We start from the raw sequence: 48,490 nt of genomic DNA, 5'->3' as shown, positions 1-48,490 counted from the left end.
GATGGTTTTCCGGTGGTCATGGCGAAGAGGAAACGCCCGGTCCCATTCCGAACCCGGAAGCTAAGCTCTTCAGCGCCGATGGTACTGCACTCGAAGGGGTGTGGGAGAGTAGGACGCCGCCGGAATTTACTTGTGAGAAAGCCCGCCCGGGTTCGCCCGGGCGGGCTTTCTTGCGTTTCCGGGGCCTTTTCTTCCCGCGTCATTGCTGTCCTCGTTTGACTCAGAGGCGGCCGGCGAGTTTCAGGGCCAGGTACAGGTCGGTCAGCTGGGAGGCGAGGTCGCCGGGCGGGGCGTCGACGACGGTGACGCCGTGGCGGCGGAGCTCGGCCGCGGTGGCCTGGCGTTCGGAGAGTTCGCGGGCGGCCGCTGCGGCGGCGTAGACGGCCTCTGCGGTGCCGCGGCCGTTGGACATGGCTGTCAGGGCCGGGTCGGCGACCGCGGCCACCACGACCTCGTGGCGGCTGGTGAGCTGGGGGAGGACCGGGAGGAGGCCTTCGCGTACGGCTTCGGTGTCCAGGCCGGTGAGCAGGACGACCAGTGACCGGCGCTTCGTGCGGCGGATGATCTCGGCGACCAGGTGCGGTGCGTCGGATTCCACGAGCGCGGGCTCGAGGGGAGCCATCGCCTGGACGAAGGACGGCAGCACGTTGGTGCGCGACGTACCTCGGACATCGGCGCGGACCCGGCGGTCGTGGGCCAGGAGGTCGACGCGGTCGCCGGCCTTGGCCGCGACCGCGGTCAGGAGGAGTGCGGCGTCCATGGCGGCGTCGAGCCTGGGGGCGTTGCCCAGGGCGCCTTCCGCGTCGCCGATGCGGCCGGCGGAGGTGCGGCCGGTGTCGAGGACGACGAGGATGTGCCGGTCTCGTTCCGGGCGCCAGGTGCGGACGACGACGTTCTGGCTGCGTGCGGTGGCCCGCCAGTCGATGGAGCGGACGTCGTCGCCGGGCACGTACTCGCGCAGGGTGTCGAACTCGGTGCCGCGGCCGCGGGTGAGGACGGCCGAGCGGCCGTCGAGCTCACGGAGGCGTTCCAGCTTGCTCGGCAGCAGGCGGCGGCTGGGGAAGGCGGGCAGGACGCGGACCGTCCACGGCACCTCGTGGGAGCCCTGGCGTCCGGCGAGGCCCAGGGGGCCCAGGGAGCGCACGGTGACCCGGTAGGCGCGGCGGTCGCCGCGGCGGGTCGGGACGAGGGCGGTGGTGAGGCGGCGGCGTTCCCCGGCCGGGATCGCCAGCGTGTGGCGTTGTCGGGCTGCTCCGGCACTCGGTGGCCAGGCGTCGCGCAGTAGTCCCGTCACGCGCCGCGTGGACGGGTTGTGCACGGTCAGGGTGACGGAGGCGGGCTCTCCGAGCCGCACCGACGTGTCCCCGCCGCGGCTGAACGTCAGCCCTCGGACCGGGCCGGCCAGCAGCAGGTCGACGACGACACCGAGGGCCACACACGCCTCGACGAGGGCGATGCCCGTCCAGGACGGCATCAGCAGTCCGACGACGAGCGCGCCGAGGGCGGCGAGCAGCGCGGTGCGGCCGGTGAGCGTCATCGCCGTGCGTCCGTCCTCTCGTCGGGCGGGGTGCGGGTGGTGCCGGTCGTGTCGGTGGTGCCGTTCGTACGGGTCGTGCGGTCAGGTCTGTCGTGGGGCTGGGGCGACGTCGTGTGCGCTCAGCGCGGCACCGGTACGGCGGCCAGGACCGCGTCGATGACCGCGTCCGCCGTGACGCCTTCCAGTTCGGCCTCCGGGCGGAGCCGGACGCGGTGCCGCAGCGTCGGTTTGGCGAGTGCCTTCACGTCGTCCGGTGTCGTGTAGTCGCGGCCGGACAGCCAGGCCCAGGCGCGGGCGCTGCCGAGCAGGGCGGTCGCGCCACGCGGGGAGACACCGAGCTGGAGGGACGGCGAGGTACGGGTGGCACGGACCACGTCGACGACGTAGGCCAGGACGTCCGGGTCGACGCGCAGCCCGGCCACCGCCCGGCGTCCGGCGGCGAGCTCGGCGGCTCCGGCGACCGGGCGGATGCCGGCGGCGTCCAGGTCGCGCGGGTCGAAGCCGTGGGCGTGCCGCTGCAGGACGGCGATCTCGTCGTCGCGTCCGGGCAGCGGCACGGTGAGCTTGAGCAGGAAGCGGTCGAGCTGGGCCTCGGGCAGCGGGTAGGTGCCCTCGTACTCGATCGGGTTCTGGGTGGCGGCGACCAGGAACGGGTCGGGCAGCGGCCGCGGGGTGCCGTCGACGGAGACCTGGCGTTCCTCCATCGCCTCAAGCAGCGAGGCCTGGGTCTTGGGCGGCGTGCGGTTGATCTCGTCGGCGAGCATGAGGTTGGTGAAGACCGGCCCGGCGCGGAACGAGAACTCGGCGGTGCGGGCGTCGTAGACCATCGACCCGGTGACGTCGCCGGGCATGAGGTCCGGGGTGAACTGCACGCGCGTGGACGTGAGGTCGAGGGCGCGCGCGAGGGTGCGGACCAGCAGGGTCTTCGCCACGCCGGGGACGCCCTCGAGCAGCACGTGGCCCCGGCACAGCAGCGCGATGACGAGCCCGGACACCACCGCGTCCTGGCCGACGATCACCTTGGCGACCTCGGTGCGCAGCGCCTCCATGGCGTCGCGCGCCTGGTCCGCGCTCACCTCGGCCGTTTCGGGGCCGGGCGCGCCGTTGCGGTCCGTGCCGTTGGCGTCCATGCCGCCGTGCGACGGCTCGGGGGCGTGCGTGTGGACCGGTCCGCTCACCTAGACCTCCGAAGGATGCCCCGGTCTTCAGGCCAGGGAGGAATTTGGTCGCCCGCGTAGCGGGGCAGGGACAGCCGGACCGTCGCAAGGTGGCGCGCTGCCGACCATGTGCCTGGGCGGGAGTGTCGGTGGGCGCGGCTAGGGTCGCGCAGGTGACGATGGCGCGCGAGAACGAGGACGCCGGGCATGCCCGGTACACCTACCGCTTGCGCCTGTCGCGGACCGCGCGGGCGGCACTGCTGGATGAGCGGTCGCGGTGCCGGTGGATCTGGAATGAATGCGTCGCCCGGTCGAAGAAGGCCCACGCGGACGGAGAGAAGGTGGGCCCGGCCGCGCTCGACCGAATGCTGACCGACGCGCGGCGGGTGACGCCGTGGCTGCGTGAGGGCGGTTCGGTCCCGCAGCAGCAGACCGTCAGGGACTTCGGCAGGTCCCGCGCCAAGGCGGTCAAGGACATCCGGGACCGGCTGCCGCAGCACCGCCGGGCAGGTATGCCGCGGTGGAAGAAGCGGCGCGGGCCCGCGCCGACCTTGAACTACACCCGGCGCGGTTTCCGCCTCAAGGACGGGCGGCTGTGTCTGGCGGGCGGGATCGTGGTGACCGTGGTCTGGTCTCGGGGTCTGCCGGCCGAGCCGTCGTCCGTCCGGGTCTACCGGGACGGACTCGGTGACTGGTACGCGTCGTTCGTCGTCCCCGCGCAGCTCGAGCCGCTGCCCGCCACGGGCCGGGTGCTCGGGGTCGACTGGGGCGTGCGCGAGACCGCGACCACCACCGACGTCGCCTACGACCTGCCGCACGCCGAGCACGGGCGCAAGGCCGCCGCCGGGCTGGCCCGGTACCAGCGGATGATGGCGCGCCGCAGACCGCCACGGGGCAAGGCGGGTTCGCGGCGCTATCGGCACGCCCGGCGCCAGGCCGCGAAGCTGCACGCCACGGTCGCCCGGCAGCGGCAGGACACCGCCCGCAAGTGGGCCAAGCGCGTCGTGGCCGACCACGACGCGATCGCGGTCGAGGACTTCCGGCCGAAGTTCCTCGCCAGGACCACCATGGCACGCAAGGCCGCCGACGCCGCGATCGGCGCGACCAAGCGGGCCCTGGTCGAGATGGGCCTCAAGCACGCGCGGGACGTCCGTCTCGTGCACCCCGCGCACACCACGATGGACTGCGCGCAGTGCGGAGCGAGAGCCAAGCACGCACTCCCCCTTTCTGAACGAACCTACGTCTGCACCGCGTGCGGAGCCTCGTCCCCCCGGGACAAGAACTCCGCCCGTGTGATGCTGATCCGGGCAGGTCTGAACCCGGCTGGTGTCGAGGGCATAGGACCTGGCTGTCCGCCGGACAGCCAGGCGGCCTGAGCCAGAAATCCCTTCCTCACGAGGGAGGGGAGCAGTCAAGGCTGTCGTACCCCTGTCTTGACGTTTTCTTCCAGCAGGTCGAGCCGGTCGGCCAGGGCGACCAGCGCGGCTTCGTCGTCCGGGTTCGCACCGTACAGCAGCTCGTGGGCCTCGGCGGTGGAGCGGCCGGTGCGTGCCGCGACCGCGTCGGTCAGGACTGCGGGCGGCAGCGTCGCGTCGCCGAGTCCGAGTCGGGCCGCGATACGGCCGCGGGTCGCCGCGCGGAGTTCCTCGGCGGCGCGTCCGACGGTGCCTCCGCGGCGGTAGAGGCGGGCGCGGCCTTCGGCGGTCTCGGTCGCGCGGACGACGACCGGCAGCGGCTCGTTGACGACCGGTCCCAGACGGCGCGCCCGGTACAGCGCGAACAGCACGAGCGCGAAGCCGAGTTGGAGCATCCCGAAGCGCCAGCCGTCGGGCAGCAGCGAGAGCAGGCCCTTGTGCTCGCCGGTGTCGGCGCCTTCCGGCAGGTACCAGAGCAGGTGCGGTTCCGCGCCGAGGAGTTGGAGGGACAGGGACGCGTTCCCGCGGTCGGCGAGCCGGTCGTTGCGCAGTGCCGCGCCGCTGCCGAGCAGGACGACGTCGCCGCCGTCGCGCGGCACGATCACCAGGGACGGGGCGCCGTGCCGGGGGTAACAGCGCACGGTTCCAGAAGTGTTGGCGGCGTAGCCGTGGCCGCCGAGGTCGGCGTCGCCGGCGCGGAGGGCCTCGGGCAGGTCGCAGCGTGGTTGGACGTCCGCGGTGCCGGCGTCGCCGAAGTCGTGGGCGCTGATCTCGAACGTGTCGAGGGCCTCCTGGTCGGCGCCGACGAGGACGACGCGTCCCGGTCGCAAGACGCCCACCGCAACGCGCTGTTCGGCGGTCAGCCGGTTCGGGAACGGCACCAAGAGCGTGGTCGTCTCGGGCGCGCGCTCGATCGCGGGGGTCAGGTCGGCGGTGTCGGTCACCAGGGTGACGTCGACGCCCTGCCCGCGCAGGAGTTCGGCGAGCGCCCGGGAGCCGGCGTGGTCGACGGCCCGCGGATCGAGCTCGCCGTGGTCGCGGCCGCCGGTCAGCAGGACGGTGCCGCTGACGACGAGGAGGATGAGCACGGCCAGCAGCAGCGGGCCGCGGGCGGCCCGCCACAACGCGGCGGCGTCGGGGCTGACCGAGGTCGTGCTCGGGGTCGTGTCCGTCGGGCCGGGCGTGGCCGAACCCTCCTGCGGCGCCTCGGGGTCCGCCGTGCCTGCCGCGCTCACCGGGGGGTCCTGTCCGGGGCCGCGGCGACCGGTTCGGCGGCGGGGCGGGCCGCGGCGCAGCGGGTGTCGAGGTCGCGCAGTGCGGCGTCCATGTCGGCGGTCGCGGGGTGGGCGCCGTAGCGGACGTCGTCGAACATCACGGCGGCGGCTTGCAGCGGGTCGGCGAGCTGCGGGAGGTGGATGCCGGCCTCGGCGGCGGCCTCGTCGGCGGTGCGGCCGGCGCGTTCGTCGAGGATGGCGCGTTCTTCGAGGGCGCGGACGACGGCGCGGAGCCGGTCCTGGACCGCCGCGTCCCAGTCGCCGCGGGCGGCGTGCGCGTCGGCGAGCCTGCGGTATTCGTCGGCGGTGCGCGGGCCTTCGCCGGCGAACAGGCCGCGCCGGGCGGCGGCGCGGCGGGCGACCCGCAGCGGGCCGAGGCGCATGCGTACCGCGATGACGACGGCCAGCAGGACCAGCGCCAGCACGATCAGCCCGAACGGGCCGCCGGGCGCCAGGTTCGAGGCGCGGTCGAGGAGTTCGCTGAAGCGGTCCATCAGCCAGTTCAGGACGCGCTGGATCAGCGACGGGTCGTCCTGGTGGTAGATGGGCTTGGACAGTTCCTCGCGGGCGAGGTCCGCGGCGGGGTCGCGCGGGATGTCCACCGGCCCGGGCGGCGGTGTCGCGGCGCCCGAAAGCGCCGCGAGCACCGGCGCGAAGGCCGCCCCCAGGCCTGCGGTCACGGGGCCGCCGGAGCGTCGTCGTCCGCGACGAGGCCCGCCGCGCGGGCGAGTTCCAGGTCGAGTGCCTCGCGCCGCATGCGCTGGTCGATGTAGAGCAGCACGAGCGCGGCGGCGCCGAACGGGAACGTGAGGCCGTAGGACAGCACCTGGCCGACGCCCATGACGACCATCTCGAGGAACGAGTCCGGCACCGTCTGGGTGAGCGAGAAGCCCGTCGCGAACACGAACGGCATCTGCACGATCCCGCCGATCAGGAAGGTGAGGACCCCGATCAGCAGCGTGATGCCCATGACCCGCCACCAGCTGTTCGTCACGAGCTTGCGCGAACGCCGCAGCGACTTGCCGACGGTGCCCTTCTCCAGGATCAGCGCGGGGCTGGACAGCGACAGGCAGATGTAGGCGTAGATCGCCAGGCCCGCGCCGCCGATGACGCCGAGCGTGATCAGCGCCCCGCCGCCCGCGCCGCCGGCGGCGGCGGCCAGCGCCGCGCCGGGCAGCAGGCAGGCCAGCAGCAGGCCGAGCGGGATCAGGAACGTCATGAGCGAGACACCGAGCAGCCGCCACAGCAGCGGGCGGGTGCCGGCCCACGCCTGCCCAAGCGTCATGTTCTTGCCGATGACGGCGCGGCTGACGACCAGGGTGAGGATGCCGGTGATGAAGAGCTGGCCGAGCGCCACGATGATCAGCATCACCGCCGACGATCCGAGGACCGGCCAGATGACGTCGTTGATCTGCCGGGTCGTGGCGTCGGGGTCGTCGAGGACCGAGGTGTCGACGTTGCGCAGCAGCGCCCACTGCGTCGGCACCACGATCGCCTGCGTGATGAGGGCGACGACCAGCGACAGGCCGATCATCACCTTCCAGTGCGCGCGCATCGCGGCCACCGCGCCGTCGAGCATCTCGCCGACGCCGAGCGGGCGCAGCGGGATGATGCCGGGCTTCGCGGCCGGCAGGTAGGGGCCCTGCCAGCCCTGCGGAGCGCCCCACGCGGGGCCGCCGGGGGCGCCCCAGCCGTGCATCGGGGTCTGTGGGGGCGGCGGGGCTCCCCAACCGGGGGTGCCGCCGGGCGCGCCCCAGCCGGAAGGCGGCGGCGTACCCCACCCGGGTGCCGAGGGCGGCTGCTGCGGGGACCAGCCGGGAGGAGCCTGCTGCTGCCCGCCGGGGGCGCCCCATCCGGGCGCGGCCGGGGGTTGCTGGGGGGACCACCCTGGGGGCGGCGTGGCGCCGTTGTCGCCCGCGTCCGTCCGGTCCGGCTCGGCGGGGGCTGTGCCGTCGTCCTCGCGCCCCGCGGCCGTCGTCCCGGCCCCGTCGTCCTGCCGCGTGCCCGCGGCCTCCTGGGGCCGCTCCTCGCCCGCTCCCGCGCCGGTGCCCGGCGTGCCTGCGTCCACGACCGTCTCCTGCCCGTTGGCGGCCGGCTCACCCTCCGGCGACCGCCCGGACCGCGGCGGGTCGTCGGGCCGCGGTGCGTCCGGTGCGGCCGAGCCCGGAGAGTCCGTCATCGAAGTCGCTCCTCGTTGTTCCTGCCAAGGGATCGGGGGGTGGCGGTCAATCGTGGCACGTTTTCGCCCCCGCACGATGATCGACTCCCGGTCCGGTTGGTGCGCGGCATCGTGCACGGGCCTACCGCGGCGGGGCGGGTGGTTGCGGGGGCGGGCAGACTGGGCGGCATGGACAACGCCTCCCCTGCCGCTGACGAGTGGGTACCGCGTCCGGCGTATTGGATCGACGACGTGCCGACGGCGTACGGACACGGCCCGGCGGTCGTGCTGCTCGACCAGACGCGGCTGCCGGCCGAGGAGGTGCGGCTGGTGTGCAGTGACGTGCCCACGCTGGTCGACGCCGTGCGGCGGCTGGTGGTGCGCGGTGCGCCGGTGCTCGGCATCGTCGGGGCCTATGGCGTCGCGCTGGCCGCGGCGCGTGGTGACGACGTGAAGGCGGCCGCTGAGGACATCGCGCACGCCCGGCCGACGGCGGTGAACCTCGCGTGGGGTGCGCGGCGCGCGCTGGCGGCGTGGCAGGCGTCCGGGGGCGACGCTCTGGCGGCGCTGCGCGAGGCCCGGGTGCTGCACGAGGAGGACGCGGCGGCGAGCGCGGCCATGGCGGCGCACGGGGCGCGGTTCGCCGAGGGGCTGGCGGAAGGGCGGCCGCTGCGGGTGCTGACGCACTGCAACACGGGCGCGCTGGTCTCGGGCGGCGAGGGCACGGCGCTGGCCGTGGTGCGGGCGCTGCATCGCGTGGGGCGGCTCGAAAAGCTGTGGGTGGACGAGACCCGGCCGCTGCTGCAGGGCGCGCGGCTGACGGCGTACGAGGCGGCGCGCACCGGCATGCCGTACGCGGTGCTGCCGGACAGCGCGGCCGGCTCGCTGTTCGCGGCGGGCGAGGTGGACCTGGTCGTGGTGGGCGCGGACCGGATCGCGGCGGACGGCGCGACCGCGAACAAGGTGGGCACGTATCCACTGGCGGTGCTGGCGCGGCACCACGGGGTGCCGTTCGTGGTGGTCGCGCCGTGGAGCACGGTGGACCGGGAGACCCCGGACGGCGCCGCGATCGTGGTGGAGCGGCGTGATGCCGGAGAGGTCACGGAGTTGTCCGGTTTGCCCCTCGCGCCGCTCGGCAGCGAGGCCTACAACCCGGCCTTCGATGTGACGCCTCCCGATCTGATCAGCGCGATTGTCACGGAAACGGGCGTTTTGTCGCCCGTCAGCGCGATCGTGATTGCTCGGATGAGTGCAGGTCACGATCCGGTAATGCGACGATGATGTCTATGAAGGGACGTGTCCTCATCGTCGACGACGACACCGCGCTGTCCGAGATGCTTGGCATCGTGCTGCGTGGCGAAGGCTTCGAGCCGTCGTTCGTAGCGGACGGCGACAAAGCGCTGCAGATGTTCCGGGAGGTGAAACCGGATCTGGTGCTGCTCGACCTGATGCTGCCGGGCCGCGACGGCATCGACGTGTGCCGCCAGATCCGCGCCGAGTCCGGCGTGCCCATCGTCATGCTCACGGCCAAGAGCGACACGGTCGACGTGGTCGTCGGGCTGGAGTCCGGCGCGGACGACTACGTGATCAAGCCGTTCAAGCCCAAGGAGCTCGTGGCCCGGGTCCGCGCGCGGCTGCGCCGCGCGGAGGAGCCGACGCCCGAGCAGCTGGTCATCGGTGACCTGGTCATCGACGTGGCCGGGCACTCGGTCAAGCGGGACGGCCGGAACATCGCGCTGACCCCGCTCGAGTTCGACCTGCTGGTCGCGCTCGCCCGCAAGCCGTGGCAGGTGTTCACCCGCGAGGTCCTCCTCGAGCAGGTCTGGGGCTACCGGCACGCGGCCGACACGCGCCTGGTCAACGTCCACGTCCAGCGCCTGCGCTCGAAGATCGAGCGCGACCCCGAGCGCCCGGAGATCGTGGTGACCGTGCGCGGTGTGGGCTACAAGGCCGGACCCGCCTGACGTGAGACCTGTGTGACGTGAGTACCGACCGTCGTCCCGACACGGGCCCGGGGTCCGCGGGGCGGCACCCGGGCCGGCGCAGCGCGTGGTCGCTGTGGACCCTCGCGCTGCGGCGGGTGCGCGGCGGCGTGCGCCGCGTCGTCGCGGTCTGGCGGCGGTCGATCCAGTTCCGCGTGGTCTCCACGACGCTCGTGCTGTCCGCGACCGTCATGGTGCTGCTCGGCATCGTCGTCGTCGGCCAGGTGCAGGGCGGCCTGCTCGACGCGAAGGTGTCGTCGGCGACCGCGCAGGCACAGGGCGGGTTCCAGGTCGCCCGCACGCAGGCGTCCGCGATCGCCGTGGACGCGGGACGCCAGACCGTGGTCGGGACCGCTCCCGGCGCGGGTCAGGTGGCGGGCGGCACGTTCGACGTGAAGGAGTGGCTGACCAAGCTCGTCGACCAGCTGTCGAGCGGCGGCAAGGGCCAGTACGACGTCGCGGTGCTCAACGCCTGGTCGGACACCAGCAGCGGCGAGACGCGGTGGGGGCCGCGCTCGTCCGGCAACGTGCTGGCGGACCTCAGCGTGCCCGCGGACCTGCGCCACGAGCTCGGCGCCCGCGGCGGCGCGGCCTACCAGTTCACCAAGATCATCCGCGAGACCACCAGGGCGGACGGCCGCACGATCCGCACCAGCACGGCCGGCGTGGTCGTCGGCGAACAGCTGTCCGCGCCCGCCAACGCGGGCCACTACCAGCTGTACTACTTCTTCCCACTCACCCCCGAGGAGAAGACCCTCGGGCTGGTGCGCGGCACGCTCGCGACCGCGGGCGTGTTCCTCGTGCTGCTGCTCGTGGCGATCGCCGCACTGGTCACGCGGCAGGTGGTCACACCGGTGCGGATGGCGGCGCGCATCGCGGAACGCCTGGCCGCCGGGCGGCTCGAGGAACGCATGAGGCCGACCGGCGAGGACGACCTCGCCAGACTGGGCTCGTCGTTCAACAAGATGGCCTCCAACCTGCAGAACAAGATCCGGCAGCTCGAGGACCTGTCGCGCATGCAGCGCCGGTTCGTCTCCGACGTGTCGCACGAGCTGCGCACCCCGCTGACCACCGTGCGGATGGCCGCCGACCTGATCTACGAGGCGCGCGACCGCTTCGACCCGGCGGTCGCCCGCTCGGCCGAGCTGCTGCAGACCCAGCTGGACCGGTTCGAGGCACTGCTGTCCGACCTGCTGGAGATCAGCCGGTTCGACGCGGGCGCGGCCGTGCTGGACGCCGAGTCGTTCGACCTGCGCGTCATCGTCCGGCGCGTGGTGGACGGCGCCGAGCCGATCGCCGAGCGGCGCGGCAGCCGCATCGTCATCAGCGCGCCGGACGGGCCGTGCGTCGCCGAGGTCGACCCCCGGCGCATCGACCGCGTGCTGCGCAACCTGGTCGTCAACGCCGTCGAGCACGGCGAGGGACGCGACGTGGTGGTCACCGTCGGCGCCAACGACGACGCCGTCGCGGTCACCGTGCGCGACTACGGTGTCGGCCTCAAGCCCGGCGAGTCGTCCCTGGTCTTCAACCGCTTCTGGCGCGCCGACCCCGCCCGCGCCCGCACCACCGGCGGCACCGGGCTCGGCCTGTCCATCGCGCTCGAGGACGCCCACCTGCACGGCGGCTGGCTGCAGGCCTGGGGCGAGCCCGGCGGCGGCTCGCAGTTCCGGCTGACCCTGCCGCGCGTCGCGGGCGGCGAGCTGGTCCGCGCCCCGCTGCCGCTGGAACCGCCGGACTCGCGCGCCAACCGCGGACTCCACCTCGCCGGGACGCCGTACCGGCGCACCCCGCGCGCGCCGGAGAACGACTCCGACGCGCCCGGCGGCGGAACCGGCACCGGCAACGGCACGAGCAACGGCACAGGCTCCAACAACGGCACAGGCTCCAACAACGGCACGGGCACCAACCACGGCACCAACCACGGCACCGGCAACGGCACCGGCAACGGCACAGGCACCGGCAACACCGCCAACCCCGCCGCGCCCGGTCCGCAGGGCACCACCTCGTACAAGACGTACAAGAGCAAGGAGGGCGGCGGCAGGTGACCCGAACCCGAAGCGCGGTGGGAACGCGCCGCGTTCTCCGCGCGCTCGCCGTCCTGTGGATCCTGTGCGTGCTCGGCGGCTGCGCCTCGATGCCGAGCCACGGCAAGGTGCAGGACGCCACGCGCGACGACGCCGCCGAGAAGGCCGACGAGCAGCAGGTCCGGGTCTTCGGCGTGCCGCCGCAGCAGGACGAGAAGCCCACCGCGCTGGTGGAGGGCTTCCTGGAGGCGGTCACCAGCGACGAGCCGGACTACGCGACGGCCCGCAAGTACCTCACCCCCGCGACGGCCAACGCCTGGCAGCCGGTCGGCGTCAAGGTCATCGAGTCGTCCCCGCGCGCGAACACCCCGGCGTCCTCGCCGCCCGAGACGAACATGATCTCGGTGGCCGTGAACGGCAAGCTGGTCGCCGAGGTCGCCGGCGACAACACGTACCAGCCGATCAAGTCCGAGGTCCGCGACTACCACTTCGAGCTGCTGCGCGGCGGCGACGGGCAGTGGCGCATCGACAAGCTGCCCAACGTCGTGCTGCTGTCCAAGGCCGACTTCCGGCGCATCTACACCTCGGTGAACCTGTACTGGTTCTCCAAGACGTCGGACCGCCTGGTGCCCGACCCCATCTACCTGCGCAGCCGGGTCTCGCTGATGACCACGCTCGCCAAGCAGCTGCTGGTGGGCCCGACGCAGAACATCGAGCCCGCGGTCGAGACGATGTTCCCTGCGGTCCCGTCCCGCACCGCCATCCTCGACCACACCGTCTCGGTGGACGACGACAACGCGGTGCACATCCAGCTGACCGACGAGCCGCGGGCCGTCGCCATGGCCGAGTGCCCGAAGATGGCGACGCAGATGCTGTACACGCTCCGCCAGGTCGCCAAGGTCGAGTCCGTCGAGCTGACCGACCGGCAGGGCACGCTGTGCGTCCAGTTCCGGACCTCGGCGCAGACGTACGACGCCGCGACGCCCACGGCACCCGTCGACGGCTACTTCATCGGCCAGTCGCACCGCGACGTGTGGCGGCTGCGCATCGACCGGGCGAGTCCCGAGAAGCTCGGCGGCGCGCTCGGCGACGGCTCCCAGATGTTCAGCCAGATCGCCGTCTCCCGCGGCAGCCAGCCGCAGATCGCCGCGGTCGACGGGACCGAGGAGAAGCTGCTCGTCGGGAACGTCGACACCGGCGTGCTGACGACGCTGGCGCAGGCCGCTCCGGGCCATACGTTCCGCAGCCCCAGCTGGGGTGACAAGGGCGTGTGGGTCCTGGAGGAGTCGAAGGACCACGGCACCTCGGACGTGGTGTGGATCGGCGCCACGCCCGACGAGAAGATGAAGGTCCCCATCAACATCGAGGGGCTCGGCAGCAAGGTGACCGACATCCGGGTCTCGCCCGACGGCACCCGGGTCGCGCTCCTGACCACCGGCGGCCAGTTCCTCTACGTCGGCATCGTGACCAGCACCGGCAGCCCGTCGCACGACATCAAGGTGACGATCACCGGGCTCCGGGCGCCCATTCCCGACCTCGCCGACGCCAAGTCCGTGTCGTGGAACGGCACGTCGCGGCTGGTGGTGCTGGGGACGCAGGACCGGGGCTCGATGCAGCCGCAGTACGTCGACGTCGACGGCGGCAACCCGACCGCCGTCGCGGCCATCGCCGGCATGGTCCGGGTGGCCGCGCCGGACGGCGCGGACCAGCCGCTGCTCGCGAACATCGACAACAACAGCGTTTTCCGCCTTGAGCCGGGGAACAACTGGCGGCAGGTCACGCTGGGCTCGTACCCGGCTTATCCGGGCTGATCCGGGCTGATCCGCGCGCCGGGCGGCCCCGGCTCTGCGCCGGGTCCGCCCCGTTCGATGTTCGAACCGAGGCCGCGGCCGTATACCCGATCCGCTGTATTCGGAGTGGCGAATCCCGGAAAACCGGGCACACCCGGCGTCCGTGGCGCACCGTGGACCCATGCGGCACGTCCATCACTCCACCCACGGCTCCGGGCAGCACCCAGAGCGGCGACCGCGGCCGGGTCCGCTGCGCCGACTCGCGTCGGCGTGGGTCGACCTGGTGCTGCCCGGCCGGTGCGCGGGGTGCGGTGTCCGGGGCGCCGTGCTGTGCGCCGGATGCCACGTGCCGCTGCGGCGCGGGCCGCGGCCGGTGCGGCCGGACCCGGCGCCCGCCGGGTTCCCGGGCGCGGTGTTCGCGGCCGCGCCGTACGAGGGCCCGGTGCGGGCGGTCCTGATCGCCCACAAGGAGTACGGCGCCCACGCGGCCGCGCGTCCTCTCGGGATCGCGCTCGCCGGGTGTGTCGCGGCCCTGGGCCCGGGGCCGCGCGCGGTCCTCGTCCCGGTGCCGTCCACCCGCCGCGCGATCCGCGCCCGAGGGTGGGACGCGACCGGTGCGCTGGCCCGGCAGGCGGCCGCGGAGCTGCGCCGGAGGGGTGTCGCCGCACAGGTGGTACCGGCCCTCCGGCATACCCGTCAGGTGGCCGACCAGGCAGGCCTTTCGGCCCGTGAACGGGCGGTGAACGTCACGGGAGCACTGGGTGTTTCCCGCAGGTTGGCACCCCTATTTACGGGCATTAGTGTGGTGATCGTCGACGATCTCGTGACCACCGGAGCGAGTCTCGCGGAGGCGGCCCGTGCGGTCGAGTCCGCGGGAGCGAGGGTGACCGGAGCGGCCGTCGTGGCCGCGACTCCCCGGCACCCCCGGCCGGGCCCGGGCCACCGGGCCATGCGCCGACCGGCCATGGCGCACGAGGCCGGAGACCAGCTCGGCCGGACGGGCGGACCGCCCCACCGGCGTGGCGCGATGGATGGAGTTCTGCGTGGACATTGTCGTCAAGGGCCGCAAGACCGAGGTGCCCGAGCGGTTCCGCAAGCACAGCGTCGAGAAGCTGGAAAAGATCCGGAAGCTCGACGGCAAGGTCATCAGCATCGACCTTGAGGTGTCCAAGGAGCGCAACCCCCGGCTCGCGGACCGATCGGACCGCGTGGAGATCACACTGCGGAGCAAGGGGCCGGTGGTCCGGGCCGAGGCGGCAGCCACGGACCCGTACGCCGCGCTCGACCTCGCGATGTCAAAGCTGGAGGCACAGTTGCGCAAGACTGCTGACCGGCGTCGCGTCCACCGGGGGCACCACGCCCCCATGTCCACGGGTGCGGCCACCGCGGAACTCAACGGGAGCGCCCGATTCGGCGGTGCCCAGGTGGCCACCGTCGAGGAGATCGAAGCGCTGGACGGCGTGGCCGTCAAGCGCATGGAAGGCCCCATTCAGGTGGACGGCGAGGGTCCGCTCGTCGTCCGCGAAAAGGTCCACGCCGCCCCGCCCATGGCGTTGGACCAGGCGCTGTACGAGATGGAACTCGTCGGACACGACTTCTACCTGTTCGTCGACGCCACCTCGATGCTCCCCAGCGTCGTCTACCGGCGTCGTGGCTATGACTACGGCGTCATCCAGCTGCGTCCGGCCGAGGCCGAGACGGAGATGGACGAAGCGTGACCCGTTGAGCGGGTGACGCCGCACGCGGCCCGCCGCCTCGACCGGCCTCGACCGGTTCGAGGCGGCGGGCTGCGTGCGTGTCGATGACATGCGATGCTGGATCGGATACGGAGCGTGCCGATGCACGACCGAGGGATGATCGACACCGGGCCGACCGAGGGGGAAGACACGGTGGGAGGACACCAGGTCCCGGCACCGCGGCCGTATGGCGCGGACGATCCGCAGGACCGGGAGCCGATCAGGGTGCTGGTCGTCGACGACCACGCGCTGTTCCGCCGCGGCCTGGAGATCGTCCTTGCGGCGGAGCCGGACATCGAGGTGGTCGGGGAGGCGGGGGACGGCGCCGAGGCGGTCGAGGCCGCGCAGGACCTGCTGCCGGACATCGTGCTGCTGGACGTGCGGATGCCGCGGCGCGGCGGCATCGAGGCGTGCACCGCCATCAAGGAGGTGGCGCCGAGCGCGCGCATCATCATGCTGACGATGAGCGACGACGAGGCCGACCTCTACGACGCGATCAAGGCCGGCGCGACGGGCTACCTGCTCAAGGAGATATCGACCGACGAGGTGGCCACCGCGATCCGCGCGGTCGCCGACGGCCAGTCGCAGATCAGCCCGTCGATGGCGGCCAAGCTGCTGACCGAGTTCAAGTCGATGATCCAGCGCGACGACGAGCGCCGCCTCGTCCCGGCGCCGCGGCTGACCGACCGCGAGATCGAGGTGCTGCGGCTCGTCGCCACCGGCAAGAACAACCGGGACATCGCGAAGATCCTTTTCATCAGCGAGAACACCGTGAAGAACCACGTGCGCAACATCCTGGAGAAGCTGCAGCTGCACTCCCGGATGGAAGCGGTGGTGTACGCGGTGCGCGAGAAGATCCTCGAGATCCACTGAGCGGCTGAGCGGCTGCGGACCGGCTGACCGGCGCGCCGGCGGACCGCGCCGGGCCGGTCACCCGAGCAGCGCCGCCAGTCGCGGCCGCACCGTTTCGGGTGCGACCTTCTCCAGGCGGACGCTGTCGCAGCCGACCCACGCGGCGGCCTCGCGCAGCGCCGCCGCCATCGCGTCCAGCGCCTTCTCCGAGACGCGCGGCGACTCGAAGGAGAGCTGGCGGGCGACGAGCGTGCGGCCCTCGCGCGCGGGGTCGACCCGGCCGATCAGCCGGCCGCCGGCGAGCAGGGGCATCACGAAGTAGCCGTGCTCGCGCCGGGCCTTCGGCACGTACGCCTCCAGCCGGTGGGTGAACCCGAAGACCCGCGCGGTGCGCGGCCGGTCCCACACGAGCGAGTCGAACGGCGACAGCAGCGTCGTCCGGTGTCGGCCCTTGGGAGGTGTGGCCAGCGCGTCCGGGTGCGCCCAGGCCGGCAGCGGCCCGTCGCCGGCCGGCCCCCAGCCCTCGACGGCGACCGGCACCAGTCCCGCGTCGGGCAGCGCCTCCTCGACCTGGGCGCGGGTGAGCCGGTACTGGTCCACCAGGTCGGCGGTCGTGGCGACGCCCAGCTGCCGGGCGGCGAGCACGACGAGCTCCCGCACACAGGCGTCGTCGCCCGCGTCGGTCTCGAAGTGCTGTGCGGGGATGGCGCGTTCGGGCAGGTCGTAGACGCGCTTCCAGCCGCGGCGGCGCACGCACACCACGTCGCCGAACGCGAGGGCGCGCTCGACGGCGATCTTGGTGTCGCTCCAGTCCCACCACTCGCCCTTGTTCTTGGCCCCGCCCAGTTCCGTCGCGGTCAGCGGGCCCTCGGCGCGCAGCCGGTCCAGGACGGTCGCGTGCGCCTCGTCCGAGACAGGGTGGCCGCCCCACAGGCGCCCGCGCTTGCGGTAGTGGCGGCGCCGGAAGGCGAAGTGCGGCCACGCGGACATCGGCAGGACGCAGGCCGCGTGCGACCAGTACTCGAACGCGTCGTCGCCGGACCAGTAGGCGTCCTCGATCGCGGACCGCCCTATCGCGCCGAGCCGGGCGTAGGGGACCAGCTCGTGCGAGCGGGCGAGCGTGGAGATGGTGTCGAGCTGGACCGCGCCGAGGCGGTCGAGTACGCCCGCGACGCCGGCCCGCCGCTCGGGGACGCCGAGCACGCCCTGCGCGCGCAGCACGACGCGGCGGGCGTCGTCCGACGTGAGCGTGAGGGCGGAGCCGGTGGAGCGGGCGGGGGCCGGGACGGCGGGCGTACTCATACGACGCACCTTAGAACAGAAGTTCGACTCCGATGGGGTGAACACACAGGTGGATCACCGGGTGAACCGGGCGGATCACCCGGGTCGTCCGGGTCACGGCACGGGGTCGGTCACGATCAGCGCGTGCAGGTGCTCGTCGTGGTAACCGATGCCGTCCCGGTTCGGGGACGCCTCGCGCATCACGCCTTCGAGTGCAAATCCGGCGCGTTGCGCGACCCTGCACGACCCCGGGTTCCCGACCGCGTGCACGAGGGTGAGGCGGTGCAGCCCCAGCGCCCCGAACGCCCAGCGGGACGCGATCTTGGCCGCCTCCGTGGCGACTCCGGCGCCGCGCGCCTTGGGCATCACCCAGTAGCCGATCTCGGCGGTGTGACAGGTGCGGTCGATGTGCTGCACGCTCACGTCCCCGAGCACCTCGCCGCTGACCGCGTCCATGACGATGAAGCACGCGTGTATGCCCTCGGCCCAGAAGCCGATCCGCCTGGTCAGCCACTCCTCGGGGCCCGGATGCTGCTCGCCCGGTGGGCGTGGTGCCCGCCAGCGCATGATCTCGGGGTCGGTCAGCGCGACCCGCGCGGCGTCGACGTCGCGCTCCGTCCACGGGCGCAGCTGGTACTTTCCGGCGGCGATCTCCACGGGTTCCATGCGGCACATTCTCCACCGGCCGAAGCACGCCTCCCCGACGGTTGCGTCCTCGCATACCATGGGCCCATCGGCGGGACGGGCCCCGCCGTGCCGACCGCGGACCGCGGGCGGGCGCCGTCCGGCAAGGAGCTCACACAGCGTGTCCATCTTCGACAAGGTTCTGCGCGCCGGCGAGGGCAAAACCCTGCGCAAGCTCACCCGCATCGCAGCACAGGTCAACTCGATCGAAGAGGACTTCACCAACCTCTCGGACGCAGAGCTGCGCGCGCTGACGGATGAGTACAAGGAGCGGTACGCCGACGGCGAGTCGCTCGACGACCTGCTCCCCGAGGCCTTCGCGACGGTCCGCGAGGCGGCCAGCCGCACGCTCGGCCAGCGCCACTACGACGTCCAGATCATGGGCGGCGCCGCGCTGCACCTCGGCAACATCGCCGAGATGCGCACCGGCGAGGGCAAGACGCTGGTCTCGACGCTGCCCGCGTACCTGAACGCGATCGCGGGCAAGGGCGTGCACGTCGTCACGGTCAACGACTACCTCGCCGAGCGCGACTCGGAGTGGATGGGCCGGGTGCACCGCTTCCTCGGCCTGGAGGTCGGCTGCATCCTCGCGAACATGCCGCCGCACGAGCGCCGCAAGGCCTACAACTGCGACATCACGTACGGCACGAACAACGAGTTCGGCTTCGACTACCTGCGCGACAACATGGCGTGGAGCCAGGACGAGCTGGTCCAGCGCGGCCACTTCTTCGCGGTCGTCGACGAGGTCGACTCGATCCTCATCGACGAGGCCCGTACGCCGCTGATCATCTCGGGCCCGGCCGACCAGGCCACCAAGTGGTACGCGGACTTCGCGAAGCTGGTCACCCGGCTCAAGCGCGCCGAGCCCACCAAGGACGGCGAGACCCCGGTCGGCGACTACGAGGTCGACGAGAAGAAGCGCACCGTCGGCATCCTCGAGTCCGGCGTCTCGCGCGTCGAGGACTACCTGGGCATCGACAACCTCTACGAGGCGGTCAACACCCCGCTGGTCGGCTACCTCAACAACGCGATCAAGGCCAAGGAGCTCTACAAGCGCGACAAGGAGTACGTCGTCGTCGACGGCGAGGTCCTGATCGTCGACGAGCACACCGGCCGCATCCTCGCGGGCCGCCGCTACAACGAGGGCATGCACCAGGCGATCGAGGCGAAGGAGGGGGTGGACATCAAGGACGAGAACCAGACCCTCGCCACGATCACCCTCCAGAATTTCTTCCGCCTCTACGACAAGCTCGGCGGCATGACCGGTACCGCCATGACCGAGGCGGCCGAGTTCCACCAGATCTACAAGCTCGGCGTGGTGCCGATCCCGACGCACCGCAAGGTGCAGCGCCTCGACCAGCCGGACCTCGTGTACAAGACCGAGGAGGCCAAGTTCTCCGCGGTCGTCGACGACATCGTCGAGAAGCACGAGAAGGGCCAGCCGGTGCTGGTCGGCACGACCAGCGTCGAGAAGTCCGAGTACCTGTCGAACCAGCTGCGCAAGCGCGGCGTCCCGCACGAGGTGCTCAACGCGAAGCACCACGAGCGCGAGGCGCAGATCGTCGCGCAGGCGGGCCGCAGGGGCGCCGTCACGGTCGCCACCAACATGGCCGGCCGCGGCACCGACATCATGCTCGGCGGCAACCCCGACCACCTCGCGTCGGCCGAGCTCGCGCAGCGCGGGCTCAACGCCGCCGAGACGCCGGACGAGTACGAGGCCGCCTGGCCGGACGCGCTCGAGAAGGCCAAGAAGGCGGTCAAGGCCGAGCACGGCGAGGTCACCGAGCTCGGCGGCCTGTACGTGCTGGGCACCGAGCGCCACGAGTCGCGCCGCATCGACAACCAGCTGCGCGGTCGTTCCGGCCGTCAGGGCGACCCGGGCGAGTCGCGGTTCTACCTGTCGCTCGGCGACGACCTGATGCGGCTGTTCAAGGCCAACATCGTGGAGGCCGTGCTCAACCGCGCCGGCGTCCCCGAGGACGTGCCGATCGAGTCGAAGATGGTCTCGAACGCGATCAAGTCGGCGCAGAGCCAGGTCGAGCAGCAGAACTTCGAGATCCGCAAGAACGTCCTCAAGTACGACGAGGTGCTCAACCGGCAGCGCGAGGTCATCTACGGCGAGCGCCGCCGCGTGCTCGACGGCGAGGACCTGCACGAGCAGGTGCGGCACTTCATCGACGACACCGTCACGGCGTACGTCGCGGGTGCCACCGAGGGCTTCGCCGAGGAGTGGGACCTCGACAAGCTGTGGACCAACCTCAAGCAGCTCTACCCGGTCAGCATCACCGTCGACGAGGTCGAGGAGGAGGTCGGTGACCGCGCCAACCTCGACGCCGACTCGCTGACCGACCTGCTGATCGCCGACGCGCAGGCGTCGTACGAGGAGCGCGAGGAGAAGCTCGGCGGCGAGGTCATGCGCGAGCTCGAGCGCCGCGTCGTGCTGTCGGTGCTCGACCGCCGCTGGCGCGAGCACCTCTACGAGATGGACTACCTGCAGGAGGGCATCGGCCTGCGGGCCATGGCGCAGCGCGACCCGCTGGTCGAGTACCAGCGCGAGGGCTTCGACATGTTCAACGCGATGATGGAAGGCATCAAGGAGGAGTCGGTCGGCTACCTCTTCAACGTCGAGGTCCAGATCGAGCAGGTGCCCGAGGCGCCGCAGATCACGCTCGACCAGGCCGCGCCGATGCCGGAGATCCACGCGAAGGGCCTGGAGACGCCGCAGCGTCCGACACACCTGTCGTACAGCGCGCCGACCGTGGACGGCGAGGGCGGCGTGGTCACCACCGAAGAGGACTACGACGACGCCATTCCGGAGCAGGGCGGCACGCGCGCCGAGCGGCGCCGCGCGCAGCGGGCGTCGCGCAAGAAGAAGCGCTGACGCGAGAGTCGTGAACGCGGCAGGGGCCGCACCGCCTTCGGGCGGTGCGGCCCCTGCCGCGTTGTGCGTGTCCGCGACGTTGCGGTCAGGCGAGGAGTTCGCGGACGAGGGTGTCGCGCAACCAGGCGCGGTACCGCTCCGGGGACCAGCCCCGGAGTCGGCGGAGCAGCTGGAAGACGTGCGGTGAGGCGAGCGCGAACAGGATGTCGGCGGCGGCGACGGCGTCCAGGTCCGGGCGCAGCGCGCCCCGCGCGTGCAGGCCGCGGGTGAGTTCGAGGTGGACGGCGTGGGTGGCGGCGGCGCCCGCGTCGGCGGTCGCGCGCATGTCGGGGTCGGCGCCCGCCGCCTCGACACTGACCATGATCAGGTCCCCGGCGCGTTCCAGGAGTTCGGCGGTGTAGTCGACCGTCCGGGCGATCGCGGCCCGCGGGTCGGGCTCGTCCTGGGTGGCGCGGACCTCGGGGCGGTCGGCGACCGGTACGGGCTGTTCGTCGCCGACGACGGCGACGCCGAGGGTGTGTGCGAACAGCGCGGCCTTGCCGGGGAACGCGTCGTAGAGGGTGCGTTCGCCGACGCCCGCCGTCGCGGCGACCTGGCGCAGCGTGGTGGCGGCGTAGCCCTGTTCGGTGAAGAGCCGCGCGGCGGCGTCGCGGATGCGGGCGCGGGTGAGGGCGGCGGCCGCGGCGCGCTTGTCGGACTGGTAGCGGCGCTTGACGGGTTCGGTCACAGGGAGCATCCTAGAAGCAATTGACCGCAGTATAGCTGCGGTGATTGTGGAGGTGTCCCATGACCCGCCCCGCCCTCGACGGCATCCACCACGTCAAATTCCCCGTCTCCGACCTGCCGCGGTCGCTCGCGTGGTACCGCGACGTCTTCGGGCTCACCGTCGTCATGGAGTTCCCGGACGAGGGCGGCGTGCCGCGCGGTGTCGCGGCGACCGTGCCGGGCCTCGGCGAGACGATGTTCGCGCTGCGGGAGAACCCCGACGCGGCGGCCGGCTGCAAGGGCTTCGACCCGGTCAGCTTCGCGGTGCGCGACCGGGCCGACGTCGAGGCGTGGGCCGCGCACCTCGACACGCTCGGCGTGCCGCACTCGCCGGTGATCGAGGCGAGCATCGGCTGGATCCTGGTGTTCCACGACCCCGACGGGCTCGAACTGCACGTCTACACGTGGGCACGCCACGGGCAGGACCACGGCGACCTGCCGGGCTACGGGCGCGCGGTGCCCGAGTGACGCGGGGCTGACTCAGCGGAAACGCAGCGCCGTACACACCCACGCGGGCCGGCGGGAGCCGGGGGAGTGCGGCTCGACGCGCTCCAGACGCACCGCGACCGCCTGGCAGCGCTCGCCGCCGAGGCGCAGCCGCAGGAAGCCCTCGGCGACGCCGTCGGCCGGCGAGCCGGCGTTCCACGACGCGACCCGCACCGCGGTGACGTCCTGCGCGCGCAGCGCCTCCCGCAGCTGCTCGACGCGCCCCACCGCCTCGCCCGTCACGTGTGCGCCGAGCTGACGGAACGGCCGCCGCTCGCTGAGCACCTCGGCGAGCAGAAACGCGAAGTGGTGCACCCGCCGCCGCGCCTCCGCGACATCCGGCTCGTCGGCCGTTGGCGCGGGAGCCCCGACCAGCCGCAACACCGGCCGAGGCCCCACCGGCGCCGGCCGCCGGGGAAACGGGATGACCACCGCGTCGACCGACTCCGTCGGAGGCTCCCACTCAGGCGCCCGCAACAACCGCAACGGAGGAAAGCCGCCCTCGTCGTACTCGACCTCGTGCGCCCCGGCCGGCCCCCGCAGAGGCTCGACGTCGTAAAGCGGCGACATCGACACAGCCAACGCCCCCATCGGCGCCGCCCCGCGCCCCAGGCGAGGAGGCAAGCCGCGCACGGGGCCCGCCGCGCCGCCGACCGGCCCGATGCCGCCGCGGCCGGGCCGGCCCGGGGTCCGGCGAGCCGGCGTTGCGGGGGTGGGCTCGGTGGCGCGGGCGCCCGGTGGAGTGCTGCCGCCCGAGCCCGCGGGGGATGTGCGTGCGGCCTCGGTGTACCCGCGACCGGGCTCCGTCGGGTCGGCCGCCCCGGCTTCGCCGGGCGGCCGCTCGCATGCGGCGGGCCTGCCGCCGGCCTGCGCCGAGGCTTCTCCCGTGTGCGCGCTCGCGCGGGTCCCCAGGCCGTCGGCCGGCCTGCGCGGCGTGCGCGGTGCGGTCTCGTCGGAGCCCTGGTCGGGTCGGTTGTCGTGCGGCTTCATGTGGACCATCGGTCCTCCCCGTGAAACGGCATGCCTCCGGCACGCGGGGGTGCCGATTCGGCGCGGCGTCGCGTGTGGGCGGCGGCCCCCGGCGCCTTGTTGCGGACTTTGGTATCCCGGGGGTGGAGTGGGAGTCAAACAGCGGGTTGGGCCGGGGCGCCCGGGTTTCGGGCGGGGGTCGCCGGGGGCGTGCGCCGGGATAAAAGGTGGCGAGAACGGTCATTCTGGGGTGGGCGGTCGGATCGCGGCACGGTCGGCTGCTCGTACGATGCACTCCGGTGGCGTCCGCTGATTCACCCGTCGGTTCATCCGTGCGGGACGCCGCTCCCGTCGTTCGCTACCGCAGGAGCCCCTGATGCGCGTGTACGTCCCCTCGACGCCGGCCGCCCTGGCCGCGCTGCACCGCGCGGCCGCCGTGGAGCCCGCGCCGGTCAGTGCCGTCGCCGTGACGGCGGAGCTGCGCGCGTGGTGCGGCACCGAGGACGACGAGGAGCTGGAGTACGCCGCGACCGTGCTGGCCGGCCGGGCCTCGCTCGGGCTGCTCGCCGGGGAGGAGGGGGCCGGGCCGCGGCGTGTCGTGCTGGCCGCCGAGGTGCCGGACGGCATCGTCTCGGAGGTGCCCGACCTCGGCCCCGGGGCGGTGCTCGTCGACGGCACCGTACCGCTCAAGCGCGTCGCGTCGATCCACATGGACGCCGCCGACGCCGAGCCCGCGGTACGCGCCGCGCTCGCCGACCCGTCCGACGAGGCGCTTGTCGAGGCCGTCGAGGAGCACGAGCTGATGTGGTACGCCACGCAGGAGCTCGGCGGCCTGGTCGGCTGACCGCCCGCCGGCGGTTTTCCCGGGTGTCGCCGCGACAGGGCACAATGCCCTGATGAGCTCGCCGCGCACCCGCCACATCGTGTGGGACTGGAACAGCACGCTGTTCCACGACATCGACGCGGTCATCGCCGCCACCAACGACTCCTTCGCGGCCTACGGCCTGCCGGCGATAACGATGGAGCGCTACCGCGAGCTGTACTGCGTGCCGGTGCCGCGGTTCTACGAGAAGATCACCGGCCGGGTCCCCGAGCCCGACGAGTGGGCGATGCTCGACGCGACGTTCCAGCGCTCGTACGCGGCGCACGCCGTCGCGTGCGGGCTGACCCCCGGCGTCGACGGCCTGCTCGCGGACTGGCAGCGCGCCGGGCGCACGCAGTCGATCCTGTCGCTGACCGCGCACGACGACCTCGTGCCGTTCGTCGACCGCTTCGCGATCAAGGACTTCTTCGTCCGCGTGGACGGCCGCGTCGGCCCGGCCGGCGGCGGCAAGGCCGAGCACCTCCAGCGCCACCTGGCGGCGATGGACGCGGACCCGGCCGAGGTCATGGTGATCGGCGACGCCGCCGACGACGCGTACGCGGCCCGCGAGGTCGGCGCGTCGGCCGTCCTCTACACCGGGGGCTCGCACGCGCGGACCAGCCTGGAGAGGGTCGGCGTGCCGGTCGTGGACTCGCTCGCCGAGGCGGTCGCGCTCGCGCGCGGCGGGCATGCCCCGGCGGCGGAACGGTAGGCGTCAAACCCATCGAAACCGGGCACCTCGTGTGACATGGATGCGGTCACTCAGGTTCCCGTGCCGGTCAACGAGCCGGTGCACTCGTACGCCCCCGGCAGTCCCGAGCGCGCCCGCCTCGAGGCGGAGCTGAAGCGCCAGGCCACCGAGCCGGTCGAGCTCATGCAGACGATCGGCGGGGCCTCGGCGTGGGGCGGCGGCCAGCGCGTCGACGTCGTGCAGCCGCACCGGCACCGGGCGCTGCTGGGCACCTACGCGACCGCGACCCAGGACGACGCGCGGGCCGCGGTGGCGGCGGCGAAGGCGGCGGCGCCGGGGTGGCGGGCGTTGTCGTTCGACGACCGTGCGGCGGTGATCCTGAAGGCGGCGGACCTGTTGGCGGGTCCGTGGCGGGAGCGCCTGGCGGCGGCGACGATGCTGGGCCAGTCGAAGACCGCGCAGCAGGCGGAGATCGACACGCCGTGCGAGCTGGTGGACTTCTGGCGGTTCAACGTGCACTTCGCGCGGCAGATCCTCGCGGAGCAGCCGATCAGCTCGCCGGGGGTGTGGAACCGGCTGGACCACCGCCCGCTCGACGGGTTCGTGTACGCGGTCACGCCGTTCAACTTCACCGCGATCGCGGGCAACCTGCCGACCGCCCCGGCGTTGATGGGCAACACGGTGATCTGGAAGCCGTCCCCGACGCAGACGCTCGCCGCCTGGTACCTGATGCGCCTGCTCGAGGAGGCGGGCCTCCCGCCGGGCGTCATCAACATGCTGCCGGGCGATGGCGTCGCGGTGTCCGAAGTGGTGCTGTCGGATCCGCACTTCGCCGGCCTACACTTCACCGGCTCCACCCGGACCTTCCAGTACCTGTGGTCGACCATCGGCGCGAACATCAGCGGCTACCGCACGTACCCGCGGATCGTCGGCGAGACCGGCGGCAAGGACTTCATCGTCGCGCACCCGACGGCCGACCCGGCGGTGCTGAAGACGGCGATGGTCCGCGGCGCGTTCGAGTACCAGGGCCAGAAGTGCTCTGCCGCGTCGCGCGCGTACGTCCCGCGCTCGCTGTGGGAGGGCGGCGGCTTCCGCGACGCCGTCGTCGCGGAGATCGAGGGCCTGTCGATGGGCGACGTCACCGACCTGAGCAACTTCATGGGCGCGGTCATCGACGACCGGGCGTTCGCGAAGAGCAAGGCCGCGATCGACCGCGCGCAGGCGGCGGACGACGTCAAGGTGCTCGCCGGCGGCACGTACGACGACAACGTCGGCTACTTCGTCCGGCCGACGCTGCTGGTGTGCGGCAACCCGGCCGACGAGGTCTTCACGACCGAATATTTCGGGCCGATTCTCGCCGTCCACGTCTACGAGGACCACGAGTGGGAGCCGATGCTGCGGCAGATGGAGTCGGTGTCGCCCTACGCGCTCACCGGTTCGGTGATCGCGCAGGACCGCGCGGTGCTCGCGCAGGCGACCGAGTTCCTGCGCTTCGCGGCCGGGAACTTCTACCTCAACGACAAGCCCACCGGCGCCGTGGTCGGCCAGCAGCCCTTCGGCGGCTCGCGCTCCTCGGGCACCAACGACAAGGCGGGCGCGGCCCAGAACCTCATGCGCTGGACCAGCACCCGGACCATCAAGGAGACGTTCGTCCCGCCGACGGACTACCGCTACCCGCACATGGAACCGGGAGTCCTCGGCCAGGTCTCCCAGTTCGCCAACGACGTGAAGGACGCGTTCAAGGGGCTGCGCTGAGCCGGCCGCCGGCCCCGGGGGCGCCTAGCTCGCCGGGGCCTTGCCGCGGAGGATCTGGATGAACTCGCGCATCCAGCCCGGGTGGTCGACCCATGTACGGCCGGAGACCAGCGTGCCGTCGACGACCGCCTCGCCGTCGACGAAGGTGCCGCCCGCGGCCCGGACGTCCGGGGCGATCGCCGGGTACGCCGACGTCCTGCGGCCCTGGAGCACACCGGCCGCGGCGGCGATCAGCGGGCCGTGGCACAGGTGCGCGACCGGTTTGTCGTTCTCGAAGAAGTGCCGCACGAGGCGCTGGACGACCGGGTTGTTGCGGATGTACTCGGGTGCGCGGCCGCCGGGCAGGACGAGGGCCGCGTAGTTCTCCGGCCGGACCTCGACGAAGGCGAAGTCGGCGGGCCAGGTGTAGCCGGGCTTCTCGGTGAAGGTGTCGAAGCCGTCGACGAAGTCGTGCACGACGAACTGCAGTTTCTTGCGGGAGGGCCCCGCGATGTGGACGTCGTAGCCCTCCTCGCGCAGCCGCTGGTACGGGTACAGCACCTCCAGCGACTCCGCCGCGTCCCCGGTGATGATCAGGATCTTGCGTGCCATGGAACCCCCTCGCCGCGCGGCGCCCGCTTCGGTGGCGCCTCGATCCGGTCGTGTCCACCGTGCCCGGCGGAACCCCGGGACGGCAATGGGTAGCGGTGCGCGGACAGGGGGTGACGTGTCCGGAATCCTGTCGTACGTTCTGCACGGGAGGGCCGGACCGGGACGGGAACCGGCGGCCCCGGGCTGCGACGGATTGGGGGCACGGCATGATCAGGCGGGCACGCGGCGGCGAAGGCGGGACGCGGGTCACCTTCTGCCTACCGGTGGACGAGCCGGCGGGCACGGTGAGCGTGGTGGGTGACTTCAACGACTGGCAGCCGGGACGGCACACGTTGGTGCGGCGGAGCAACGGGATGCGCTCGGTGGCGGTGAACGTCCCGTCTGGTGAGACGGTGCGGTTCCGGTATCTGGGCGAGAACGGTGTCTGGTTCGACGACGACGCGGCCGACCACGACGGCGAGAACGGCCTGGTTACGGGCTGACCGCACACAAAGCGGACGGCTCGGACACCGTGAGGGGGCACTCCTTCGGGTGTCCGGTTGACGCTTTGTCAGACAGCGACCCGGGATTGCTGACAGGCTGCCGCACGGTTACCGGCCGGGGGCCCCTCACCACCGCGTGAGGGCGCGGGTAGCCTGGCGGGCGTGGGTGGCGCCTGGGCCACGTACGCCGAGCGAGTCAGACCACGGTCGTGCCGTCGGGACAACGGTGTCCCGTCGACCGGATCCGGACCGGCAAAGACGCCGGAAAGGAACCGCCGTGGCGCGGTCACGCGTCGGTGTCGTTCAGGGACACTCACCAATCAGGGTGAAAACGCAAAAAGTCGGTCACGCAACGGCGCGCGACAGGAGCAACGGCATCATGCAGAGCAAGCTGGACGAGGCGAAAGCGGATCTGCTGGCCCGGGCGGCGGAGGCGGCCCGGCAGGCATCGTCACAGCACGGAGGCGGCGGCGAAAACGGAGCGGGGCACATCGACCTCGACGTACTGCTGCGCCGCTACTACCGGCACACCGCACCCGACGACCTGATCGGGCGCGACCCGGTCGACGTCTACGGTGCGGCCATCTCGCACTGCCGTCTGGCGGCGTCGAGGCCGCAGGGCACGGCCAAGGTGAGGGCGTACACCCCCTCGGTCGAGGAGAACGGCTGGGCGTCGGGTCACACCGTCATCGAGATCGTCACGGACGACATGAGCTTCCTCGTGGACTCCGTGACCAACGAGCTGTCCCGGCAGGACCGCGCGATCCACGTGGTCATCCACCCGCAGCTGGTGGTCCGCCGCGACATCACCGGCAAGCTGCTCGAGATCCTCGACGTGTCCGACGCGGTGGCGCTCCCCGACGACGCCGTCACCGAGTCGTGGATGCACATCGAGATCGACCGCGAGACCGACCGCGACGACGTCCGTGCGATCGAGCAGGGCCTGCAGCGCGTCATGGGCGACGTGCGCGAGGTCGTCGAGGACTGGCACAAGATGCGCGAGACCGCGGTGCGGCTCGCCGACGAGCTGGCCGACGAGCCGCCCGCGCTGCCCGCCGAGGAGATCGGCGAGGGCTGGGAGCTGCTGCGCTGGCTCGCCGAGGACCACTTCACCTTCCTCGGCTACCGCGAGTACGACCTGGTCACCGAGGACGGCGAGGACGTGCTGCGGGCCATCCCCGGCACCGGCCTCGGCATCCTGCGCCCCGACCAGGACATGTCGCAGTCCTTCTCGCGGCTGTCGACCGAGGCGCGCGCCAAGGCCCGTGAGAAGAAGCTCCTGATCCTCACCAAGGCCAACTCGCGCTCGACGGTGCACCGCTCGGCGTACCTGGACTACGTCGGCGTCAAGAAGTTCGACGCGGACGGCAACGTGGTCGGCGAGCGCCGCTTCCTCGGCCTGTTCGGCTCGTCGATCTACACCGAGTCGGTCACCCGCATCCCGGTGGTGCGCCGCAAGGTCCACGAGGTGCTCGAGCTGGCCGGCTTCCCGCCGATCAGCCACGACGGCCGCGACCTGCTGCAGATCCTCGAGACGTACCCGCGCGACGACCTGTTCCAGATCCAGGTCCCCGAGCTGTACGACATCGCGATCAGCGTGCTCTACCTGCAGGAGCGCCGCCGGCTGCGGCTGTTCCTGCGCAAGGACGAGTACGGCCGCTTCTACTCGGCCCTCGTCTACCTGCCGCGCGACCGCTACACCACCGAGATCCGGCTGCGCATGCAGGACATCCTGCTGCGCGAACTCGGCGGCAGCGTCATCGACTTCACGGCGCGCAACACCGAGTCGGTGCTGGCCCGCCTGCACTTCACGGTGCGCGTCCCCAGCGGCGCGACGCTCGGCGACCCGGACATCGAGCACATCGAGCGGCAGCTCGCCGAGGCGACCCGCTCGTGGGCCGACGACTTCGCCGAGGCGCTGGTCTCCGAGTGCGGCGAGGAGCCGGCCGCCGAGCTGTCCCGCAAGTACGCCAAGGCGTTCAGCGAGGGCTACAAGTCCGACTTCTCGCCGCGCACCGCGGTCGCCGACCTGCGCCGCATCGAGGCGCTGGACCCGGACCCCGAGGTCTCCGACTTCACCCTCAACCTGTACCAGCCGATAGGGGCGCTGCCCGGCGAACGGCGGTTCAAGGTCTACCGGACCGGCGGCCCGCTGTCGCTGTCCGAGGTGCTGCCGATCCTGCAGCGCATGGGCCTCGAGGTGGTCGACGAGCGCCCGTACGAGCTGCGCCGTTCCGACGGCCGCATCGCGTGGGTGTACGACTTCGGGCTGCGCCACGACGCCGAGCTGATCGACGCCACCGACGACCTCAAGCAGCTGTTCCAGGACGCGTTCTCGGCGGTGTGGACCGGCAAGGCCGAGTCCGACGGCTTCAACGCGCTGGTGCTGCGCGCCGGGCTGACCTGGCGGCAGGCGATGGTGCTGCGCGCGTACGCCAAGTACCTGCGGCAGGCCGGCACGACGTTCAGCCAGGACTACATCGAGGACGCCCTGACCGGGAACGTCCACATCGCCCGGCTGCTGGTCAACCTGTTCGAGGCCCGCTTCTCGCCCGGCCACCAGCAGGCCGGCACCGAGCTGGTCGACGGCATGGTGGAGGAGCTCGAGGGCGCGCTCGACCAGGTCGCGAGCCTGGACGAGGACCGCATCCTGCGCTCGTTCGTGGCGATGGTCCGCGCGACGTTGCGCACGAACTTCTTCCAGCGCCGCCGCCTGGACGGCGACCCGCACGAGTACATCTCGCTGAAGTTCGACCCGTCCGAGATCCCCGACCTGCCCGCGCCGCGGCCCAAGTTCGAGATCTTCGTGTACTCGCCGCGGGTCGAGGGCGTGCACCTGCGCTTCGGCGCCGTCGCGCGCGGCGGCCTGCGCTGGTCGGACCGCCGCGAGGACTTCCGCACCGAGATCCTCGGCCTGGTCAAGGCGCAGATGGTCAAGAACACCGTCATCGTGCCGGTGGGCGCCAAGGGCGGGTTCGTGTGCAAGCACCTGCCCGACCCCGCGGTCAACCGCGAGGCGTGGCTGGCCGAGGGCATCGCCTGCTACAAGACGTTCATCTCCGGGCTGCTCGACATCACCGACAACCTCGTCGGCGGGCAGGTCGTGCCGCCGTCGCACGTCGTGCGGCACGACGGAGACGACACCTACCTGGTGGTCGCGGCCGACAAGGGCACCGCGACGTTCTCCGACATCGCCAACGAGGTCGCGGGCTCGTACGGGTTCTGGCTGGGCGACGCGTTCGCGTCCGGCGGCTCGGCGGGCTACGACCACAAGGGCATGGGCATCACCGCGCGCGGCGCGTGGGAGTCCGTCAAGCGGCACTTCCGCGAGCTGGGCCACGACACGCAGACGCAGGACTTCACCGTCGTCGGCATCGGCGACATGTCCGGCGACGTGTTCGGCAACGGCATGCTGCTGTCGGAGCACATCCGGCTGGTGGCCGCGTTCGACCACCGGCACATCTTCCTGGACCCCGACCCGGACGCGGCCGCCTCGTACGCCGAGCGGCGCCGGCTGTTCGACCTGCCGCGCAGCTCGTGGGCGGACTACGACACCGAGCTGATCTCGGCGGGCGGCGGCGTGTTCCCGCGTTCCGCCAAGTCGGTCCAGATCAGCCCGCAGGTGCGCGAGCGCCTGGGCCTGGCCGCCGGGGTGAGCCGGCTGTCGCCGGCCGAGCTGATGAAGGCGATCCTCCAGTCGCCGGTCGACCTGTTCTGGAACGGCGGCATCGGCACCTACATCAAGGCGTCGACCGAGTCGAACGCCGACGTGGGCGACAAGTCGAACGACGCGATCCGCGTCAACGGCGGCGACCTGCGCGTCAAGGTGGTCGGCGAGGGCGGCAACCTGGGCTGCACGCAGCTCGGCCGCGTCGAGTTCGCGCTGGCCGGCGGCCGGATCAACACCGACGCGATCGACAACTCGGCGGGCGTGGACACCTCGGACCACGAGGTCAACATCAAGATCCTGCTGAACCAGGTGGTCGCGGCCGGCGACCTGACGGGGAAGCAGCGCAACGAGCTCCTGTCGAAGATGACCGACGAGGTAGGCCACCTGGTCCTCGAGAACAACTACGACCAGAACTTCGCCCTCACGAACGCCGTGGCGCAGGCCCCCAGCCTGCTGCACGTGCACATGCGGTACCTGCGCAAGCTGGTCCGCGACGGGCACCTGGACCGCGAGATCGAGTTCCTGCCGAACGAGCGCCAGCTGCGCGAGCGGCTGCAGGCCGGCGGCGGGCTGACCCAGCCGGAGCTGGCCGTCCTGCTCGCGTACACGAAGATCGTGCTCGCGCAGGAGCTGCTGGCCTCCGACCTGCCCGACGAGGACTACCTGCGCGGCGAGCTGCACCGGTACTTCCCGACCGCGCTGCGCTCGGACTTCGCGGAGGAGATCGACACGCACGCGCTGCGCCGCGAGATCATCACCACGCGCGTGGTCAACGACCTGGTGAACCTGGCCGGCAGCTCGTTCATGTTCCGCATGCGCGAGGAGTCGGGCGCGGCCGCGGACGAGGTCGCCCGGGCGCACCTGGCCGCGCGTCAGATCTTCCGGGCGGACGACGTCCTGGACCGCGTCAAGGCGCTCGACAACCAGGTCGACGCCGCGGTGCAGACCAAGATGCGGCTGCACCTGCGCCGCCTCGTGGAGCGCTCCACGCGGTGGATGCTCAGCAACCGGCGCGAGATCGACATCGCGGCGCAGCTGGCGTTCTTCGGCGAGGGCGTCGCGGACGTCGTCGCGCACCTGCCCAAGCTGCTGCGCGGCAGCGACCTGGAGTGGATGGACGGGCTGTACGCCGAGTTCACCGCCGCCGGGGTGCCGCACGACCTGGCCACCACGGTCGCGGGCTTCTCGTCCGCGTACGCGGCGCTCGACATCGTCGAGGTGGCGCGCGACTCGGGGCACGGCGTCGTCGAGGTCGCCGAGGTGTACTTCGACCTCGTCGACCGGCTGCCGATCGCGATGCTGCTCGACCGCATCATCGAGCTGCCGCGCGACGACCGGTGGAAGTCGATGGCCCGCGCGTCGCTGCGCGAGGACCTCTACGGGGCGCAGGCGGGGCTGACCTTCGACGTGCTGTCGTCGGGCGGCCCGGACGACACCCCGGAGCTGCGCTTCAAGGCGTGGGAGGAGAAGAACGCGTCGGTCATCAGCCGGGCGCGGACCACGCTGGAGGAGCTGGCCGAGGCCGAGACGTACGACCTGGCGACGCTGTCGGTCGCCATGCGGGTCGTGCGGACGCTGCTGCGGAGCGGCAGCATGGGCTGATTCGGCCGTCCGTCCGGTTCCGCCGGGACTCGTGGGGTTCGTGAGTCCTGATACGGAAATCCGGTAGGACGGAAGGGCTGGCAAGGGCTTGTGCGGGGCCGTGGGGAGATGTTCTCCTTGCGGCCCCGCAGCTGCGTTCAGCGGATGTTGATGCGCGCGCCACAGACTTGACCGGAAGCGGGCGTCGCCCGCTCGTCATCTCTTGATGAACGCAGGTCAATAGCCCACGCTTGGCTCCGCGCGAAGGAGGCCGCAGACATGTACGACAGACCTGACCCCGACGGGGTCGAGCCGACGCCGTACCTGCCGGCCTGGCTGGACGGGACACCGCCGTACGGGGAGCAGTACCCGCAGCCGTACGCCGAGCCGTATCAGCAGCAGTACGAGCAGCAGTACGAGCAGCAGTACCAGCAGCCCTACACGCAGCCGCAGGCGCAGCCCTATGGGCAGTCCTACGGGCAGCCCGCCGCGCAGCCGTACGAACGGCACCGCTACGACGAGGCGTTTCCCCCCGAGGAGGAGGAACGTCCCCAGTACGGCGGCCGCCCCATCGGCTACTACGGCGACCCCTCCCAGGAACTGGTGCCCCGTCAGGAAGCGCGCTCCGCCGAGCTGGTGCCGACGGACGACGACGAGTACGAGGGGCGTCGCGACCGGCGGCGCGCCGGGCGGCGGGACGGCCGGGTCGGCGGCGTGATGCGCACCATCCTGGTCTGCGCCGTGCTCGTGTGCGTCGGCGTGTTCGGCTACTGGGGCTGGACGGTGTACGAGGGGTCGACCCCCGTCGTCGAAGAGGGCGACTGCATCGCGGCGCTGAACGGCGACGACGTCAAACCGCTCAAGTGCGGTGACAGCGACGCGCACTTCCTGGTGATGGAGATCTTCACCAACTCCACGGACACCGGCAGCTGCGCCCAGGTGCTGGGGGCGACCAATCCGCTCGTCGTCCAGCGGGACGGGCGCAGCGACGTGTGGTGCGTCGGGCCCAAGTAGCCGCCGGGGTCGGCTGCGGCGGTCGGCTACGGGAGTCAGCTGCGGGACGCGCGCTCGGCCTCGGGGCGGCGCGGGGCGGGCAGTTCGTTCTCCAGCAGGAGTATGTCGTCGCGGCGGCGCTCCTTGAGCAGCCACCACGAGGTCAGGTAGAACGCGGCCGGAAGGCCGGTGGGGGCGAGCAGCCACAGCGGGCCGCGCAGTGTGGGGACCAGGATCGCGGTCCACAGGTGGATCATGCCGAGGGCGGCGAACCGGCCCAGCGCGCCGTACCCGTAGCGCAGCATGCTGCGCACCGCCATGATGCTGCCGGCGCACAACACGGTCAGGCCGGCGGCCAACAGTGCGGCCAATATGAGCAGTTTGTCCAGTCCGGCGAGCTCGTCGCCCTCCTGGCGCACGGCTATCGCCATCACGCCCAGGCTGCCCGCGCCGAGGCCCAGCGCCACGCCCTCGATCGCCAGCACGGCGTACAAGGTGCGCAGCAGCGTTGTTCGGCGGCTGCCCTTCATTGACTCCCCCGCTTCCCCGACATCCCGCCCCAGGTGCCGCGTGTAGCCGGTGGTTCTGGGGCGATTCCCCGTTGATGTGGTGAGCACGTTACGCCTGTGGACCATGTCACGGGCGCGGTACCCCCGGGTGGAGGATAGGTAACGGTTCTGGGCCAGCTTGGTGGCCGGTTCGACAAAGCGTGATGACGTGCCGTCCGATGTGCTGACAAAACCGGCCAAATCTCTTGCTTCGCGGAGATATTCGCCACGCAACGCCACCCTGTGCCCTACGGTGGAACCGCTGCCGCGACTGGCGTCGACGTGGAACCGACCACGAGGAAGCGGCGGTGCGCCGACGCGCGTGGTGCCGTCCGCCTGGGCACCCGGGTCCTGTCTCGAACGAGCCGACCCGGGAGGAAACCCGTGGCCCAGACCGCACCCGTCCTGCACCGAGCGACCGACGCCCTCGCCGCCGCCGACCCCGAACTCGCCGCCCTCGTCTGTGCCGAGGAACGCCTCCAGGCCGACACCCTCCGGCTGATCCCCAGCGAGAACTACGTCTCCGCCGCGGTGCTCGCCGCCACCGGCAGCGTCCTCACCAACAAGTACTCCGAGGGCTATCCGGGGCGCCGCTACTACGAGGGCCAGCAGAACGTCGACCCGATCGAGGAACTCGCCCGCGACCGGGCCAAGGCGCTGTTCGGCGCCGAACACGCCAACGTGCAGCCGTACTCGGGCTCCCCGGCCAACCTCGCCGTCTACCTCGCCTTCGCCAAGCCCGGCGACACCGTGCTCGGCTGCGCGCTGCCCATGGGCGGGCACCTGACGCACGGCTGGGACGTCTCGGTCACCGGGACGTGGTTCCGGGGGATCGGCTACGGCGTCCGCCGCGACACCGGCCGCGTCGACCTCGACGAGGTCCGGTCGCTCGCCCTGCGCACCCGCCCGCGGATCATCTTCTGCGGCGGCACCGCCCTCCCGCGCACCGTCGATTTCGCGGCGTTCGCGTCGATCGCCGCGGAGGTCGGCGCGGTGCTCGCCGCCGACATGTCGCACCTGGCCGGGCTCGTCGCGGGCGGCGTCCACCCGTCGCCGGTCGGGCACGCCGACGTCATCGTGACCACCACGCACAAGACCCTCCGGGGTCCGCGCGGCGCCATGCTGCTGTCCGGCGCGGAACACGCCAAGCGGATCGACAAGGCCGTGTTCCCCGGCCTCCAGGGCGGGCCGCACAACCACACCACCGCGGCGATCGCCGTCGCGCTGAAGGAGGCCGCGGGGCCCGACTTCCGCACGTACGCCCGGGCCGTCGTCGCCAACGCCGCCCGCCTCGGCGACGAACTGGCCGCCCGCGGCTTCGACCTGGTCTCGGGCGGCACCGACACGCACCTGCTCCTGACCGACCTGACCTCGTGGGGTGTGGCCGGCAAGCCCGCGGCGAAGGCGCTCGACCGGGCCGGGATCGTCGTCAACCACAACACCGTCCCGTACGAGACCCGACGCCCGTTCGACCCGTCAGGTATCCGCATCGGCACCCCGGCCCTGACCTCGCGCGGGCTCGGCGTCGAGCACATGCCGCAGATCGCCGAGTGGATCACGCGCGTCGTGCGGTCGGTCGCCGAGGACCGCCCCGACGTGGAGAAGCAGGTCCGCGGCGAGGTGGCGGAGCTGATGGCGGCCTACCCTGCGCCGGGACTGCCGGTGGGGTAGCGGGTGCGGTCGCCGTGACGCGGACCGCCGGGAGCGGCGGCGGGTCGCGATCCGGCGGAGACGCTCAACCAGGGTGGGGCGTCGCCTCTACGGCGGCGCCCCACCCGGTCGTTCCGCTTCTCCTGTCGGGGGCTACCAGAGCCGGGGGAGCGGCGCCGCGCCCAGCTGTTCGGCGGTGCGGCGGAGCGTGCCCACCAGCAGGGCCAGGTCGGTGGGGCCGATCGGGGGGCGGCCGGTCGGCGTGGGCGGCGTGGGTGGGCGGCGGTTCAGGGGCGTGCCCAGGTCGGTCCAGTCCTGGCGGACGGCGGTGGGGCGCAGCGTCGCGGTGCGCGGCATACGGCCCGTGACGCGGCCGGTCTGGAACGGATGGACGGCGCCGTCCGCGCCGCGGATCAGGGCGCGGCCGGGGTACTCGTCGTCGAGCGTGCCCGCGTCGTCGATGTGGATGAGCGCGTGCGAGCCGGCCGCGTCATCGGTGCGCAGAGCGATCCGGAGGTCCGCCTCCGCGGTGGCCTCGATGCTGTCGGCGTGGGACGGCGTTCCGGTGGCGACGGCCAGGTGCACGCCGACCGGTCCGCCCCGGTGGACGACGTCGGCGAGGCCCTTCACGAAGTCGGGGAACAGCCGGGCGAGCCGGTCGACGTCGTCGACGGCGACCAGCAGGCGGGGCAGCGGCAGGCCGGTGTCGGGCGCCCGGTAGGCGGCGAACGCGGTGTCGCCGAGGAGGTGTTCGCGGCGGTCGAGCTCGGCGAGGAGCGCGGCGGCCGCGGCGGTGGTGCGGGCGGTGTCGGGCTCGTCGAGGTAGCCGAGGGTGTGCGGGAGTTCGGCGCATCCGGCGAGGCCGTCCGGCGGCGACTCCGGGTCGAGCGGCGTGCCGCGGACCAGCGCGAGGGCGAGCTGGTCGGGTCGGTTGGCGACGGCCAGCGAGGCGATGAGGGCGGCGAGCATCTCGGTCTTGCCGCTGCCGGCGGTGCCGCCGATCACCGCGTGCGGTCCGTCGTCGTCGAGGTCGACGGTGACCGCGCCGCGCACGTCGGCGCCGAGGACGCCGCGCGTGCCGCGCCCGGACTCGCGCCAGGCGGCCAGCACCTTGGCGGGCGTCATGAGGTCGAGGCCGAGCAGGTCCAGCAGCCGGACGGTCTCCGGCAGCGGTGACGCGGCGCGCGTCGCGGCCTCGCGCAGCGGCGCGACGGCGCGGGCGAACCGGTCGGCCCAGGCCGGCGAGACCGCGTCGGCGACGATGTCCTCGATCCGGGTGGCGCCGGGGCCGACGAGCGCCAGCCGGGTGCCGACCTCGCCGGTGACACGGCCGATCACGGCGCAGGCGAGCGGGAGTTCCTCGGCGCGGTCGTCGAGGCACAGCGCGTGGATGCCGGCGGCGGGCCCTTCGGCGAGCACCCGCGCGAGCTCGGGACGGCCGGTCAGCGTGCCCGCGCCGTCGAGGACCACGACGGTGCGGCGGTGCCGCGCGGTCCCGCCGCGACGGTCGAGCCGGTCGAGCAACTCGCCTGTGCGGGCCAGCACCTGATCGCGCGTCAGCCCGATCAGCAGGCGGCAGTCCTGGCCGTCGGTCGGCCGCAGGTGGGGGAGCCAGCGCAGCCACGCCCAGTCCGCGGCGGCGGCCGGGTCGGCACACAGCAGTACGAGCTCGAGGTCGTGCGGGCCGTACAGCGCGGCGAGCTGGGCGACCGCGGAACGGGCCAGACCGAGCAGTTGCGGGCGCGGGCCGGCCAGGCCCAGGACCGCGTCACGCAGCGAAACGGTCACGGGCGCGGCGAAAGCGGTCAGCCGCCGCACGCCTTCGCTCGACGAAATGGTCACGTCGGACGGGAAGTCGCCGGTGCCGAGGCGCACCGTGAACCGGTCCGCGGTGTGCAGCGCGGCGGGTGCGGAGCCGGCGGGGGGCGCGGGGGACGACGGGGGCGCGGGGCGCTCCCCGGCGGGCGCGGAGCGCTCTCGAACACGGGAGGTGGGGGGAGACGGGTGGGCCGACCGCTCCCATACGCGCACCGGCACGGCGGGCCGACCGCGTTCCGCCGCGCCCGCGTCGAGCGCGGCGAGCAGCAGCGTGGCCGGGTCGGGCGCGAGCTCGCGCCGTCTCCGCACCTCCTCCAGGACGGCGAGCCGGGCCTGGTCCTCCAGCTCGGCGCGCTCCACGGCCACCGCGCGGCGCCGCCCGGCGAATCCGAGGCGGCGCGCCGCGGGTTCGTCGGGCAGGTCGACGCGCACGGGCTCGACGGGCGCGGCCGGGCGGCGCGGCCGACGCGGCATGACGACGTGGCCGAGCCCGTCGGGACGCGGCCCCTCCGGCTCGTCCGGGGGCGCCGGGTCGTACGGCAGCGGCAGCACCGCGGTGACCGTGGTCTCGCCCAGCCGCAGCAGCGACCCGGGTTCGAGACGGGCGGGCTCGGGCCCGACCGGGGCGCCGTCCAGCGTCGTGCCGTTCGTCGACCCGAGGTCGGTGACCTCGACGTGGCCGCGCGCACCCGGCGTTATGGTCAGCTCGGCGTGCAGCCGGGACAGGTCCGGGTCGCCGATGCGGATCTCGGCGTCGGGCGCCCGCCCGATGCGCACCGTGCCCTGCCGCAGCAGGTGCACGCCACCCGCGTCGGGGCCGCCCACGACCCGCAGTTCGGGCGAGCCGACGGCGGGCGACGCCGGGCCGGGGCCGCCGACGGTGACCAGCGCGCCGTCCACCAGCGGAGGCCGGCCGAGCGGGGTGTTGTCGGCGAGCCGTACGTCGCCGACCCAGAACCGCTGCCCGTCCGTGCCGGAGGTGGAGCGCAGCGCGCCCGCGACGGCGCCGAACGTGGTGCCGGTCGGCGCGGTGACGAGGACGTCCGCACCCGGGCCTTCGTCGCGGTAACCGAGCACGGTCAGCCGGATCTGCATGCTCCTCCGTCCGTCCGTCGCCCTGCGCCTGCGTAGTGCCGTGTACCCGGGTCCGCGCCGGGCGTGCGGACACGCGCGTGCCGCGTGTGACCGCGCGTTTCCATCGTGCATGTGCGTGGCACCGTATGTGCATCGCGTAGGCATCCTCGCACCCGTCACGAGGATGGCACTCCGCGAGCGCCCATGGGAATGATCTTGGGGTTGCGGCGGTGCGGACGGCCTCCGCGTGACGTCGGGCGAACCGGTTCGCCGCGCCACGCGTCTGCCATGCAGGGGGCGCTGACGTGCCCCGCACCCGCGCCCTATGGTTGGGCGCAGGTGCCCGCATCGAGCGGCGCGGGGGCCGCCGAGCGTCGGCAGGGTGCCCGAGGGTGCCAGCAGGTGAGGAGCAGCGTGGACCGGCCGGTCGGAAGCAAATACCTGCTTGAGGAGACGCTCGGGCGAGGCGCCAGCGGTACCGTCTGGCGCGCGCGGGTCCGCGACACCGGGGAGACCGTCGCGGTGAAGGTGCTGCGCGAGGAACTGGCCGGGGACCCGGACGTCGTCACCCGGTTCATGCGCGAGCGCTCCCTGCTGCTGCAGCTCAGCCACCCCAACCTCGTACGGGTGCGCGACCTGGTCGTCGAAGGCGACCTGCTCGCGCTCGTGATGGACCTGATCGACGGCCCCGACCTGCGCACCTACCTGCGTGAGAACGGCGCCCTGCCGCCCGCGGCCGCCGCGCTGACAATGGCTCAGGTCTGCGACGCGCTCCAGGTGACGCACGCGGCGAACGTCATCCACCGCGACCTCAAGCCCGCCAACATCATGCTCAACCGCAACGGCGACTCGCTGTACCCGATGCTGACCGACTTCGGCATCGCGCGACTGGCCGAATCGCCCGCGCTCACCCGCACGCACGAACTGGTCGGCACGCCGAGCTACGTCGCTCCGGAGGCCGCCGAAGGCCGGCCGCTGACGCCGTCCGTCGACATTTACGCCGCCGGTGTCGTGCTGTACGAGCTGGTCGCCGGGCGGCCGCCGTTCACCGACACCAACCCGCTCACGCTGCTGCACCGGCACCTGTCGGAACAGCCGCAACGGCCGCCGAACACGCCCGACGCGTACTGGCTCGTGACCGAACGCTGCCTCGCGAAGCGACCCGAGCAGCGGCCCGACGCGCGCGGCCTCGCCGAGGCGCTCCGACTGGCCGCGGACCTGCTGTCGGGCGCGCGGACGGACGACGGGGCGCTGCGCCGCCTGCTGGACGCCTCCGCGGCGGCCTCGGCGGCCGCGTACGGGGGCGCGGCGGCGGGCGCCGCCGCGGGCGGCCTCGGCTCCGCGCTGCCCGACGACCCGACCCGTGTCGTCCCGCGCGGCACCCCGCCCGGCATGACCTCGAGCACCCCGCCCGCACCGCCGGCCGCCCCGCGCCCGGGCGTGCCCGACCCGACCCGGGTCCTGGACGCCCAGCAGGCCTACGGCCAGGCACCGACCCCGCCGCGCGCCCAACCGCCGGGGTACCCGCCGCAGGACTACCCGCAGCCGCCGCTCTACCGCGACGACCCGGCCGCGTACCAGGGGAGCCGACAGCAGTACGGCGCGGCGCCCCAACCGGCCTACCGCGCACCCGAACCGCCCCCGCGCACCGCCCCGCCGCAGGCCCCGCCCCAACGCGAGGCCCCGCGCCCGCCGGACGTCGAACCCCCGCGCCGCGCGCCCCGCGAGCCGAAAGAACCCCGCGAGCCCCGCCGCCGCGGCGGCTTCCGACCGAGCATGATCCCCGGCGTCGGCTGCACCACCAGTTGCCTGTTTCGCCTGGTGATCATGGCGGGGATCCTGGTCGCGATCTACTACCTGACCCCGCTGCACACATGGGTCAACCAGGGCATCGACGTCTTCCACGAGATCAAGGGCTGGTACGAGAAGGCCAAGGACTTCTTCGGCGGAGGCGGCGGCGACAACGGCTCCACCGGCGGCAGCAACGGCGGCAACGGCAACGGCGTCCACCTCCCGACCTCCATCCCGACCGCCCTCCCCGGCGGAATCAAGATCCCCGGCACCGGCTGACGCGACGCCCCACAGCCAACGCTCGCGTCACGCCGACGAGCGCGTGTGCCGCGGCTCGCGGAGGGCGATGCCTTGCGCGGAGCCGTGCAAGCCGTGAGCAGTCGACCCGGCTCCACGCCGCGAGCGGTCGCGTCCAGCCCATGCGTTACGCCAGGTACTCACGCCGTCCCACTGGGTGCCGACCTGCCGGGTAGCCTGACGGCGCCTCAGGCTGATGAGCGGCTGTGCTGCGGCTGTCGGAACGGGGTGCGTGCCCGGGGCTCGGGCGAAGGGGCAACAGCCGGAGGCGGTCTGACGGCGCGTCGGCTGTCGGTTGGTTGTTTTGTCGCTGCATCGGGTTGTGCGGGGCCTGGTCGGTGGCCGGCAAACGCCTGTGTGGGGCTGTTCTTCTGACGGGGTGTCGGGGCTTGGTGGTGCGCCGGGTGGGGGTGGCGCACCACGGCGCGATCCGCGACACCTCTGGTCGGTTCCGGCGCTCCACGCGGCTGGAGGGTGTGCGGCAGGTAGCCTTCGGGCACGGAAGTCCGATGTGTGAGCGCACCGCTTGACGTCGGCTGCGGGGTCGGGCGGGATTCACCCCGTTGCCGCGGGGGCGCAGTCGGGGGAGCAGCCGAGGAGCAGCAGTGGCACGCAGGATTGGGAGCCGGTACGTCGCCCTGAAGGTGCTCGGGCGCGGCGCGAGCGGCACCGTCTGGGCAGGCGAGGGTCCGGAGGGGCCGGTCGCCATCAAGCTGCTGCGCGAGGACCTCGCGTCCGACGAGGTGCTGGTCGCGCGGTTCGTGCAGGAGCGTACGGCGCTGGTGAGCCTGGACCATCCGGGCATCGTGGGCATTCACGACCTGGTCGTCGACGGCTCCGACCTCGCCCTCGTCATGGACCTCGTCGACGGTCCGGACCTGCGGACCCGGTTGGAGAAGGAGCGGTCGCTGACGCCCGCGCTCGCCGCCGCGATCTGCGCCGACGTCGCGGAGGGCCTGTCGGCCGCGCACGCCGAGGGCGTGATCCACCGCGACGTGAAGCCCGAGAACGTCCTGTTGGACACCCGTGGCGGGCAGGTCCGGGCCAAGCTGACCGACTTCGGCATCGCCCGCCTCGTCGACGCGCCCCGCCGCACGCGGGCCACCCGCATCATCGGTACGCCCGACTACCTCGCCCCCGAGATCATCGAGGGCCTGCAGCCGACCGCCGCCGTCGACGTGTACGCGCTGGGCACGGTGCTGTACGAACTCCTCACCGGCTGGACCCCGTTCGGCGGCGGCCACCCCGGCGCGGTGCTGCGCCGCCACGTCACGGAGCCGGTGCCGGGCATTCCCGGGCTGCCCGCCCCGGTCGCGGAGGTGCTCGCGGCGTGCCTGTCGAAGGCGCCCGCGGCCCGGCTGACGGCGCGTGAGGTCGGCGAGCGGCTGCGGGCCGCGCTGCCCGCGCTCGCGGGGCTGCCGCGGTTCGACATCCCGGCGCCGGACGGCGCGGGGCATCCGGACCGGGGCGAGACCCCGCCGCCGCTGCCCGCGGGCGTGGTGCCGCTGGTGTCGGGCGCGGAGCCGGACGCGTCGCGCGACACGCACACGAACCTGGCCCGCCCGACGTTCTCCGCGCCGCCGATCGCCGCGTCCCGCCGCCGCACGACCCACCGCAGGCGGCGCGGCCGCACGCTCGTGACGGTGTGCGCGGTGGTGGCGGTGGCCGCGGTCGGCGCGGTCGGCTGGTGGTACGCCGGCCGGGACGACGGCGACGCCGGGACTCCGGCGCCGGTCTCGAACACGGTGTCGCCGCCCGCGCAGGGCGCCGCGCCCGCTCCGGTCCCACCGAGCGCGTCCGCCGGTATCGGCGACACGCAGGCGGCGCGCGTGCCGACGTGGGACCGCTGGCTGGGCCTGCCGATCGCGCCGGTGCAGCTGCTGGGCGGGCCGGCCGCCGCGCAGGCCGCGGGCGACCGTGCATACGTCGTGCAGCGGGACGCGGCCGGGCAGCCGTGGGCGACGTCGGGCGACGGCGCGAAGTACGCCGACTGGCAGCGGCTCCCGGTGTTCAAGACGGGCGAGGACGTCGCGGTCGCGGCGCCGGCCCCGGGCCGCCTCGAGGTGCTCGCCGTCGGCTCGGTGGACAAGCTGCTGTACCGGTGCACGCTCGCGGACGGCAAGTGGGGCGACTGGGTCCGTATGGACGCCAAGACCAAGGTCACGGGCGCGCCGGCCGCGACCGTCACGGGGGACCGCCTCGACGTCGTGGTGCGCAGCGGCGACGCGCTGGCCTACGGCTCGCTCGCGGGCGTCGTGCCCGGCGGCGGCTCGTGGTCGGGCTTCGCGACGGTGCCGAGCGCGGGCCGGATCGAGCAGGCGCCGGCGCTGGTGGCGTCCGGGGCCGGCACGGTCGACGCGTTCGTCGTCCGCGCCGGCGACCACGCGCTGCTGCACGTCGCGTTGGCGGGCGGGGCGTGGCGCGAGCCGCAGCGGGTCGGCCCGAGCGGTTCGGCGCGGCCCGCGGCCGCGTGGACGCAGGGCGGCGGCCTGGTCGTCGTCGTGCCCGACCCGGGCGGCAAGCTCCTCGGCGCGGTCACCGGCGCCGGGCCCGACGCGTGGCGCCCGCTCGACCTCGCGCGGCCCGCACCGGACGGCGCCGCCGCGGTCGCGGCCGCCCCGGACCGGGTCGACGTGTACGTCCGCACGCAGAGCGGGCAGGTCCAGGTCGCCCCCTCGGCCTGACTGCGGGCCGGGCACCGGCGGCCCAGTACCATGGTGGCGTGGCTGCCATTGATCCTTCCGAAGAGCTCAAGTCCGTCGAATCCACCATGGAGTCGATCGAGGCGGTCCTCGACCTGGACAAGATGCGGGCCGACATCGCGGAGCTGAACGACGCCGCGGCGGCGCCCGACCTGTGGGACAACCCCGAGAGCGCGCAGAAGGTGACCAGCCGGCTCTCCTTCCTGCAGGGCGAGCTGCGCAAGGTCGAGGACCTGCGCCGCCGTATCGACGACGTCCAGGTGCTGTTCGAGCTCGCCGAGGCCGAGGACGACGCGGACACCCGCGGCGAGGCCGAGGGCGAGCTGGTCGCCGTCCGCAAGGCGGTCGACGAGCTCGAGGTGCGCACGCTGCTGTCCGGTGAGTACGACGCGCGTGAGGCGCTGGTGACGGTGCGCGCCGAGGCCGGCGGCGTCGACGCGGCGGACTTCGCCGAGAAGCTGCTGCGCATGTACACGCGCTGGGCCGAGCGCCACGGCTACTCGACCGAGGTCTACGAGACGTCGTACGCGGAAGAGGCCGGCATCAAGTCCGCCACCTTCGTGGTCAAGGTTCCGTACGCGTACGGCACGCTGTCCGTCGAGCAGGGCACCCACCGTCTGGTGCGCATCTCGCCGTTCGACAACCAGGGCCGCCGCCAGACCTCGTTCGCGGGCGTCGAGGTGCTGCCGGTCGTCGAGACCAGCGACCACGTCGACATCGACGAGTCGGACCTGCGCGTGGACGTGTACCGCTCGTCGGGCCCCGGCGGCCAGGGCGTCAACACGACCGACTCCGCGGTGCGCCTGACGCACATCCCGACCGGCATCGTGGTCTCGTGCCAGAACGAGCGCTCGCAGATCCAGAACAAGGCGACCGCGATGAACGTCCTCCAGGCCAAGCTGCTGGAGCGGCAGCGCCAGGAGGAGCGCGCGAAGATGGACGCGCTCAAGGGCGACGGCTCGTCGTGGGGCAACCAGATGCGCTCGTACGTCCTGCACCCGTACCAGATGGTCAAGGACCTGCGGACCGAGTTCGAGGTCGGCAACCCGCAGGCGGTGCTGGACGGCGAGATCGACGGCTTCATCGAGGCCGGTATCCGCTGGCGCAAGCAGCAGCAGTCGGCGAACTAGTCCTCGGCCGGGCGGTGTCCCCGTCCGGCGAGAGCGTGCGACCCCGGTTCCCTTGTGGAAGCCGGGGTTTCGCTTTACGCTCCGGGCAATTCCTGGCGCGCGGCGCGCAGTCCATCACTTTGTCGATACGGCTTCAGGAGTTCCGGGCGCATCGCCGGAGTTTTTCCATCAATTATCTTCGGGAAACCGGACATCCCCCTCATCCTTCGTAGTTCGGCCTTGACGTGCCGCGATGGGCTTCATCAGGCTGGGCGTCGGCATTGCTGCGACTCATCAGCGCACGGCGTCCCGTCACACGGCGGGGAGTCCGGGCGGGCTGGTCCCCTAAAGGTCGTCGCGGTGCCCCTTTGACGTTTCGGCCTCCTGTCGCACCGGTGCGGGGACGGGGAGCACGACCAACTGGGGGTTGTTGCATGACGAACAAAACGCGAGCCCGGGTGGCGCGGATAGCCGCCGCCGCGATTTTCGCGGGTGGCGCGTCGCTGGCCGTCGCCGGAATCGCGTCGGCCGAGGACAACCCGTGCTCGCCGATCTGCCACGAGGAAGAGCCGCCGCCTACCACCGGTGGGAACGCCGACGGCGGCCAGGCTGCTGGTGGTAACGCCGCTGGTGGTAACGCTGCTGGTGGCAATGCTGCGGGCGGTAACGCTGCTGGTGGTAACGCCGCGGGCGGTAACGCTGCGGGTGGCAATGCTGCTGGTGGTAACGCTGCGGGTGGCAATGCTGCTGGTGGTAACGCTGCCGGTGGTAACGCCGCGGGCGGTAACGCTGCCGGTGGTAACGCCGCGGGCGGTAACGCCGCGGGCGGTAACGCTGCGGGTGGCAATGCTGCTGGCGGTAACGCTGCCGGTGGTAACGCTGCCGGTGGCAACGCCGCGGGCGGTAACGCTGCCGGTGGCAACGCTGCTGGTGGCAACGCCGCGGGCGGTAACGCTGCCGGTGGCAACGCCGCGGGCGGTAACGCTGCCGGTGGCAACGCCGCGACCGGCGGCACCACCACGACCGGCGGCGGTTCGACCGACGCCGGCGCGTCCTCGACCGGCGGCGCCGGCGGCGTCACCTCGGGCGGTGTGAACAACAACGGCACGTCCGGCGGCAACAACCACGCCAACTCGGGCGGCTCCGCCCCGAACCGCAACTACGGCGGCGGGACGGTCAGCACCTCGGGCTCGACCGGCACCACCTCGGGCTCGACGGGCAGCAACCAGCAGCTCGCCCAGACCGGTGAAGACGCGAACCTGACGTTCCTCATCATCGGCGGCGCGGCCATGGCCGCGGGCGGCTTCGCCTTCGCGGTGCTGCCGCGCCGGCTCAACCGTCGCGAGGAGGCCGCGGCCGCGTGACGCGGTCCCGGCGGACCCGGTCCCACGCGGACCGGGACGTGGCATAGCGGAAGGCCCCGGGGCGTCGCCCCGGGGCCTTCCCGTGCTTTTGGTACCGCGTCGTGTCGTGCCGTGTCGGCCGGATCGCGCGGATCCCGCCGCGTGCCGGTCAGCCCGCGAGCTTCTGCAGCAGCACGGCCGCCACGACGACGAGCGCGGCGAGTGCCGCGAGCAGCCCGGGCGACAGCTGGAGGCCGCTTTCCCGGTTCATGCGCTCGCGTGAGGCGCGGCACACCGAGCACCGGCCCTCACTCACCGGGCCGGCGCAATTGGCGCACACCAGGTGTTCCCACGTCATGACGTCCTCCTCGGCCCTCGGGGCCCGACCCGCTGGTCGTCTCCTATAACGCGCTCGGGGCACCAGGAAGTTCCCTTCGCCTTCCACTGTGCCGCTTACACTCCTGGAATGGCCATGCCCAGTGACGTACCTCCCCAGGCCTGCGCGCCCGGCCGAGGGGGCGGTACCGTCCCTGGGACCTACGTACCACGGTCCCCCGTACGACGCCCTTGCCCCCTAGGATGGCGCGCTGTGATGCAACCGTGATCCGATTCGACAACGTCACCAAGACCTACGCCAAGCAGCCTCGGCCCGCGCTGCAGGACGTCTCGCTCGAGGTCGAGAAGGGCGAGTTCGTCTTCCTCGTCGGTTCGTCCGGCTCCGGCAAGTCGACTTTCCTGCGGCTGATCCTCAAGGAGGAGCGGCCGTCCACGGGCAACATCTTCGTGGCCGGCAAGGACCTCGGCCGGCTGTCCAACTGGAAGGTGCCCGCGCTGCGCCGCCAGATGGGCACGGTGTTCCAGGACTTCCGGCTGCTGCCGAACAAGACCGTGCGCGAGAACGTCGCCTTCGCGCTCGAGGTCATCGGCAAGCCGCAGGGGACCATCCGCAAGGTGGTGCCCGAGGTGCTCGACCTGGTCGGGCTGGCCGGCAAGGAGGACCGCATGCCGGGCGAGCTGTCCGGTGGTGAGCAGCAGCGGGTCGCGATCGCGCGCGCGTTCGTCAACCGGCCGATGATCCTCATCGCGGACGAGCCCACCGGCAACCTGGACCCGCAGAACAGCGTCGGCATCATGAAGCTGCTGGACCGCATCAACCGGACCGGCACGACGATCGTGATGGCCACGCACGACCAGGCGATCGTCGACCAGATGCGCAAGCGCGTCATCGAGCTGGAGCAGGGCCACCTGGTCCGCGACCAGTCCCGCGGCGTCTACGGCTACCAGCACTAGCACCCGGCACGGCAAGGCCCGGGCGGCGGACCCGCCGTCCGCGGCCCAGATTCGGCGTCCGCCACGACGCCCCGAGCGATTTAGGACATCATGCGCGCCCAGTTCGTGCTGAAGGAGATCGGCATCGGTCTCCGCCGAAACCTGACCATGACGATCGCGGTCATCGTCAGTGTCGCGCTGTCCCTGACCCTGTTCGGGGCGGCGCTGCTGGTGAACGCACAGACGGGTGCGATGAAGGACTACTGGTACGACCGCGTCGAGGTCTCGGTCTTCCTGTGCAACAAGTCCGACCTGAAGAAGGACGGGTGCGTCAACGGCGAGATCACCAACGCGGACCGGCAGGCCATAGAGGCCGAGCTCAAGGGCATGTCGGAGGTCCAGACGCTCTTCTACGAGAGCCGGCAGGAAGCGTTCCAGCACTTCAAGGAGCAGAACAAGGACTCGGCGCTCAGCGAGACGCTGACGCCGGACCAGCTGCCCGAGTCGTTCCGCGTGAAGCTGAAGGACCCGACGAAGTTCGACATCATCTCGAGCCGCTTCAACGGACGCGCGGGCGTGCAGTCGGTGCAGGACCAGAAGAAGCTGCTCCAGCCGTTCTTCAACCTGCTGCGGAGCGCGAAGTACGCGGCCTTCGGCATCATGGCGTTCATGCTGGTGGTGGCGATCCTGCTGATCGTCAACACGGCGCGTGTGTCGGCGTTCAGCCGGCGCCGCGAGACCGGCATCATGCGGCTGGTCGGCGCGTCGAACTTCTACATCCAGGGGCCGTTCATCCTGGAGTCCGCGGTGGCCGGGTTCATCGGCGCGTCGGTGGCGTCCGGGCTGTTGTCCGCCGGCTACTACTTCGGCTTCAAGAAGGGCCTCGTCGACTCGGTGCAGGTGCTCCAGAGCCAGCTGATCGGGTTCGACAAGGTGATAGAGGTTTTGCCGTTCATCTTCCTGCTGGGCGTGGGCATGTCGGCGATCGCGTCGTTCTTCACGCTGCGCAAGTACCTCAAGGTCTGACGCGCCTGCGCGGCCCGCACCGCGCCGCGGTTCGGCCGGACGAGTGTCATATCAAGTGAAAAGTCGGTTGTATGGCGTAATCGTGGTGTGACGCCTGGTACCTGTGGGACTGGAGGGTACGTCCTTCCGGACGCTCGCAGGACACCAGGCAGGAGGCCACGCCCATGCGCGCCACGCACCGCCGCCGGGTCGGCCTGCTCGCGCTGATCGCCGCCACCGGAGCCGCGATCGGCTGGGGCACCGCGCA

The 48,490-nt window shown here is 72.6% G+C and carries 37 protein-coding genes, 1 rRNA gene and 1 riboswitch (1 of these 39 running past the window's edge); of the genes, 25 read left to right on the top strand and 13 right to left on the bottom strand.

Annotated elements, in window-relative coordinates; translation table 11 throughout:
• The first annotated feature begins 8 nt into the window (after positions 1–8).
• A 5S ribosomal RNA gene (rrf, locus tag QI554_RS35500) occupies positions 9–125 on the top strand.
• A 95-nt stretch (positions 126–220) separates the two neighbouring features.
• Here rrf and QI554_RS35495 read toward each other — a convergent pair.
• Positions 221–1,537 (bottom strand): DUF58 domain-containing protein, encoded by a 1,317-nt coding sequence (locus QI554_RS35495; protein WP_281476228.1) that lies wholly within the window; start codon positions 1,535–1,537, stop codon positions 221–223.
• 119 nt (positions 1,538–1,656) lie between these two features.
• A complete protein-coding gene (locus QI554_RS35490) occupies positions 1,657–2,667 on the bottom strand; it encodes an AAA family ATPase (protein ID WP_281476240.1) in 1,011 nt (336 codons plus the stop codon).
• A gap of 206 nt (positions 2,668–2,873) precedes the next feature.
• Here QI554_RS35490 and QI554_RS35485 point away from each other — a divergent pair, with 206 nt between their 5' ends.
• Positions 2,874–4,070: an RNA-guided endonuclease InsQ/TnpB family protein gene (locus QI554_RS35485; protein WP_281476238.1), complete on the top strand. Its 1,197-nt coding sequence runs from the start codon at positions 2,874–2,876 to the stop codon at positions 4,068–4,070.
• A 35-nt stretch (positions 4,071–4,105) separates the two neighbouring features.
• Here QI554_RS35485 and QI554_RS35480 read toward each other — a convergent pair whose 3' ends face one another.
• Genes QI554_RS35480 through QI554_RS35470 form a run of 3 tightly spaced genes read right to left on the bottom strand, consistent with a single transcriptional unit; the run spans position 4,106 to position 7,562 of the window.
• Entirely contained in the window at positions 4,106–5,344 is a 1,239-nt protein-coding gene (locus QI554_RS35480; protein ID WP_281476226.1) for a DUF4350 domain-containing protein, read from the bottom strand.
• Complete coding sequence (locus QI554_RS35475) at positions 5,341–6,063, bottom strand: DUF4129 domain-containing protein (RefSeq protein WP_281476224.1); 723 nt, start codon at positions 6,061–6,063, stop codon at positions 5,341–5,343. The genes QI554_RS35480 and QI554_RS35475 overlap by 4 nt, the downstream gene beginning before the upstream one ends.
• The gene (locus QI554_RS35470) at positions 6,060–7,562 is read right to left on the bottom strand and encodes a hypothetical protein (RefSeq protein WP_281476222.1); all 1,503 of its coding nucleotides are present in this window, start codon (positions 7,560–7,562) and stop codon (positions 6,060–6,062) included. The genes QI554_RS35475 and QI554_RS35470 overlap by 4 nt, the downstream gene beginning before the upstream one ends.
• A gap of 168 nt (positions 7,563–7,730) precedes the next feature.
• Here QI554_RS35470 and mtnA point away from each other — a divergent pair, with 168 nt between their 5' ends.
• From mtnA to QI554_RS35435, 7 genes are all read left to right on the top strand, one after another.
• The gene (mtnA, locus tag QI554_RS35465) at positions 7,731–8,822 is read left to right on the top strand and encodes an S-methyl-5-thioribose-1-phosphate isomerase (protein ID WP_281476220.1); all 1,092 of its coding nucleotides are present in this window, start codon (positions 7,731–7,733) and stop codon (positions 8,820–8,822) included.
• Entirely contained in the window at positions 8,819–9,505 is a 687-nt protein-coding gene (mtrA, locus tag QI554_RS35460) for an MtrAB system response regulator MtrA (RefSeq protein ID WP_235058689.1), read from the top strand. The genes mtnA and mtrA overlap by 4 nt, the downstream gene beginning before the upstream one ends.
• Positions 9,506–9,522: 17 nt before the next feature.
• Positions 9,523–11,568, top strand: a complete 2,046-nt coding sequence (mtrB, locus tag QI554_RS35455; RefSeq protein WP_425528113.1) for an MtrAB system histidine kinase MtrB — start codon at positions 9,523–9,525, stop codon at positions 11,566–11,568.
• Entirely contained in the window at positions 11,565–13,358 is a 1,794-nt protein-coding gene (locus QI554_RS35450; protein WP_281476218.1) for an LpqB family beta-propeller domain-containing protein, read from the top strand. The genes mtrB and QI554_RS35450 overlap by 4 nt, the downstream gene beginning before the upstream one ends.
• 160 nt (positions 13,359–13,518) lie before the next feature.
• Entirely contained in the window at positions 13,519–14,499 is a 981-nt protein-coding gene (locus QI554_RS35445) for a ComF family protein (protein WP_281476216.1), read from the top strand.
• Positions 14,381–15,055, top strand: a complete 675-nt coding sequence (hpf, locus tag QI554_RS35440; RefSeq protein ID WP_281476214.1) for a ribosome hibernation-promoting factor, HPF/YfiA family — start codon at positions 14,381–14,383, stop codon at positions 15,053–15,055. Before QI554_RS35445 ends, hpf begins: the two co-directional genes overlap by 119 nt.
• Before the next feature lie 135 nt (positions 15,056–15,190).
• On the top strand, positions 15,191–15,946 hold the full coding sequence (locus QI554_RS35435; protein ID WP_281476234.1) for a response regulator: 756 nt from the start codon (positions 15,191–15,193) through the stop codon (positions 15,944–15,946).
• Between the two features lie 57 nt (positions 15,947–16,003).
• Here the strand turns inward: QI554_RS35435 and QI554_RS35430 are convergent, their stop codons facing one another.
• Positions 16,004–17,227, bottom strand: coding sequence for a winged helix-turn-helix domain-containing protein (locus QI554_RS35430; protein WP_281476212.1), 1,224 nt, complete (start codon positions 17,225–17,227; stop codon positions 16,004–16,006).
• Positions 17,228–17,320: 93 nt separating this feature from the next.
• Positions 17,321–17,872, bottom strand: a complete 552-nt coding sequence (locus QI554_RS35425) for a GNAT family N-acetyltransferase (RefSeq protein ID WP_281476210.1) — start codon at positions 17,870–17,872, stop codon at positions 17,321–17,323.
• 139 nt (positions 17,873–18,011) lie between these two features.
• Here QI554_RS35425 and secA point away from each other — a divergent pair, with 139 nt between their 5' ends.
• Positions 18,012–20,771, top strand: a complete 2,760-nt coding sequence (gene secA / locus QI554_RS35420; protein WP_281476207.1) for a preprotein translocase subunit SecA — start codon at positions 18,012–18,014, stop codon at positions 20,769–20,771.
• Between the two features lie 85 nt (positions 20,772–20,856).
• Here the strand turns inward: secA and QI554_RS35415 are convergent, their stop codons facing one another.
• Complete coding sequence (locus tag QI554_RS35415) at positions 20,857–21,498, bottom strand: TetR/AcrR family transcriptional regulator (RefSeq protein WP_281476205.1); 642 nt, start codon at positions 21,496–21,498, stop codon at positions 20,857–20,859.
• Positions 21,499–21,557: 59 nt separating this feature from the next.
• On the opposite strand from QI554_RS35415, the gene QI554_RS35410 reads away from it, so the two are divergent.
• Positions 21,558–22,004: a VOC family protein gene (locus QI554_RS35410; protein ID WP_281476203.1), complete on the top strand. Its 447-nt coding sequence runs from the start codon at positions 21,558–21,560 to the stop codon at positions 22,002–22,004.
• A gap of 12 nt (positions 22,005–22,016) precedes the next feature.
• Here QI554_RS35410 and QI554_RS35405 read toward each other — a convergent pair whose 3' ends face one another.
• The gene (locus QI554_RS35405) at positions 22,017–23,021 is read right to left on the bottom strand and encodes an Rv3235 family protein (RefSeq protein ID WP_281476201.1); all 1,005 of its coding nucleotides are present in this window, start codon (positions 23,019–23,021) and stop codon (positions 22,017–22,019) included.
• Positions 23,022–23,367: 346 nt separating this feature from the next.
• Here QI554_RS35405 and QI554_RS35400 point away from each other — a divergent pair, with 346 nt between their 5' ends.
• Genes QI554_RS35400 through pruA form a run of 3 tightly spaced genes read left to right on the top strand, consistent with a single transcriptional unit; the run spans position 23,368 to position 26,299 of the window.
• Entirely contained in the window at positions 23,368–23,835 is a 468-nt protein-coding gene (locus tag QI554_RS35400) for a DUF6912 family protein (protein WP_281476199.1), read from the top strand.
• Positions 23,836–23,887: 52 nt separating this feature from the next.
• Positions 23,888–24,565, top strand: a complete 678-nt coding sequence (locus QI554_RS35395; RefSeq protein WP_281476198.1) for an HAD family hydrolase — start codon at positions 23,888–23,890, stop codon at positions 24,563–24,565.
• 36 nt (positions 24,566–24,601) lie between these two features.
• Positions 24,602–26,299 carry an L-glutamate gamma-semialdehyde dehydrogenase gene (gene pruA, locus QI554_RS35390; RefSeq protein WP_281476196.1) on the top strand — a complete coding sequence of 566 codons (1,698 nt, stop codon included), beginning with the start codon at positions 24,602–24,604 and terminating at the stop codon, positions 26,297–26,299.
• Positions 26,300–26,323: 24 nt separating this feature from the next.
• Here the strand turns inward: pruA and QI554_RS35385 are convergent, their stop codons facing one another.
• Positions 26,324–26,890 (bottom strand): DJ-1/PfpI family protein, encoded by a 567-nt coding sequence (locus tag QI554_RS35385; RefSeq protein WP_281476194.1) that lies wholly within the window; start codon positions 26,888–26,890, stop codon positions 26,324–26,326.
• 206 nt (positions 26,891–27,096) lie between these two features.
• Between QI554_RS35385 and QI554_RS35380 the strand changes: the two genes are divergently transcribed.
• From QI554_RS35380 to QI554_RS35370, 3 genes are all read left to right on the top strand, one after another.
• Entirely contained in the window at positions 27,097–27,372 is a 276-nt protein-coding gene (locus QI554_RS35380; protein WP_281476193.1) for an isoamylase early set domain-containing protein, read from the top strand.
• A 379-nt stretch (positions 27,373–27,751) separates the two neighbouring features.
• Entirely contained in the window at positions 27,752–32,644 is a 4,893-nt protein-coding gene (locus QI554_RS35375; RefSeq protein ID WP_281476191.1) for an NAD-glutamate dehydrogenase, read from the top strand.
• A gap of 258 nt (positions 32,645–32,902) precedes the next feature.
• The gene (locus tag QI554_RS35370; protein WP_281476190.1) at positions 32,903–33,637 is read left to right on the top strand and encodes an LppU/SCO3897 family protein; all 735 of its coding nucleotides are present in this window, start codon (positions 32,903–32,905) and stop codon (positions 33,635–33,637) included.
• A gap of 35 nt (positions 33,638–33,672) precedes the next feature.
• Here the strand turns inward: QI554_RS35370 and QI554_RS35365 are convergent, their stop codons facing one another.
• Positions 33,673–34,146, bottom strand: a complete 474-nt coding sequence (locus QI554_RS35365; RefSeq protein ID WP_281476189.1) for a hypothetical protein — start codon at positions 34,144–34,146, stop codon at positions 33,673–33,675.
• 275 nt (positions 34,147–34,421) lie between these two features.
• Positions 34,422–34,513, top strand: a riboswitch (ZMP/ZTP riboswitch).
• Positions 34,514–34,548: 35 nt separating this feature from the next.
• On the opposite strand from QI554_RS35365, the gene QI554_RS35360 reads away from it, so the two are divergent.
• Positions 34,549–35,835 (top strand): serine hydroxymethyltransferase, encoded by a 1,287-nt coding sequence (locus tag QI554_RS35360; protein WP_281476188.1) that lies wholly within the window; start codon positions 34,549–34,551, stop codon positions 35,833–35,835.
• A gap of 132 nt (positions 35,836–35,967) precedes the next feature.
• Here QI554_RS35360 and QI554_RS35355 read toward each other — a convergent pair whose 3' ends face one another.
• Entirely contained in the window at positions 35,968–38,727 is a 2,760-nt protein-coding gene (locus tag QI554_RS35355) for an FHA domain-containing protein (RefSeq protein WP_281476186.1), read from the bottom strand.
• 393 nt (positions 38,728–39,120) lie between these two features.
• On the opposite strand from QI554_RS35355, the gene QI554_RS35350 reads away from it, so the two are divergent.
• The 4 genes from QI554_RS35350 to QI554_RS35335 all read left to right on the top strand — a co-directional run bounded on the left by QI554_RS35350 (position 39,121) and on the right by QI554_RS35335 (position 45,969).
• A complete protein-coding gene (locus QI554_RS35350) occupies positions 39,121–40,776 on the top strand; it encodes a serine/threonine-protein kinase (protein WP_281476184.1) in 1,656 nt (551 codons plus the stop codon).
• Between the two features lie 623 nt (positions 40,777–41,399).
• Positions 41,400–43,478: a protein kinase domain-containing protein gene (locus QI554_RS35345; RefSeq protein WP_281476182.1), complete on the top strand. Its 2,079-nt coding sequence runs from the start codon at positions 41,400–41,402 to the stop codon at positions 43,476–43,478.
• Between the two features lie 38 nt (positions 43,479–43,516).
• The gene (gene prfB / locus QI554_RS35340) at positions 43,517–44,626 is read left to right on the top strand and encodes a peptide chain release factor 2 (protein ID WP_281476180.1); all 1,110 of its coding nucleotides are present in this window, start codon (positions 43,517–43,519) and stop codon (positions 44,624–44,626) included.
• A 413-nt stretch (positions 44,627–45,039) separates the two neighbouring features.
• Entirely contained in the window at positions 45,040–45,969 is a 930-nt protein-coding gene (locus QI554_RS35335) for an LPXTG cell wall anchor domain-containing protein (RefSeq protein WP_281476178.1), read from the top strand.
• Between the two features lie 148 nt (positions 45,970–46,117).
• Here the strand turns inward: QI554_RS35335 and QI554_RS35330 are convergent, their stop codons facing one another.
• Positions 46,118–46,306 (bottom strand): hypothetical protein, encoded by a 189-nt coding sequence (locus QI554_RS35330; RefSeq protein ID WP_281476177.1) that lies wholly within the window; start codon positions 46,304–46,306, stop codon positions 46,118–46,120.
• Between the two features lie 242 nt (positions 46,307–46,548).
• On the opposite strand from QI554_RS35330, the gene ftsE reads away from it, so the two are divergent.
• From ftsE to QI554_RS35315, 3 genes are all read left to right on the top strand, one after another.
• The gene (gene ftsE / locus QI554_RS35325) at positions 46,549–47,238 is read left to right on the top strand and encodes a cell division ATP-binding protein FtsE (RefSeq protein ID WP_281476175.1); all 690 of its coding nucleotides are present in this window, start codon (positions 46,549–46,551) and stop codon (positions 47,236–47,238) included.
• Positions 47,239–47,328: 90 nt separating this feature from the next.
• Entirely contained in the window at positions 47,329–48,243 is a 915-nt protein-coding gene (ftsX, locus tag QI554_RS35320; protein ID WP_281476173.1) for a permease-like cell division protein FtsX, read from the top strand.
• A gap of 164 nt (positions 48,244–48,407) precedes the next feature.
• Positions 48,408–48,490 carry the 5' portion of a murein hydrolase activator EnvC family protein gene (locus tag QI554_RS35315; protein WP_281476171.1) on the top strand. 1,165 nt of this gene lie beyond the right edge of the window, so only the first 83 of its 1,248 coding nucleotides appear in the window; the start codon lies at positions 48,408–48,410; its stop codon lies off the right edge, out of view.

This window comes from Yinghuangia seranimata, assembly GCF_029953285.1.
In the GTDB taxonomy this organism is placed as follows: Bacteria; Actinomycetota; Actinomycetes; order Streptomycetales; family Streptomycetaceae; genus Yinghuangia; species Yinghuangia seranimata.
This window is presented reverse-complemented; position numbering and strand designations above follow the sequence as displayed.

Excerpts from the sequence above, each read along its gene's own strand:
- QI554_RS35495 (WP_281476228.1), bottom strand. The coding sequence starts at position 1,537 with ATGACGCTCACCGGCCGCACCGCGCTGCTCGCCGCCCTCGGCGCGCTC.
- QI554_RS35490 (WP_281476240.1), bottom strand. The coding sequence starts at position 2,667 with ATGGACGCCAACGGCACGGACCGCAACGGCGCGCCCGGCCCCGAAACG.
- QI554_RS35485 (WP_281476238.1), top strand. The coding sequence starts at position 2,874 with ATGGCGCGCGAGAACGAGGACGCCGGGCATGCCCGGTACACCTACCGC.
- QI554_RS35470 (WP_281476222.1), bottom strand. The coding sequence starts at position 7,562 with ATGACGGACTCTCCGGGCTCGGCCGCACCGGACGCACCGCGGCCCGAC.
- mtnA (WP_281476220.1), top strand. The coding sequence starts at position 7,731 with ATGGACAACGCCTCCCCTGCCGCTGACGAGTGGGTACCGCGTCCGGCG.
- mtrA (WP_235058689.1), top strand. The coding sequence starts at position 8,819 with ATGATGTCTATGAAGGGACGTGTCCTCATCGTCGACGACGACACCGCG.
- QI554_RS35445 (WP_281476216.1), top strand. The coding sequence starts at position 13,519 with ATGCGGCACGTCCATCACTCCACCCACGGCTCCGGGCAGCACCCAGAG.
- QI554_RS35435 (WP_281476234.1), top strand. The coding sequence starts at position 15,191 with ATGATCGACACCGGGCCGACCGAGGGGGAAGACACGGTGGGAGGACAC.
- QI554_RS35430 (WP_281476212.1), bottom strand. The coding sequence starts at position 17,227 with ATGAGTACGCCCGCCGTCCCGGCCCCCGCCCGCTCCACCGGCTCCGCC.
- QI554_RS35425 (WP_281476210.1), bottom strand. The coding sequence starts at position 17,872 with ATGGAACCCGTGGAGATCGCCGCCGGAAAGTACCAGCTGCGCCCGTGG.
- QI554_RS35410 (WP_281476203.1), top strand. The coding sequence starts at position 21,558 with ATGACCCGCCCCGCCCTCGACGGCATCCACCACGTCAAATTCCCCGTC.
- QI554_RS35405 (WP_281476201.1), bottom strand. The coding sequence starts at position 23,021 with ATGGTCCACATGAAGCCGCACGACAACCGACCCGACCAGGGCTCCGAC.
- QI554_RS35400 (WP_281476199.1), top strand. The coding sequence starts at position 23,368 with ATGCGCGTGTACGTCCCCTCGACGCCGGCCGCCCTGGCCGCGCTGCAC.
- QI554_RS35395 (WP_281476198.1), top strand. The coding sequence starts at position 23,888 with ATGAGCTCGCCGCGCACCCGCCACATCGTGTGGGACTGGAACAGCACG.
- pruA (WP_281476196.1), top strand. The coding sequence starts at position 24,602 with ATGGATGCGGTCACTCAGGTTCCCGTGCCGGTCAACGAGCCGGTGCAC.
- QI554_RS35385 (WP_281476194.1), bottom strand. The coding sequence starts at position 26,890 with ATGGCACGCAAGATCCTGATCATCACCGGGGACGCGGCGGAGTCGCTG.
- QI554_RS35380 (WP_281476193.1), top strand. The coding sequence starts at position 27,097 with ATGATCAGGCGGGCACGCGGCGGCGAAGGCGGGACGCGGGTCACCTTC.
- QI554_RS35375 (WP_281476191.1), top strand. The coding sequence starts at position 27,752 with ATGCAGAGCAAGCTGGACGAGGCGAAAGCGGATCTGCTGGCCCGGGCG.
- QI554_RS35370 (WP_281476190.1), top strand. The coding sequence starts at position 32,903 with ATGTACGACAGACCTGACCCCGACGGGGTCGAGCCGACGCCGTACCTG.
- QI554_RS35365 (WP_281476189.1), bottom strand. The coding sequence starts at position 34,146 with ATGAAGGGCAGCCGCCGAACAACGCTGCTGCGCACCTTGTACGCCGTG.
- QI554_RS35355 (WP_281476186.1), bottom strand. The coding sequence starts at position 38,727 with ATGCAGATCCGGCTGACCGTGCTCGGTTACCGCGACGAAGGCCCGGGT.
- QI554_RS35335 (WP_281476178.1), top strand. The coding sequence starts at position 45,040 with ATGACGAACAAAACGCGAGCCCGGGTGGCGCGGATAGCCGCCGCCGCG.
- QI554_RS35330 (WP_281476177.1), bottom strand. The coding sequence starts at position 46,306 with ATGACGTGGGAACACCTGGTGTGCGCCAATTGCGCCGGCCCGGTGAGT.
- ftsX (WP_281476173.1), top strand. The coding sequence starts at position 47,329 with ATGCGCGCCCAGTTCGTGCTGAAGGAGATCGGCATCGGTCTCCGCCGA.